The 55563-nt window shown below is 65.1% G+C and carries 52 protein-coding genes (1 of these 52 running past the window's edge); 24 read left to right on the plus strand and 28 right to left on the minus strand.

Annotated features, from left to right (window positions below):
* Nucleotides 1-3: 3 nt before the first annotated feature.
* On the minus strand, nucleotides 4-777 hold the full coding sequence (locus CXR03_RS16100) for an SDR family NAD(P)-dependent oxidoreductase (protein WP_104104772.1): 774 nt from the start codon (nucleotides 775-777) through the stop codon (nucleotides 4-6).
* Nucleotides 778-820: 43 nt separating this feature from the next.
* Nucleotides 821-2278, minus strand: a complete 1458-nt coding sequence (locus CXR03_RS16105) for an aldehyde dehydrogenase family protein (RefSeq protein WP_104104773.1) — start codon at nucleotides 2276-2278, stop codon at nucleotides 821-823.
* Nucleotides 2279-2430: 152 nt separating this feature from the next.
* On the opposite strand from CXR03_RS16105, the gene CXR03_RS18380 reads away from it, so the two are divergent.
* On the plus strand, nucleotides 2431-2583 hold the full coding sequence (locus CXR03_RS18380) for a hypothetical protein (protein WP_181034658.1): 153 nt from the start codon (nucleotides 2431-2433) through the stop codon (nucleotides 2581-2583).
* Nucleotides 2584-2604: 21 nt separating this feature from the next.
* On the opposite strand, the gene CXR03_RS16110 is transcribed toward CXR03_RS18380, so the two are convergent.
* A complete protein-coding gene (locus CXR03_RS16110) occupies nucleotides 2605-3984 on the minus strand; it encodes an acetamidase/formamidase family protein (protein ID WP_104104774.1) in 1380 nt (459 codons plus the stop codon).
* Nucleotides 3985-4112: 128 nt separating this feature from the next.
* Here CXR03_RS16110 and CXR03_RS18200 point away from each other — a divergent pair, with 128 nt between their 5' ends.
* A complete protein-coding gene (locus CXR03_RS18200; protein WP_146070543.1) occupies nucleotides 4113-4307 on the plus strand; it encodes a hypothetical protein in 195 nt (64 codons plus the stop codon).
* Nucleotides 4308-4358: 51 nt separating this feature from the next.
* Here the strand turns inward: CXR03_RS18200 and CXR03_RS18750 are convergent, their stop codons facing one another.
* The 3 genes from CXR03_RS18750 to CXR03_RS16120 form a co-directional block, all read right to left on the minus strand.
* The gene (locus CXR03_RS18750; RefSeq protein WP_258060171.1) at nucleotides 4359-4487 is read right to left on the minus strand and encodes a hypothetical protein; all 129 of its coding nucleotides are present in this window, start codon (nucleotides 4485-4487) and stop codon (nucleotides 4359-4361) included.
* A gap of 159 nt (nucleotides 4488-4646) precedes the next feature.
* A complete protein-coding gene (locus CXR03_RS16115; RefSeq protein WP_258073715.1) occupies nucleotides 4647-6182 on the minus strand; it encodes an LTA synthase family protein in 1536 nt (511 codons plus the stop codon).
* A gap of 208 nt (nucleotides 6183-6390) precedes the next feature.
* Nucleotides 6391-7464, minus strand: coding sequence for a DNA polymerase IV (locus tag CXR03_RS16120; RefSeq protein WP_104104775.1), 1074 nt, complete (start codon nucleotides 7462-7464; stop codon nucleotides 6391-6393).
* A gap of 190 nt (nucleotides 7465-7654) precedes the next feature.
* On the opposite strand from CXR03_RS16120, the gene CXR03_RS16125 reads away from it, so the two are divergent.
* From CXR03_RS16125 to galK, 3 genes are read left to right on the plus strand one after another with little or no spacing between them, the layout of a single operon-like run.
* A complete protein-coding gene (locus CXR03_RS16125; protein ID WP_104104776.1) occupies nucleotides 7655-8455 on the plus strand; it encodes a DeoR/GlpR family DNA-binding transcription regulator in 801 nt (266 codons plus the stop codon).
* A complete protein-coding gene (gene galT, locus CXR03_RS16130; protein ID WP_104104777.1) occupies nucleotides 8452-9624 on the plus strand; it encodes a galactose-1-phosphate uridylyltransferase in 1173 nt (390 codons plus the stop codon). The genes CXR03_RS16125 and galT overlap by 4 nt, the downstream gene beginning before the upstream one ends.
* Nucleotides 9621-10778: a galactokinase gene (gene galK / locus CXR03_RS16135; RefSeq protein WP_104104778.1), complete on the plus strand. Its 1158-nt coding sequence runs from the start codon at nucleotides 9621-9623 to the stop codon at nucleotides 10776-10778. Before galT ends, galK begins: the two co-directional genes overlap by 4 nt.
* Nucleotides 10779-10788: 10 nt before the next feature.
* Here galK and CXR03_RS16140 read toward each other — a convergent pair whose 3' ends face one another.
* The 3 genes from CXR03_RS16140 to CXR03_RS16150 all read right to left on the minus strand — a co-directional run bounded on the left by CXR03_RS16140 (nucleotide 10789) and on the right by CXR03_RS16150 (nucleotide 13422).
* Entirely contained in the window at nucleotides 10789-11811 is a 1023-nt protein-coding gene (locus CXR03_RS16140) for an NADPH:quinone reductase (RefSeq protein WP_104104779.1), read from the minus strand.
* Nucleotides 11812-11889: 78 nt separating this feature from the next.
* Nucleotides 11890-12714 (minus strand): histidine phosphatase family protein, encoded by an 825-nt coding sequence (locus tag CXR03_RS16145; protein WP_104104780.1) that lies wholly within the window; start codon nucleotides 12712-12714, stop codon nucleotides 11890-11892.
* 66 nt (nucleotides 12715-12780) lie between these two features.
* Nucleotides 12781-13422 (minus strand): TetR/AcrR family transcriptional regulator, encoded by a 642-nt coding sequence (locus CXR03_RS16150; RefSeq protein ID WP_104104781.1) that lies wholly within the window; start codon nucleotides 13420-13422, stop codon nucleotides 12781-12783.
* Between the two features lie 121 nt (nucleotides 13423-13543).
* On the opposite strand from CXR03_RS16150, the gene CXR03_RS16155 reads away from it, so the two are divergent.
* A complete protein-coding gene (locus tag CXR03_RS16155) occupies nucleotides 13544-14086 on the plus strand; it encodes a dihydrofolate reductase family protein (protein ID WP_104104782.1) in 543 nt (180 codons plus the stop codon).
* A 4-nt stretch (nucleotides 14087-14090) separates the two neighbouring features.
* Here the strand turns inward: CXR03_RS16155 and CXR03_RS16160 are convergent, their stop codons facing one another.
* Entirely contained in the window at nucleotides 14091-15296 is a 1206-nt protein-coding gene (locus CXR03_RS16160) for a hypothetical protein (RefSeq protein WP_104104783.1), read from the minus strand.
* Between the two features lie 106 nt (nucleotides 15297-15402).
* Between CXR03_RS16160 and CXR03_RS16165 the strand changes: the two genes are divergently transcribed.
* Complete coding sequence (locus tag CXR03_RS16165) at nucleotides 15403-16008, plus strand: bifunctional 2-polyprenyl-6-hydroxyphenol methylase/3-demethylubiquinol 3-O-methyltransferase UbiG (protein ID WP_104104784.1); 606 nt, start codon at nucleotides 15403-15405, stop codon at nucleotides 16006-16008.
* 86 nt (nucleotides 16009-16094) lie between these two features.
* A complete protein-coding gene (locus tag CXR03_RS16170; RefSeq protein ID WP_104104785.1) occupies nucleotides 16095-16892 on the plus strand; it encodes an SDR family NAD(P)-dependent oxidoreductase in 798 nt (265 codons plus the stop codon).
* A gap of 37 nt (nucleotides 16893-16929) precedes the next feature.
* Here CXR03_RS16170 and CXR03_RS16175 read toward each other — a convergent pair whose 3' ends face one another.
* The 3 genes from CXR03_RS16175 to CXR03_RS16185 all read right to left on the minus strand — a co-directional run bounded on the left by CXR03_RS16175 (nucleotide 16930) and on the right by CXR03_RS16185 (nucleotide 21679).
* On the minus strand, nucleotides 16930-18564 hold the full coding sequence (locus CXR03_RS16175; protein ID WP_104104898.1) for an alpha-amylase family glycosyl hydrolase: 1635 nt from the start codon (nucleotides 18562-18564) through the stop codon (nucleotides 16930-16932).
* 188 nt (nucleotides 18565-18752) lie between these two features.
* Nucleotides 18753-20336: a triacylglycerol lipase gene (locus tag CXR03_RS16180; RefSeq protein ID WP_104104786.1), complete on the minus strand. Its 1584-nt coding sequence runs from the start codon at nucleotides 20334-20336 to the stop codon at nucleotides 18753-18755.
* Between the two features lie 311 nt (nucleotides 20337-20647).
* Nucleotides 20648-21679, minus strand: coding sequence for an isopenicillin N synthase family oxygenase (locus tag CXR03_RS16185; RefSeq protein WP_104104787.1), 1032 nt, complete (start codon nucleotides 21677-21679; stop codon nucleotides 20648-20650).
* Nucleotides 21680-21990: 311 nt separating this feature from the next.
* On the opposite strand from CXR03_RS16185, the gene CXR03_RS16190 reads away from it, so the two are divergent.
* Genes CXR03_RS16190 through CXR03_RS18485 form a run of 4 tightly spaced genes read left to right on the plus strand, consistent with a single transcriptional unit; the run spans nucleotide 21991 to nucleotide 26498 of the window.
* A complete protein-coding gene (locus CXR03_RS16190) occupies nucleotides 21991-23124 on the plus strand; it encodes an ABC transporter substrate-binding protein (RefSeq protein WP_104104788.1) in 1134 nt (377 codons plus the stop codon).
* A complete protein-coding gene (locus CXR03_RS16195; protein WP_104104789.1) occupies nucleotides 23105-24208 on the plus strand; it encodes an iron ABC transporter permease in 1104 nt (367 codons plus the stop codon). Before CXR03_RS16190 ends, CXR03_RS16195 begins: the two co-directional genes overlap by 20 nt.
* Nucleotides 24205-25104 carry an ABC transporter ATP-binding protein gene (locus CXR03_RS16200; RefSeq protein ID WP_219816268.1) on the plus strand — a complete coding sequence of 300 codons (900 nt, stop codon included), beginning with the start codon at nucleotides 24205-24207 and terminating at the stop codon, nucleotides 25102-25104. Before CXR03_RS16195 ends, CXR03_RS16200 begins: the two co-directional genes overlap by 4 nt.
* The gene (locus CXR03_RS18485; RefSeq protein WP_219816269.1) at nucleotides 25101-26498 is read left to right on the plus strand and encodes a hypothetical protein; all 1398 of its coding nucleotides are present in this window, start codon (nucleotides 25101-25103) and stop codon (nucleotides 26496-26498) included. Before CXR03_RS16200 ends, CXR03_RS18485 begins: the two co-directional genes overlap by 4 nt.
* Nucleotides 26499-26627: 129 nt before the next feature.
* Here the strand turns inward: CXR03_RS18485 and CXR03_RS16210 are convergent, their stop codons facing one another.
* Complete coding sequence (locus tag CXR03_RS16210) at nucleotides 26628-27224, minus strand: LysE/ArgO family amino acid transporter (protein WP_181034659.1); 597 nt, start codon at nucleotides 27222-27224, stop codon at nucleotides 26628-26630.
* Between the two features lie 69 nt (nucleotides 27225-27293).
* Between CXR03_RS16210 and CXR03_RS16215 the strand changes: the two genes are divergently transcribed.
* Nucleotides 27294-28163: a LysR family transcriptional regulator ArgP gene (locus tag CXR03_RS16215; protein ID WP_104104790.1), complete on the plus strand. Its 870-nt coding sequence runs from the start codon at nucleotides 27294-27296 to the stop codon at nucleotides 28161-28163.
* A 12-nt stretch (nucleotides 28164-28175) separates the two neighbouring features.
* Here CXR03_RS16215 and CXR03_RS16220 read toward each other — a convergent pair whose 3' ends face one another.
* Nucleotides 28176-29069: a hypothetical protein gene (locus CXR03_RS16220; RefSeq protein WP_258073716.1), complete on the minus strand. Its 894-nt coding sequence runs from the start codon at nucleotides 29067-29069 to the stop codon at nucleotides 28176-28178.
* Nucleotides 29070-29255: 186 nt separating this feature from the next.
* On the opposite strand from CXR03_RS16220, the gene CXR03_RS16225 reads away from it, so the two are divergent.
* Genes CXR03_RS16225 through CXR03_RS16235 form a run of 3 tightly spaced genes read left to right on the plus strand, consistent with a single transcriptional unit; the run spans nucleotide 29256 to nucleotide 30623 of the window.
* Nucleotides 29256-29555, plus strand: coding sequence for a type II toxin-antitoxin system VapB family antitoxin (locus CXR03_RS16225; protein WP_104055710.1), 300 nt, complete (start codon nucleotides 29256-29258; stop codon nucleotides 29553-29555).
* Entirely contained in the window at nucleotides 29548-30231 is a 684-nt protein-coding gene (locus CXR03_RS16230; RefSeq protein ID WP_104104791.1) for a LytR C-terminal domain-containing protein, read from the plus strand. The genes CXR03_RS16225 and CXR03_RS16230 overlap by 8 nt, the downstream gene beginning before the upstream one ends.
* Nucleotides 30232-30233: 2 nt before the next feature.
* The gene (locus CXR03_RS16235) at nucleotides 30234-30623 is read left to right on the plus strand and encodes a hypothetical protein (protein WP_104104792.1); all 390 of its coding nucleotides are present in this window, start codon (nucleotides 30234-30236) and stop codon (nucleotides 30621-30623) included.
* 4 nt (nucleotides 30624-30627) lie between these two features.
* On the opposite strand, the gene CXR03_RS16240 is transcribed toward CXR03_RS16235, so the two are convergent.
* The 4 genes from CXR03_RS16240 to aceA form a co-directional block, all read right to left on the minus strand.
* Entirely contained in the window at nucleotides 30628-31989 is a 1362-nt protein-coding gene (locus tag CXR03_RS16240) for an amino acid permease (RefSeq protein WP_104104902.1), read from the minus strand.
* Nucleotides 31990-32158: 169 nt separating this feature from the next.
* Entirely contained in the window at nucleotides 32159-32872 is a 714-nt protein-coding gene (locus CXR03_RS16245; RefSeq protein ID WP_104104793.1) for a DsbA family protein, read from the minus strand.
* Between the two features lie 122 nt (nucleotides 32873-32994).
* Nucleotides 32995-34626: a malate synthase A gene (gene aceB, locus CXR03_RS16250; protein ID WP_104104794.1), complete on the minus strand. Its 1632-nt coding sequence runs from the start codon at nucleotides 34624-34626 to the stop codon at nucleotides 32995-32997.
* A 98-nt stretch (nucleotides 34627-34724) separates the two neighbouring features.
* Nucleotides 34725-36023 carry an isocitrate lyase gene (gene aceA, locus CXR03_RS16255; protein ID WP_181034660.1) on the minus strand — a complete coding sequence of 433 codons (1299 nt, stop codon included), beginning with the start codon at nucleotides 36021-36023 and terminating at the stop codon, nucleotides 34725-34727.
* Nucleotides 36024-36167: 144 nt separating this feature from the next.
* Between aceA and CXR03_RS16260 the strand changes: the two genes are divergently transcribed.
* Complete coding sequence (locus tag CXR03_RS16260) at nucleotides 36168-37667, plus strand: helix-turn-helix transcriptional regulator (protein WP_181032407.1); 1500 nt, start codon at nucleotides 36168-36170, stop codon at nucleotides 37665-37667.
* 20 nt (nucleotides 37668-37687) lie between these two features.
* On the opposite strand, the gene map is transcribed toward CXR03_RS16260, so the two are convergent.
* Nucleotides 37688-38464: a type I methionyl aminopeptidase gene (gene map, locus CXR03_RS16265; protein ID WP_104104796.1), complete on the minus strand. Its 777-nt coding sequence runs from the start codon at nucleotides 38462-38464 to the stop codon at nucleotides 37688-37690.
* Between the two features lie 70 nt (nucleotides 38465-38534).
* Here map and CXR03_RS16270 point away from each other — a divergent pair, with 70 nt between their 5' ends.
* Entirely contained in the window at nucleotides 38535-39422 is an 888-nt protein-coding gene (locus tag CXR03_RS16270; RefSeq protein WP_104104797.1) for a DNA-formamidopyrimidine glycosylase family protein, read from the plus strand.
* A 71-nt stretch (nucleotides 39423-39493) separates the two neighbouring features.
* Here CXR03_RS16270 and CXR03_RS16275 read toward each other — a convergent pair whose 3' ends face one another.
* A complete protein-coding gene (locus tag CXR03_RS16275) occupies nucleotides 39494-43384 on the minus strand; it encodes a S8 family serine peptidase (protein ID WP_104104798.1) in 3891 nt (1296 codons plus the stop codon).
* Nucleotides 43385-43678: 294 nt separating this feature from the next.
* Here CXR03_RS16275 and CXR03_RS16280 point away from each other — a divergent pair, with 294 nt between their 5' ends.
* Nucleotides 43679-44656 carry a glycosyltransferase family 2 protein gene (locus tag CXR03_RS16280; protein WP_104104799.1) on the plus strand — a complete coding sequence of 326 codons (978 nt, stop codon included), beginning with the start codon at nucleotides 43679-43681 and terminating at the stop codon, nucleotides 44654-44656.
* The gene (locus CXR03_RS16285; protein WP_104104800.1) at nucleotides 44653-46104 is read left to right on the plus strand and encodes a polysaccharide pyruvyl transferase family protein; all 1452 of its coding nucleotides are present in this window, start codon (nucleotides 44653-44655) and stop codon (nucleotides 46102-46104) included. The genes CXR03_RS16280 and CXR03_RS16285 overlap by 4 nt, the downstream gene beginning before the upstream one ends.
* 83 nt (nucleotides 46105-46187) lie before the next feature.
* Here the strand turns inward: CXR03_RS16285 and thiD are convergent, their stop codons facing one another.
* From thiD to CXR03_RS16300, 3 genes are all read right to left on the minus strand, one after another.
* Nucleotides 46188-47033 (minus strand): bifunctional hydroxymethylpyrimidine kinase/phosphomethylpyrimidine kinase, encoded by an 846-nt coding sequence (gene thiD / locus CXR03_RS16290; protein WP_104104801.1) that lies wholly within the window; start codon nucleotides 47031-47033, stop codon nucleotides 46188-46190.
* Between the two features lie 96 nt (nucleotides 47034-47129).
* Nucleotides 47130-47606, minus strand: coding sequence for a hypothetical protein (locus tag CXR03_RS16295; protein WP_104104802.1), 477 nt, complete (start codon nucleotides 47604-47606; stop codon nucleotides 47130-47132).
* Nucleotides 47599-48276 carry a TetR/AcrR family transcriptional regulator gene (locus CXR03_RS16300; protein ID WP_104104803.1) on the minus strand — a complete coding sequence of 226 codons (678 nt, stop codon included), beginning with the start codon at nucleotides 48274-48276 and terminating at the stop codon, nucleotides 47599-47601. The genes CXR03_RS16295 and CXR03_RS16300 overlap by 8 nt, the downstream gene beginning before the upstream one ends.
* A gap of 247 nt (nucleotides 48277-48523) precedes the next feature.
* Here CXR03_RS16300 and CXR03_RS16305 point away from each other — a divergent pair, with 247 nt between their 5' ends.
* On the plus strand, nucleotides 48524-49264 hold the full coding sequence (locus tag CXR03_RS16305) for a queuosine precursor transporter (RefSeq protein ID WP_104104804.1): 741 nt from the start codon (nucleotides 48524-48526) through the stop codon (nucleotides 49262-49264).
* An 8-nt stretch (nucleotides 49265-49272) separates the two neighbouring features.
* On the opposite strand, the gene tgt is transcribed toward CXR03_RS16305, so the two are convergent.
* A complete protein-coding gene (gene tgt / locus CXR03_RS16310) occupies nucleotides 49273-50547 on the minus strand; it encodes a tRNA guanosine(34) transglycosylase Tgt (protein ID WP_181034661.1) in 1275 nt (424 codons plus the stop codon).
* A gap of 172 nt (nucleotides 50548-50719) precedes the next feature.
* Here tgt and CXR03_RS16315 point away from each other — a divergent pair, with 172 nt between their 5' ends.
* Nucleotides 50720-51793, plus strand: a complete 1074-nt coding sequence (locus tag CXR03_RS16315; RefSeq protein ID WP_104104805.1) for an FUSC family protein — start codon at nucleotides 50720-50722, stop codon at nucleotides 51791-51793.
* Nucleotides 51794-51854: 61 nt separating this feature from the next.
* Here CXR03_RS16315 and CXR03_RS16320 read toward each other — a convergent pair whose 3' ends face one another.
* Nucleotides 51855-52727, minus strand: a complete 873-nt coding sequence (locus tag CXR03_RS16320; RefSeq protein WP_104104806.1) for a DUF6707 family protein — start codon at nucleotides 52725-52727, stop codon at nucleotides 51855-51857.
* A gap of 61 nt (nucleotides 52728-52788) precedes the next feature.
* Nucleotides 52789-53328, minus strand: coding sequence for an NUDIX hydrolase family protein (locus CXR03_RS16325; protein ID WP_104055750.1), 540 nt, complete (start codon nucleotides 53326-53328; stop codon nucleotides 52789-52791).
* A gap of 115 nt (nucleotides 53329-53443) precedes the next feature.
* Here CXR03_RS16325 and CXR03_RS16330 point away from each other — a divergent pair, with 115 nt between their 5' ends.
* Both CXR03_RS16330 and CXR03_RS16335 read left to right on the plus strand, forming a co-directional pair.
* Nucleotides 53444-54115, plus strand: coding sequence for a YdeI family protein (locus CXR03_RS16330; RefSeq protein WP_104104904.1), 672 nt, complete (start codon nucleotides 53444-53446; stop codon nucleotides 54113-54115).
* A gap of 158 nt (nucleotides 54116-54273) precedes the next feature.
* A complete protein-coding gene (locus tag CXR03_RS16335; RefSeq protein WP_104104807.1) occupies nucleotides 54274-55146 on the plus strand; it encodes a class II glutamine amidotransferase in 873 nt (290 codons plus the stop codon).
* Between the two features lie 5 nt (nucleotides 55147-55151).
* Here the strand turns inward: CXR03_RS16335 and CXR03_RS16340 are convergent, their stop codons facing one another.
* Nucleotides 55152-55563, minus strand: partial view of a glycoside hydrolase family 76 protein gene (locus tag CXR03_RS16340; protein ID WP_104104808.1) — the final stretch only. 713 nt of this gene lie beyond the right edge of the window; 412 of the gene's 1125 nt are visible here — the last part of the coding sequence; its start codon lies beyond the right edge, outside the window; the stop codon is at nucleotides 55152-55154.

Genomic DNA, 55563 nt, shown 5'->3' on the forward strand with positions numbered 1-55563 from the left:
GAATCAGGCCGGAGGATCGAAGCGGCCGTCGACGGCGGTCCAGCCGCCGTCGACCGTCAGTACCGAGCCCGTGACAAAGGTGGAAGCGTCCGACGCCAGGTAGACCACGGCGCCGGCCAGCTCTTCGGGCCGGGACCAGCGGCCCAGGGCGCTCTTCGCCGCATAGGCTCCGTACCAGTCCGGATTCTCCTTGATCTGCGCGGTCAGCGGCGTCTCCACCACACCCGGAGCGATGACGTTGACGCGGACCCCCGCAGGACCGAACTCAGCCGCGGCGGTGCGTGCCAGCTGGACCAGACCGGCCTTGCTGGCCGCGTAAACGCTCTGGCCGGGCTCCACCACCGAGGCGCGGATCGAGGAAAACCCGATGATGCTTCCGCCTCCGTTGGCCGCCATCCGCGGTGCGAAAGCCTGCAGCAGCGAGAAGGAGGCCCGCAGGTTCAGGTTCATCACCCGGTCAAATTCCTCCAGGGTGTAGTCGGCAATCCGCTTGCGGACATTCGTGGCGGCCGTAAACACCAGGGCCGCGCAATCGGCGTATTGCTCAGCGGCCGCTTGAACGGCGTACGGATCCAGCACATCGAGCACCGCCGGTTCCCCGGCTGCGCCGATCAAGTCCGCCGTCTCTGCCGCGGAAGCCGCGTCCCGGTCCGCGCACACCACCTTGGCACCGTGGGCCGCCAGCGCCAGGGCGGACTCCCGGCCAATCCCGCTGCCGGCTCCCACCACCAGCACGCGCCGTCCGGCCAGGTCGAACAGTTCCGAGTAGTTCGTCATCAGGGGTCCTATCGCTGAGGGGAATGCTGGTGTGCGGCCGGGGTCAGGGGCGGATCATCGCCATGCGGGTGACCGTGAATTCCTCGATGGCAAACCGCGGCCCCTCCCTGCCGATCCCGGAGTCCTTCACGCCGCCATAGGGCATGATGTCCGAGCGGAACCCCGGGATCTCATTGACCACCACGCCGCCGACGTCGAGCTGCTCAATGGCCTGGAACGCGTGCTGAAGCGACGCGGTGTACACAGCGGCCTGCAGGCCGTACCGGGAATCGTTCACCGTGGCGATCGCTTCAGCCATCCCGGAAACGCGTTCAAGGCACACCACCGGTCCGAAGATCTCCTCGCTCCACACACTGCAGTCATGGGGTACATCGGCCAGGACTGTGGGGGCGATGCTCCGGCCCTCGGCGCCGCCGCCGGCAACCAGCCGTGCCCCGGCGGACACCGCCTCCTTGATCCACCCCAGCACCCGCTCTGCGGCCGCGGTGTTGATGAGCGGCGCCAGACGGGTAGCTTCATCGCGGGGATCGCCCACCACCACTTCGGGCAACCGGGCGAGCAGCCGCCGTTCGAACTCGTCAGCGATCGGCTCGGCCAGGACCACGCGCTGGACCGAAATGCAGGCCTGCCCGTTGGCGTAGAAACCGCCGCGGATGACGGCGTCCACCGCATCGTCCAGGACAGCATCCTCGGCAACAATCAGCCCGGTGTTGGAGCCCAGCTCCAGGACCGTTTTGCGCGGCGCAGCTGCTTTCGCGATCCGGTGGCCAACTGCGGCGGAACCGGTGAAGGAGACGACGGCGACCCTCGGATCGCTCACCAACGCAGCACCGACGTCGGGCCCTCCGGTGACCAGCTGGACAGCAGCCGGTGTCACGCCGTGCTTGTGGAGGACTGTCCGGATGAGATGGACGGCCCAGAGCGTGGTCAGCGGCGTATCGGGGGACGGTTTGATGATGACGGGGCAGCCGGCGGCGATCGCCGGGGCCAGCTTGTGGCTGGCCAGCAGCAGCGGGTAGTTGAAGCCGGCAATGCCGACGACGACTCCGGCCGGCCGCCGGGTGAAGTAGCCGAGCATCCCTTCCCCCTGGGGCTGCAGATCCAGGGGAACGGTTTCTCCGTGGATGCGTGCCGTCTCTTCTGCGGCGGCAGACCAGGTGGCGAGGGTGCGCTGGACTTCGGTGCGGCAGTCGACCAGCGGCTTGCCGGTTTCCAGAACCAGCAGGTCGGCCATCGCCGTCGCTTCCCGGGAGAGCGCGTCATGGATGTCCATCAGCAGCGCCCGCCGGGTTCCGGTACTGAGCTTGGCTGTGACCAAGAAGGCTGCGGCTGCTTCATCCAGGGCCTGCCCGGCATGCTCCATCGAAGCCACCGGCGCCGAAGCCACCGCAGTGCCGTCATAGGGGAAGGAGATCAGAGAGCTTTCCGGGCACGGGGCCCACTCATGGACTCCGGATCCCAGAGGAAGTCCGTCGGGGTAGGGCGGCGCAAATATCACGATGGCTCCCGTGCGTGGGGGACTTTTGCGGACAATCCAAGCGGTTCCAAGCTAACTGGTCAGGCCAGTACAGTGACGGTATCGGCCCGGAGGTCAGGGGTCAACGGTTTGATAGGTTGTTCGACTGCTGGCCTGTAAATGGACGGAAGGACGTTATGGCACCGGAAACAGCACTTCTTGTCATAGTCGCCGCGACAATCATCTTCCTGGTCGTGGCTGGAGTTCTCGTGCGGCGGTTCAGCAAGTCCAATGCCGGAAAGTACCCGCCGGCAACCAAGGGCAAGTGGTTTGAGGTCCGGCGCCGGTAGTCTCGGACAGGAGAGCCGCCGTTAGCTGAAGTCCGCCTTGCGGATCAGCCCGTGCACGCCCACGGTCCGGTCCACCACCTGGGACACGGCAAAGTCAGCGGCTGCGGACAGGTACGCGTAGGCGACGGCCCGGTCCATGCCCTTCTCCTGCTGTAGGAAGTCCAGAGCGTTGACCACGGCCCGTCGCATGGCCACATTCAGGTCGCTGCTGACCCCGCCGCCGCCCAGGCCGTCGGGGTCGGACAGCCCGATGGGAATCCATGCGTCGGCGGTCTCGCCGAACGGATACCGGTGGGCCAGTTCCGGTGCGTCCCCGGCACCGGGTTTGCAGACGGTCAGGCGGAACGTGCCGCGCAGCGATCCTTCCATCGCGGTCAGGGCCACTTCGCCGTCGCCCATGCCCATGTGCGGATCACCCACATAGAAGAGTGCGCCGTCGGCCTTCACCGGCAAGTAGAAGGTGGAGCCGGGGCCGAGGTGGCGGATGTCGATGTTGCCGCCGCCAAGGGTGGGCGGCACCGAGTTGGCCTCCGGATCGGTCAGTCCGCTGCTTTCGGCGAAGGCCACACCCATCATGCCCATGAACGGGCGGAGCGGAAAGCGCACCTTCATGTCGCCGCTGGTCATCACGCCCTTGCCGTCCTCGATCGCAGTGAAAACCGAGACGTTGTGATAATCGGTCGGGATGCCTGAAGCACGGTTGTCCGTGGCGGCCGGCGGCATGACTTCCTCCAGCGTGATGCCGTCGGGAGCGGCCGGGCCCTTCTGCAGGGCGAGGGAACCCTTGCCGTGCCGGCTGGACACGACGCCGTACGGCACCCTGGGAATGGCGTCGAGGGTTTCGATTTTGAGCACGTCCCCGGGCTCGGCGCCCTCCACGGCAACGGGGCCGGTGACCACATGCGGTCCGTCGGCATCAAAGTTCCGCGGTGTGCGGTTGTAGCCGGCGGCAATGTCGACGGCGTCCTGCAGCACGCCGTTCTTCTCGACGCCGTGGCTGCCGAAGAAGGTCAGCGGATCCCGTCCCTGGTCCTCGAGGATTCCTTCATGGGAGAGGGCATCGATGGTGATGGTCTGGCCGGATTTCATTCGCGCCACGGGCGTGGCATGCACGGTGGGCACGTAGCCCCAGAGCACGTCGTCGGGGGTGGAAGCGAGATAGTGGTCGCCGGGGATGTTTCCCGAGTGCGGCTGCAGGATTTCGTTTGGCTGTGCCTGAGAAGGGTTCGGTGTGCCGGTACCCGGAGCTTCTGACACGGAAGGACTCTGGGCTGCCTGCGCAGTGCAGCCGGTGGTGACGGCTAGGGCTCCAAGCCCGGCCGCGGCACCCAGGAATCCCCGGCGGCCCAGTCCCTTGGTCAGTACCTCGGCGGCCTCGCGTCCGATCAGCATTCTGTTCATCGTGTCCTCCTGTAGCTGTTGCCCTTCAAGGTAGACAGCCGGAGTTTCGGTGCTGTTTCCAGCGGATGAACGCGCGATGCGTGATCGTGTTGCTGGACGCCCCGGACCTCGCCCGTTAAGCTCCGTCCATGGGGTCGAAACCAAATCAGACACGCAAAAGGCAGCCCACCTTGATGGTGCCGGTGGTTTACTGCCTGCTCATCATCGGTCTCGGATTATGGGTAAGTCTGGCCACGGGCGAGTGGATTGCGATGGTTTGCGCCGCCGGTCTGCTGGTGCTGCCGGTGCGCGGTTACAGCAGCCGTGCGCGGCCCCTGCGCTGAATTGAAAAAGCGGGCCATCCCGCATGGGAATGGCCCGCTTTTACGTGTTCTCTACTTCTGGTCGTCGTCTTTATTGCCGTCCATTTTGTCTTTGACCTTGTCCTTGGCCTGATCAACCTGCTCCGGGTGATCCTTGGCCGCGTCCTTCGCCTTGTCTGCCATTCCGCCCAAATCAGCCATGGGATTTTGCCTTTCCTTCGAGGTCCAAGGCAGCACAGTTAGCGGCCTCGGTCTGACATGCCCCATCCTCCACCCGGGGAGCGGCGAGTACCACCCCCGTTGGCTTTGGATCTGGACTCAGCCGGCGACGATCACGCCGCTGCGAACGGCGGACACGCGTTACTGGGACGCTACCTTGCCCGCCCACGCCTGCGCGTAGAACAGCGGGGAATGCGAGTCCAGCAGCTCTGCGTAGGTGGCAGCTTCCTTGGCCTGCGCTGACCCGGCCGGGATGCCCGGCGAGAAGGCTGACACGCCCAGCCCTGCTTCATGATCCTGCAGCGTCAAGCCGGCGGCTTCCAGCACTGTGGGGTACATGCTCAGCTGGTCCACGCCGGGCCGCTGCTGGATGGTCTTGTCCTGTCCCGGAATCCAGATCCGGTTGAAGATGGTGCGGTTCTCGTGGAAATCCAGCTGTTCGTGGAAGGCGTCACCGGCACTCATGTGCTTGAGGTGGTCGCCCATGATGACGACGGCGGTGTCCTCAAGGTATCCCTGGTCCTTCATGTGCCCCAGGAATCCCGCCACCTGCGTCATGGAGCAGTGGAACGCGGAAGTGACCTCGTTCTGGGTATCTACGTCGCAGTAGTCATAAATGTGCACCGGCTCGTGGGTGTCCAGCGTCAGCATCGACAGATTGAACGGCTGGCCGGTCCTTTCGGATTCGGCGTGCAGCTCATCAACTTTTGCCTTGGCGTTGGCCATGAGCCGCTCATCGCTCAGGCCCCAGTCACTGCGGAAGCTGTTTTCCGGTTCGCCGGCAGCGCGCCAGTCCGCAAGACCCTTCACCTCGGAGTAGCCGTGGCTGCTCAGGAACGTGTCCTTTGCGGCGAAGGAGGAGCTGGCACCGCCCATGAAGACACTGGTGTAGCCCTGTTCGTCCAGGACATCACCCAGGCAGGTGATTCCGCCAAGGTAGGTGTCGGCGTCTTCATCGACCTTGGGTGAGGATCCGCTGTCTGAACCGAAGCCTGCGCCCTTCAGGGGAACACCGCACTGGGTCGAGGCGAGACCGGCCATGGTCCAGCCCCCGCCCTTGTACTGCTGCAGGTCGTCGACACTCTGCCAGCCCTCTTCGGCCGCAGTGGCTTCCTTGAGCGGCACAAACGCGTCCTTTTCGAACAGCTGGTCGTCAGCGAGGGTGGCCTCACCGGACTCCAGGTAGATCAGCACCAGGTTGCGCTTGTCCGTGTTGTCGGTGACTGTGGGCTCCACATAGTAATCACCGACGTCGTACGGGGACTGGCTCGCCTTGATGTAATCCGCCACGCCCACCGTGGTGCTGAAGGCGGTGGTACCGCCGACAACCACCGCGGACACCAGAACCGTGGAGATGCTGCGCAGGATCCATTGCTTGCGGCGGGGGAGCATGCCCTGACCGGCGCGGTGGCGTTTGCGCCGCCGGGAATGCCGCCAGAAGGCGATCGCCACCGTGATGAGCGCGGGCACGACCCCGATCCCCAGGATGCCGGCCCAGACGATCGCTCCGCCTCCGCCGTCGGTCTCCACGGACACCAGGTTCAGGAGCATCTGGCCCACCGAAATCTCGCCCCAGTAGAAACGGATGCCGGCCGCGGCGATGAGGAGTGCAAGCCCCAGCCAGATCAGGACGTAGACCAGCAGCGATCCCACGACAGCACCGACCCGTCGGGTCACGTGAAAGATCCGGCCAGACATGACACCCCGCGTTCCGATACCGGCATTCCCGCCGGGCACCCTTGACAAAACTCCTTGACAACCAGCCCGTTCTCGGGCTCGTAACAGACTAGTACCGTTACGTTACCTGTTCAACAGTGGCGTTTTGCGGGCATCAAGCCGTTTGGTGAAGGAAATTCATCCGATCGTTAGCGCGTCTGCGGCTGGTTTACCAGCCGCCGCGCGTCGGTGTGTGCCCCTTGCGGGCACTGTTGGGCAGTGGCATTTCGGCCCGCAGGCCCAACAGCCGTATCGGCCTGCCGGGGTCGATGGCGCCGGCGAGATCCAGGGCCCTGGCCAGGACAACGTTCGTGTCGAACGTCTCGGGTATTTTCCGCGCGTGCGTCTTGGTGGTGAATGGCGCATACCGAACCTTGAGGGTCAGCCCGATTACCGGCCGACCCTCGGCTGCCACGTCCTTCAGGACATCCGCAGTCAGCTGCCGAATAGCTTCATCCACCTGGGCCGGCTCGGTCAGGTCCTGCTGGAAGGTGGTTTCCCGGCTGTGTCCGCGGGCAACCCACGGGGTGTCATCCACCTCGGCGGACCCGTCTCCGCGCCCAAGTTCGGCATACCAGGGGCCCATCTTGGGGCCGAACTCCGGCACCAGGGCCTGCGGATCGGCTGCCGCGAGCTCGGCAACGGTGGAAATACCAAGCCTGGCGAGCCGGCCGGAGATCTTGGACCCCACGCCCCACAGCTCTTTCGTGGGCCGGTCACCCATCACCTCCAGCCAGTTGTCGGCAGTGAGGCGGAAGACGCCGGCCGGTTTGCCGAGATCCGTGGCATTCTTGGCCCGGACCAGGGTGTCTCCGATGCCTACGCTGCAGTGCAGCTGCGTGTCCTCAAGGACGGCGGCTTGAAGGGACCGGGCGTAGCTTTCGGGATCCTCCGTCTGCGTCCCCACAAACGCCTCATCCCAGCCCAGCACCTGCACGACGGCGCCGGGCTGGGTACGCAGGGTGGCCATGACGACGTCGGACGCCGCCAGGTAGGCTTCGGAATCGACCGGGAGGATCACGGCGTCGGGCACTTTACGGGCCGCAATCCGCAGCGGCATGCCGGACCCCACACCGAAGGCCCGCGCCTCGTAGGACGCGGTAGAGACCACGGCCCGTTCCGCGGGATCACCCCGGCCGCCCACAATCACCGGTTTTCCGGCAAGCTCCGGCCGCCGGAGCACCTCAACCGCGGCAATGAACTGATCGAGATCGACGTGCAGTACCCACTGGTTTCCGCTCACGCGACCAGTCTGCCCCACGCACTCCGAATCAGCATCAGCTTTCTCGGCCCCGGCCTCGCTGCCGGGAAAGGCGGGCCCTTTCCGGCGGCTGCGCCCTGGTCCGCAACCCGGTCCGCAACCCCCTCAGACGTGGTAGATTTTGTGAGATTTAGTGAGAACTCGTCCTTTTGATCCACCCGGCAGGAGAACCATGCTTGCAGCCGAACGCCAGGCAGCCATCCTGGACCGCCTGGACCGCCAATCCGCTGTCCGGGTCAGTGACCTTGCCCTGAACCTGAGGGTTTCGGAGATGACTGTCCGCCGGGACATCGATTCCCTCGAAGCGCGCGGTGCCCTGGTGCGCGTCCACGGCGGGGCGGTCCGGTCCGGAAGCCTCAGCTCGGTGGAGCCGGGGTTCGAAGCCAACCGCACCCGCAGCAGCGAGGCGAAGCAGCGGATCGCTCAGACGGCGGTGTCCCTGCTGGCTCCAGGCATGACCGTGTCCGTCACCGGCGGAACCACCACCTATGCCTTGGCTCCGCTGCTGTCCGCCGTTCCCGGGCTGACCGTGATCACCAACTCGATGCCGCTGGCAAACGAGCTCCACCGGCTGCAGGCCGCCGCCCCGCACGGCAGCGCACCGGAGGTGCTGCTGGCCGGAGGCCAGCTCACGCCGTCGCAGGCGCTGGTGGGGCCGCTCGCCACCCGGACCATCTCCTCCCTGCGGGCTGACCTTTGCTTTATGGGTGCTCACGGAGTGGATGCGGCTGCCGGCATCACCACGCCCAACCTCGCGGAGGCGGAAACCAACGCTGCCTTCGCCGGCAACTGCGGCCGGCTTGTCCTCCTCGCCGACGCCACGAAGATCGGCATCGTCAGCCTCGCCCGGGTGGCACCGCTGGACGCCGCTGCGGCACTGGTCACGGACCGCAGTCCCGGCGCCGAATATTCCGCCCTCACCCGCATCCTCACCGATCCCGTCTCAGATCCGCATCTGGAAGAGCGCCCATGACCTTCATGACCCCCGCCCGCCTGTCCGACGGGCGCGAACTGATCTACTTCGACGCCTCCGAGCACAGCGCCGCACGGCACCGCGATGACGCAGCATCCGCGGATCAGCGGGGCCTTCCCGCACGGGGGGCCGCCGGAACAGCACGCTTCGATGCGCTCTCCGGTGAATGGATTGCCGTGGCGGCGCACCGCCAGTCGCGCACCCACCTGCCTCCGGCCGATCAGTGCCCGCTGTGCCCCGCCACGTCCGGAAACCTCTCGGAGATTCCCGCCGCCGACTACGAGGTTGTGGTCTTCGAGAACCGGTTCCCCTCCTTCGGGCCGGACCTCGGCGAACTTCCGGACTCACCCGAGTGGGGAACGACGGCGACGGCGTACGGCCGGTGTGAAGTGGTCGCCTTCGACTCGGCGCACCAGGGCTCCTTCGGTTCCCTCAGCCCCGAGCGGGCCCGAACCGTCATTGACGCCTGGGCCCAGCGCACCGAAGCACTCTCCGCGATGCCCGGAATCCAGCAGGTCTTTTGTTTCGAGAACCGCGGGGCGGACATTGGAGTCACCCTGCTGCACCCCCACGGCCAGATCTACGCCTATCCGTTCATTCCGCCCCGGGCCGCGGCACTGGCGGACCGGGCAGCGAGATTCCACGCTGCCTCCGGCGGCACGAAGACCCTGATGGGCCATATTCTTGCCTCCGAGCGCAGTTCCGGGGAGCGGATGGTCATCGAAGGGAAGCACTTCAGCGCGTTTGTCCCCTTTGCTGCACGGTGGCCGCTGGAAGTCCATCTGGTTCCGCACCGCCAGGTTGCCGACCTGGCGGGATTGACCGGTGAGGAGCGTGACGAACTTACTGCGGTCTACCTTGATCTGCTGGGCCGGATCGATGCCCTCTACCCCACACCCACTCCGTACATTGCCGCCTGGCAGCAGGCGCCGGTTGATCCTGTGCTCCGGCAGTCGGGCTATCTGCACCTGCAGCTGACCTCTCCCCGCCGCGCTGCCGACAAGCTGAAGTATTTGGCCGGTTCGGAAGCCGCGATGGGCGCCTTCATCAACGACACCACGCCCGAGGCCGTTGCCCAGTCACTGCGCAACGCGGTTCCGTCCGCGTCCCGTGCCAACGCCCATCCCGCCGTTGCCCGTCCCGCCACCGATCGAAAGGACCAGGCATGAACTCCACGCCGGCCAAACTCGCGGAAGCCTTCACTGAACGCTTCGGCGGGGAACCGGACGGTCTGTGGTCCGCGCCCGGCCGCGTCAACGTCATCGGGGAGCACACCGACTATAACGACGGCTTCGTCCTGCCGTTCGCCATCAAACACTCGACCACCGTAGCCGCCGCCGTCCGCCGCGGCCGGACGGTCCGTGTCGCATCCACCTTCGCACCCGACGATGAGCCGGTTGCTGTTGACCTGGACAACTTGTCGGAAGGCAGCGTCCAAGGCTGGGCGGCCTATCCGCTGGGGGTCCTGTGGGCCCTGGAACAATCCGGCCACCGCTGCCCCGGCATGGACCTCCTGGTGGACTCCTCGGTTCCGGTGGGCGCCGGGCTTTCCTCCTCCGCAGCACTTGAGTGCGCGGTCGCCGTCGCCGCCAACGACCTCTCGCAGGCGGGCGTGTCCCGCCGGGAACTCGCCGTCGTCGGCCAGATGGCCGAGAACCGGATGGTGGGCGCCCCGACCGGCATCATGGACCAGTCCGCCTCCCTCCTGGGGGAGGAGGGGCATGCCGTCTTCCTGGACTGCCGTTCCGGTGAATCACGGCTGGTTCCCCTGGACCTGGAGGGTGCCGGGCTGGAGCTGCTGCTTATCGACACCCGTGTCAGCCACTCCCACTCCACGGGCGGGTACGCAGCCCGCCGTCGCTCCTGCGAGCAGGGTGCGGAAGCGATGGGCGTTCCTGCGCTCCGGGACCTTTCCGTTGAGGACCTGGCCCAGGCTGAGCGCCTGCTCGATGACGAGACGTTCCGGCGGATCCGCCACGTAGTCACCGAGAACGTGCGCGTGGAGGAGGCCGTGGCGGTGCTGACCCGCAGGGGTCCCGCCGAACTCGGGCCCCTGCTCACAGCCAGCCATGCCTCCATGCGCGACGACTTTGAAATCTCCTGCGCCGAGCTGGACGCCGCCGTTCAGGCTTCGCTCTCCGCCGGGGCGCTGGGCGCGCGCATGACCGGGGGCGGTTTCGGCGGTTCAGCCATTGCGCTGGCCCGCGCTGAGGACGTTCCTGCTATCCGGGCGGCGGTGGAGCAGGCATTCTCCGCCGCCGGCTTCCGCCCGCCGGCCATCTTCAGCGTCCTCCCCGGCGACGGCGCAGGACGGGCAGCGTAACGGCCGCTGGTTAAGCGGTCTCGTCGCCGACGCGGATCAGGATCTTGCCGGTAGTGCCGTTTTCGACGGCGTCATGCGCGGCTGCGGTCTCTTCCAGCGGGAACCAGGTGAGCGGCAGGCCGGCGGACTCGCCCACCGGGAACACTCCGTCCCGAAGTGCGGCGGTGATGTCCTCCGCCGCGGCATGCTGGGCTTCAGTTCCCACGGTGTAGATCAGCACGCCCTGCCAGCGGACATTCTTCGCAAAGCTGGCCACGATGGGGGCGGTGAACTCGTCGCCGTTGTTGTTCGCGTAGTAGGCGATGCTGCCGTGATTGGCGATGACGCTCACGTCGAGTTCCGCGTTCTGGGCGGGGGAGACCTCAACGATCTGGTCCACGCCGTCGGGGGCGATTTCGCGGATCCGGTCCGCCTGGGCATCGTCGGGATAGCGGACAATGTGGTGCGCTCCGGCGGCGCGGGCGAGCTCGGCCTTCGCATCGCTGCTGACTGTTGCGATCACCGTGGCGCCGGCCCAGACGGCGAACTGGACCGCGGCGTGGCCCACTGCACCGGCACCGCCCTGGACCAGGACCATGCGTCCGGCCAGCGCACCCGGAGCCAGGCGGTTCGGACCGAACTCATGGACGGTCAGGGCCCGGTGGGCGGTCATGGCCGGAACGCCCAGGCTGGCGGCGACGTCGAACCCAATGCCTTCGGGAAGTTTCACGGCGCGGTCGGCAGGAAGGACGGTGAACTCCTGGGCGGTACCGGTCGGCCGGCCGTAGGCCGCCAGGTAGATCCACACCCGGTCGCCCGGCTTCAGGTCGGAGACGCCCTCGCCGACGGCGTCAACGACACCGGCGCCGTCCTGGTTCGGAACCACTTCGGGGAACGCAGGATCGCCGGCGGCGCGCGCTTTCCAGTCGGTGGGATTCACGCCGGAGACGGCGACGCGGACCCGCACTTCACCCGGACCCGGGGCGGCGACGTCCCGGTCGACGGGTGTGAGCACGGACGAGGGACCTGTGGCGGAGTACACAATTGCTTTCATGGGCGGTACAAGTGCTCCGGTCAGCGTTCTATTCCCCGATCTCGCCCTGCCCGTGACCCTGCACCCGCCGGAAGGGTGCTAGTTTCCGAACGTGTCCTGGAAGAAATGCCGGTTTGCGTCCGCCTTCTGCAGGAGCTCGTCGCCGGTGAAGTATTTGCGGTCAAACTCTTCCCAGTCGCCAACGAACATGGTCCATTCCCCGTCCACCTGAACCGGCCAGCTGCGGCGGACCCGGTGGAGCTTTTCGTGCACCTGGTCCGGATTCTCCGGATCGGCGGAGGTGTACTGCAGGACAGTGCAGTTGTGGATTATTTCCGTCTTGTCGGCATCACGGTCCAGGAACTCTTCATCACTCCAGCGCTCCAGCACCAGGCGCGTCGCCCACATGAACTCCCCGTGGGTCACCATCAGGACGTTCTCCCTGGGGTTCTCGCGGTGCAGGGTGCTAAGGATGTTCCGGACCCGGTTTTCAGCGACGTTCGCAATGGATTCGCCGGCCGGAGGCGCCCAGTACAGCGGATCATTGTCGCGGTACTGGGCGTTCTGCGAGTACTTCCGGGCGAAATCCTGCTTCGACATGGAACCGATCTCGCCCCAGGACCGCTCGCGGATGACCCGGCTCTCCTCCCAGCGCACCTCCAGTCCCAACATCGCGGCAGTCTCACGGGCCCGGGTGTAGGTGGAGACAACGGCGCGGTCGAACTTGATGTTCTGTTCGGCAATCCAGGCCCCGGCCACCTTCGCCTGCTGCACTCCGAGTTCGGTGAGACGCCAGGACCGGTCGGGAACCGTCATGGTTTCCTCGGTGTAGAGGCTCGGATCACCTGCTTTGGAAGCCTTCTGCATGATGTTCGCTTCGCTCTGTCCGTGGCGGACAAGGAACAGGTTCCGGGGCATGACCATTGATCGTGTACTCCTTGTAGAGGCGGGGTAATCCAACCGATATAGATTCTATGAAGGCAACCATCGTCACGGAGTCTGTGGATGCCTGGCGTTCCCGTACCGTGCGGCTATCGTCAGCGCTGCCTGATCCACAACCTGCCGGGTTCTTTCCGCATCGGGGGGTGGTTCACTGTGGACCAGGCGGGGCCAGAAGATTTCCGAAGCGATCATGCCCAGGAACTGCGACGCTGCTGTGACCGGGTCGTTCACGCTGCCGGTTCCCGCGGCGTTCACTGAACGGAAGAAGCGGTCAAGCGCAGCAAGTACAGGCAGCGTCCCGAAATTGAAAGTTCGCTGGCGCAGTTCCGGGAACCGGGGGGACTCTGCGATCACGGCCCGGATGAGGTCTGCCATGCCGGGCCGGGACAGCACCTCAGCGTAGGCGAGGCCCAACACAAGCAAACCCGCGTGGATGTCTCCGGCAGGCGGGTCCACCAGCTCTGCGTCGGATGTGTCGCCTGCGGCCAGCACGGTTGCTTCAAAGAGTGCAGCCTTCGTGGGGAACTGCTTGAACAGCGTGGCTTTGGAGACTCCTGCATCCTCGGCTACCCGGGCAAGTGAGGTCCGGTCGTAGCCGAGTTTCAGGAACAGCGCTTTGGCTGCGTTCAGGATCTGCAGGCGCTTGGCGGCAGCAACCTGCTGATGGTGCACCGGGAGCTCACGTGACATGCCTTCAGTATGACAGGTGGTGAGTCTATTGACTCACCACCGGTGAGGCTTCTATGGTCGTGAGGTGAGTCACCTGACTCACCTCACGTGTTCGGCACGGCACAACCGGGAGAAGAGAACCATGGCAAAGGTATTCATTCATGCGACAGTGACTCTGGACGGATTCATGGCCGACCCGCAGGGAGGGGTGGATTGGATGTTCGGATTTCCCTCTGATCCCCGTGACGAAAAGGTTGTGGAGGAGGTGTGTCAAAAGATCGGCGCAGTAGTGGGCGGCGCGAATAAGACACAGACCATAGAGGACGGCGAAACTCCCTACGGCGGCATGCTGAAAGTACCCGTATTCCTCATGACTCACAGCGCACACGAGCCGATTCAACGCGGGGATGTCACCTACGCCTTTGTTGTTGACGACATCATGCAGGCGGTCGAGTCCGCGAAACATGCTGCGGGAGACCAGTGGGTCAGTCTGCTGGGAGGCAGCATCTCAAGACAATGCCTTGAGCGGGGACTCGTTGATGAAATCCAATTGGATGTTGTGCCCCTTCTGCTGGGAGAAGGAATCCCGCTGTTCGCAGGGCTGCGGAAACGCATCCGTTTGGAACGCCTGGAAACGTCGGCTTTCGCCAGCGAAACCCACCTGCGCTACCGCGTCCTTTCATAACCCGTCAGGCCGGGTGGAGCACGGCATACTGCCGCGCCTGTGGAAGGAAGCACCACACCAGCAGCCCCGCCGACACCAGCGGCGCAATAAACCCGGCGCCAGCCACAATGACCACACCGACGACGGCGCCGGCGAACCCCGCGCCAACGGTCACGCCAAGGCGCACCAGCGGAGGTCCGGGGACGAATTTGCTGACGGGCAGGACCATGCCGAAGCCGAGCAGAACTGCTCCAGCCAGCGTCAACGGCCACTGTGAGGGGTGTCCCGCGCCGGCAAACTGGGATGCTGCTTCGCACAGGAAGGCTCCGGACACCAGCAGCACTGTCCAGCGAATGACGCTGCCAAACCGCGGCAGAAGCATCAGGCCCACTGCCACCGTCAGCGGGACGGCGTTGAGCGCACCCGCCGCGAGACCGAGGTTCATTGCCGCGGTGGAATCCTCCGCAAGATTGGACCAGGTGCTGCCGGACAGTGCGAATCCAATGCAGAGCAAACCAACAAGGAGGGTTCCGCCCGCAATGACGACGACGGCAGTCCGCACGCTTCGGGAGTCCGGGAAGCGCGTGGTCGGTTCCATCGGCCGAGGGTCCGCGCTTTCCGCTCTCAACGCCACAAACAGCAGCCCGGCCGCGGCAAACGGAGCAAACAGGAAACCAACCATGAACGCGATGACAAGGGCCAGCGCCGCCGGCGCTGCAAGCAGGAGGCTCTGTGCAGTGCGGGATGCCAGGGGACGGCTCGGATTCCAGAGAGAGTTGACGGCTGGGAGGAGAGCGGCCGTCCCTGCGATCAAGGCAAGGGCCAGGATGGGCAAAGTGGCCGCTTCGAACCAGTTCAGGGGGACGCCTGCATCAGCGGCGGTGAACCCGGCGGACCAGCTGATAACCGCTGCTGCTGCCAAGCCCCACCCCGGCACTGCTGCCGCGGCGGTAAGCAGGGCTTCCGGTGCTGAGAGCCGGCCGGACTGATAGGACAGCGCCGCTGCCGAGAGTGTCAGGCTCAAGGGCCCGAGAAACATCGAGGCCAGGATTCGGACAAGGTCAGCCCCCGGCCAGTAAAGGGCTCCGGTCAGCAGGATGCCCACTGCCAGGAGGAAGGCAGCCAAAGAAACCGCTGCACACCCGGCGGCCCACTTGTACGTTGCGCGTCCGGCCAGGGCATCGGCACGCGCGGCCCGCGTTTTCGCAGGTGAGAGGCGGTCCGGGTTCATGTCGAACAACCTACCTGCCCGGAAGGCCTCCGCATACGATCCGGCCGGAGCAAAACCGGGCAGAGGATCAGGCGCTCGCACTCTGATCGCCGCGTAGGCTGGAAGCGTGCGAAAAGAAACCCTCTGGGAAGCTCAAAAACGTTCATCGCCCGGCCACTCCGCCTGGTACATCTCGCGGTTCGCCCAAATGCGCGAGCAGGGCGCGGATCTGCACGGCGAAGCACGGCTGATCGACGCCATGGTGCCGCGCGGAGCACGGATCCTGGACGCCGGCTGCGGCCCGGGCCGGGTGGGCGGCGAGCTGGCGGCCCGCGGGCACGACGTCGTCGGCGTGGACGTTGATCCGGAACTTATCGAGGCCGCGCAGCAGGATTTCCCGGGTCTTCCCTGGCTGGTGGAGGATCTGGCGGAACTGGACCTTCCCGCCGCCGGCATCGCGGAGCCGTTTGACGTAATTGTCTGTGCCGGCAACGTTCTCACCTTCGTGGCGCCCGGGACCCAGCAGGAAGTCCTGACCCGCCTGCGGAACCACCTTGCCGACGGCGGCCGGCTGGTCACCGGTTTCGGCGCCGGCCGCGGGTACGACTTCGGGACCTTCCTCGAGGACGCCGCCGCGGCGGGGCTGAAGTGCCAGCAGAAATTCTCCACCTGGGATCTGCGTCCGTTTGAACCGGATTCCGATTTCCTGGTGGCCGTCTTCGGCCGGGCCTGACGCGTTCCACTTTCACTGTGGCGGCGGGTTCGGATCCGCCGCTAGCCTTCGGAGAGACCGTATTAGTTCTCTCGTAAGGGCAGGCCATGGAACTTGTTGGCAGCACAGCAATCGTCACCGGCGGGTCAAAGGGCATCGGCTATGCGGTGGCCGGTGCCCTCATGGCGCACGGGGCTGACGTCGTGATCACCTCGCGGCACGATAAGGAGGTGGCCGAGGCTGCGGCAACCCTGGAGGCCGCCCATCAGGGCCGGCGTGTCCTTCCGGTGGCCGCGGACGTGACCAGCGCCGCCGACGTCGAACGCCTCTACGCGCGCGCGGAAGCCGAACTTGCCCCAGCGGCAATCGTGGTGAACAACGCCGGCATCCACTCCTATGAAACCATTGCCCATCTGTCCGAAGACGACTGGAACGGTGTGGTGGACTCCCACCTCAAAGGCACCTTCCTCGGGACCAAAGCGGCTCTGGCGCACATGCGGGCCAGCGGCACGGCCGGAGCGATCATCAATCTCGGCGCGGTGGACGCCGTCGCAACGACACGCGGCACAGCCCACTACGCGGCAGCGAAGGCCGGCATCGCGAAGTTCACGGAAGTGGCCGCGCTGGAGGCCGGCCGCCACGGCATCCGGGTCAACACGGTGTCGCCGGGGGTGATCTTGACCCCGGAGAACGCCGGGACCTTCAGCCCCGATTTCGAGGCCGCCTGGCACCGCAGCTTCGCCATCGACCGGATGGGCGAGCCGGCAGACGTGGCCAAGGCCGTGGTCTTTTTGGCCTCTGACTATGCCGGCTGGATCACGGGAATCAACCTGCTGGTCGACGGCGGCACCCACCTGCGCGGGCTGCCCGACTATGTGGATTACCTGCTCGGAGGCAACGAGTGAGGGGTATCCGAGGGGGGCACGGTCATAACCGGCAGCGTCAGATCAGCCAGGCGGTGGTGTCGCCCGGAAGCATGCCGTCTGCCAGGGCAGAGCTGCTCAACAGCACCGTTCCCGCGGGCAGCGGTGCAGGAGTGGATCCGAAGTTGGTGATGCACTGCCAGCCGTTGGGCCGGGCGAAGTGCAGCACCTCGGGGGAAGCGCCGTCGATCCACTCGAAGTCCTCCCCGGTCTGCAGCTCGCGGCGAAGCGCAAGGGCTCGGCGGTAGAAGTTGAGCGATGAGGCGGGGTCATCTTCCTGACTTTCGACGGCGTACACGCTGAACCAGTCGGGCTGGGGCAGGTGCGCTCCGCCGGAGCCGAAGCCGAAGGAACTGCCCTCCATGGTCCAGGGCAGCGGCACGCGGCACCCGTCGCGGCCGATGTCCACGCCCTTGTTGCGGAAGAACGTGGGATCCTGGCGGTGCTCGTCGGCAATGTCGGCCACCTCGTGCAGCCCTAGTTCCTCACCCTGATACAGGTAGGCGGAACCGGGCAGTGCCAGCATCAGCAGGGAGACGGCACGGGCGCGGCGCTCGCCGAGGACGGGGTCCAGCGCCGGTTCCGTGCCGCCGCTCATCAGCCAGGCGGAGCCGTCCTGGCTCTCCGGGTCGGCCGGACCGCTGACGGGCAGGCCGTAGCGCGTGGCGTGGCGGACGACGTCGTGGTTTGAAAAGACCCAAGTGGAGGATGCGCCGGAGGACTTCGCTTCGGCGAGGTTCTTGGTGATGATGTCGCGGAACTGGGCGTGGTTCCAGCCGGCCTTCAGGAGGTCGAAGTTGAAGGCCTGGCCCAGTCCTTCGGGGCTGGCGTAGCGGGAGCGGCGGTCGGCGTGCACCCAGGCCTCGGCCACGGCGGTGCGCGGCGGGGTGTATTCGTTGAACACCTGCCGCCACTCGGCGAACACTTCGTGGACTTCGTCCCGGTCCCAGAACGGGTGCTTGCCGTTGTTGTTGTCATTCTCCGCGCCCAGATCAGCCTTGGACGCGAGCGGCTCGGTCATGTCCTTGGTCAGGGCATGCGCCACGTCCACCCGGAAGCCGTCCACGCCCCGGTCGGACCAGAAGCGCAAAGTGGTGAGGAAATCGTCCCGGACCTCGCGGTTATCCCAGTTCAGGTCCGGCTGTTCCTTCGCGAAGATGTGCATGTACCACTGGCCGTCGTCGGTCCGTTCCCAGGCCGGGCCGCCGAAGACGGACTCCCAGTCCGACGGCGGTTCGTCACCGTTGGGGCCCAAGCCGTCGCGGAAGATGTACCGGTTGCGGGCGGCCGATCCCTTCGGGGAAGCCAGCGCCTCCTGGAACCAGGCGTGGCGGTTGGACGTATGGTTCGGCACGATGTCCGCGATCAGCTTGATGCCGGCCGCGTGGAGGGCTGCAATCATTTCGTCGAAGTCCTCGAGCGTGCCGAGCTTGGGATCAACGTTGCGGTAATCATCCACGTCATAGCCGCCGTCGGCCAGCGCCGAGGGATAGAACGGGCTGAGCCAGACGGCGTCGACCCCCAGGGACTGCAGGTAGGGGATTCGAGACGTGATGCCCGGCAGGTCGCCGATGCTGTCGCCGTTGGAATCCGCGAAACTGCGCGGATAGATCTGGTAGACGGCGGCCTGCCGCCACCAGTGCGGATCCTGCATGCGGGAGGCGAACTCCTCAGGGAAAAGCTGCGTTGCGGGGTCGGCGGGCTGGAGCTGCGGATTGGCAGGAAACGTCACAGAGTCATCTTTCAAATTGGGGCCGGCTTTCCGCGAGTCTACGTGATTCCCCGGACCGGGCCGCCGGCTCCGCCGGCCATACAGCACCTCCGGGGCGGACTGCAGGCCGGTCAGTCGTTCCAGTTCCGGGGCGTTACGGTGAGGTTTATCCCGGCGGTGCCGCCCAGCAGCTCCTTTGAGAATTCCGGGACATCCACATGGCCTTTCCACCGGGCTGCGGTGGGGTCGATATCCGCCAGGAGGTTCTCCTCCGCGGGAACCCAGTCCCTGAGTGCAGAGGGGATGGAGCTGTTCCACGCCGCCCAGGCACGGGGCAGGGCCCGGTCGGATGAAGGAGGCTCGATGTCGACGAGCAGAGTGTCCTGCCAGTCTTCGGTTTGCTCGAGGTGGTCGGCGAAAAAGAAGTGACCTTCGCTCTCCCGGATGGACATCAGCCTCAACCTCAGTGCCTGGCGGAGCGTGGAGACCTCCCTGCCGTTGATCTGGGGGCGCGGCGCAGCGGAGGACAGGAAAGTGGCGAGCAGGGGAACCGGGGAGTCAATCGGGTCGCCTTCCTTCCAGTGCTCCACCTGAATAGGGCAGAAATGAGCCGCGCTCTGTTCGTGGACCAGGACCGGAAGGCCGCGAATAGCCAAACCAACATCCAGCTGGAACTCGACTCCCGGCGGGGCAGCTCTTCCGACGGTAAGTCCGACCAGTTCCACTTCAACCTTGAGATCGCCGAAAAGGAATCGCTGCAGGTTCTGGTATCCCTCTTCTGAGTTGACGATGCCGTACCGTCCGCTGTGGCTCCGGTGCACCACTGCCAGCTGTGCGCCCCTGACCGCGGCATTGTCGATTTGCACCAGGCCGTCGCTGCGGGCGCCCACCGCTTTTGAGGACATGCCCATGGCGACGTCATAGTCCTCCGGGTTGGACCCCACCAGGCAGAAGAGGTTTTCCACGGGGAACCCGTCCGCCGGCATGACGGTTCCCTGGAAGTCTTCCCGGGTCAGCTCCTGCCTCTGCGCCTGCGGGGTCAAATAGTCGTACATCCGGTCCGGCCCGAAGATGTCCGCGCCGTGGACGCCCGTGGCATCACGGAGGCGTTCCAGCAGCCCCATGCCCAGGGCGAAGTTGATTCCGCCGTGGGGCGTTGCGTAGGTAAAGACCCGGGCCACATATTTGGTGCCGGCGGCGGGATCAAACACGCCGGTCTCTGCGGCCACGCTTTCCGGGATGACCCGCTGCAGCATGCAGCGGCAGATCAGTCCTCCCATGGAGTGGGCAACCAGAAACACCTTCGGTGCGCCCGTCTTTTCCAGTACCAGCCGGACGAGTGCAAAGAGGCTGGCGGCGGCTTCCTCGAGGGAAAACTTCTCCGGGTCCTCGGCAAAGGTGGTGGCGGCGTCGTCGTAGAACCGGTGGATCCAGACGGAAGCAGGGTTCAGGCTCCCCGCGTCAACGCTGTTCAGGAACGTCCATTGGTCCCCGTGGACCGGCACTTCGTAGGTGTGGTCGCTGATGAGGCGCAGCATCGGGGATTCGAACTGATGAAACTTGGCCCGTCCGCTGCTGTCAGCGCGGACGTGGACCGATCCCTGGCTGAACCCGTAGAACGGGTCATCCACGGCATCGTTGATGGCCGAACCTGCACCGGCAAACCCGCGGACATAGATCACCGGGAGTTTGCCGTCATCACCGGAAGAATGCATCGTTTTCCTCCTCATGTTCCAGCGCCTTCGGCTCGGTGCGCCCGGGCCAAGGAAGTCCCATCAGGCGGCTGCGCAGAGAGGGGCCTCGAACGGCGGGTGCGGCGGGCAGGCGTTGTTGCCGGCTGGTGACGTGAGTGACCGCTCCGTCGCGGCGACTGCAGGGCCTAGCAGTAGGATCCTCAACGCGCTGCGTTGTGTCAATGGAGATTCCGGTTGTTGCCCCCGGCCTCCTCATTGCCTCAGCTGCCAGCGGGCAGATGCAAAAACGGCGCTGCCGGCAACCAGCCGGGCAGCGCCGTCGTGCCTGCGCGTTACTTGGCGGAAACCAGCTCCGGGTGATGCAGCTGGGCAACCTGCGGATGGGCGCGCAGCCAGCCCTTGAGGACATTGGAGCCGTAGGACGCCAGCATGGGGTTTTCCGGATCATCGGAGATGCCGCGGGACTGTGCCGCCAGCTCGGCGGGAAGTTCCACCGAGTCAATGACGGCGTCCAGGCGCGGGGACCAGAAGAACGGAATGGCGTAGCGGTCCACGCCGGGAGCCGGTGCGGTGACCCGGTGAATGGTGGCGGAAAGGTAGCCCTGCGTGGCAACCTCGAGCATCTCGCCCAGATTGACCACCAGCGCACCCGGGATCGGCTCCACCGGAATCCACGTATCCGATTCATGCGGACGAACCTCCAGGCCGCCCACCGAATCCTGCAGCAGCAGGGTCACGAAGCCATAGTCGGCGTGCGACCCGACGCCCTGGGTGCCTGCTTCCTTGACCACGCCACCCACGTAGTGGATGAGCTTGGCCATCCACGCGGGTGTTCCTTCGAAGGGCTCGGCGAAGTGGTCTTCGGGCAGATCCAGCGAGACGGAAATGGCACTGAGCAGCTCGGCGCCCACTTCCGACATCAGCTTGCCCCACTCCATCGACTTCTGCCGCAGCTCGGGCAGCACCTCATCGGGGAACAGATTGGGGCCCTGCACCAGCCAAAAAGGCTGATCGTTCGGGTAATCCGCCACTGGCTCGCGCTCCGGGCCGAAGTCCACCTGCTCGCGGGCATCCGGACGTCCCTGCGTCAGCTCGGTGCCCAGCCTGGTGTACCCGCGGAAGTGCGGAGACTTCCGGTTATCCAGCTCCAGCCGGTTTTCCAGCGGCAAATCAAAGAAGCGCTTCGTGACGTCAAACATCTCGTCCACCTTGGCTTCGCCTGCGCCGTAGCCCACCAGCTGGAAGAAGCCGATGCGGTGCGTGGCATCACGCAGCTGTGCAATGAACTCGGGGTTGAAGGAACCGTCGGCATTGCGGGCGGTGCTCAGGTCCAGGACGGGAATCGAGGTGGGGATCTCAGTCATAGAGCGAAGCTACCACCGCCCGCTGTCAAGTAAGTATCAAATGTTACGACGACGGTCCCGCATCCCGCGCTGACCTGCACTTTTATTTCGGCCACCGTGGATTGGTGCGTAATACGGCGTCTTGTGGCGACACGATCAGGGGTCAGGCCGGCCCGAGCGGTTGGGGGATCGTGCCGGATGAGTGGTGGTATCCGCGCGGGGGCGTCACCGAATAATTAGTACACATAAATGTGCGCTAATCCCTTCCATATGGTCTGATATATACATCAGTCTTTAGGTAAGCCTTACCTGCCAACCCGATAGGAACGTCGTTGAGCTCCTCCCACCCTCCCCGCGGAACCTCCCGCCGCAATGTTCTCGGCGGTGCCGGCCTGGGCCTTCTTGCCCTGGCCCTTGGCGCCTGCTCCTCCCGTGAAACCGTTGCGGCCGCGGGCGGCGCGGCGGGTTCCGGCGGCTTCAGCGTCACCGACATGCGCGGCGTAGAGGTCTCCTTCGATGCTCCCGTGCAGCGGATTGCGACGACGGTCATCCCGTCGCCGTCCATGCTCGCCGCGGTGGACGGCGGCTACGGGCGCATTGTGGGCATCAACGAATCGACCCTCCAGGCCAACAAGCAGGGCCTGTTCGGTGAGATGTACCCCGAGTCAAAGAGCACCACCACCATTTCCCCGTCGAGCTTCACGCCCAACATTGAAACCATCACCAAGCTGCAGCCCGACGTCGTGTTTCAGTGGGCGGATCAGGGGGACGGTCTCGTGGAACCGCTGGAAAACGCCGGCTTCAAGACGGTCTGTCTGCTCTACGGCACGCAGGAGCACCTGGAGACCTGGGTGTCGCTCTTCTCCACGATCCTCGGCAAGCCGGAGCGCGGCACCGAGATTGTGGACTGGATGCACGCGGAGATTGCCCGCCTGGAGAAGGAACTCTCCGGCGTGAAGACTCCGGTCCGAGTAGTCCACCTGGGCCAGTCCGGCGACGGCTACTCTGCCTCCAACAAGTCCTCCTACATGCACTACTGGATGGAACTGGCCGGCGGCAGGAACATGGCGGCCGACAACATGTCAGCGGAAAACGTGGTCAGCGCAGAGCAGCTCATCACCTGGGATCCGGAGGTCATCACGCTGGGCGGTTTTGACGCCCGCACCCCCGCGGAGGTCTACGCGGACAAGTCGCTGGCTTCCGTCTCCGCCGTGCGCAACCGCCGCGTCTACAAGGCTCCGCTGGGCGGCTACCGCTGGGAAGTTCCCTGCGCCGAATCTCCGCTGATGTGGCAGTGGGCCGCCGAGCTCTACCATCCGCAACTCACCGGCCACACGCTGCGCGCCGCCATGGCCGAGAAAATCGCCTACCTGTACAACTACGAGATGTCCGAAGCCCAGATCGATGCCGCTCTCCGGATGGAACTCAACAGGGAAAGCGCCGGCTATGACGTCTTCAGCGGTTAAGCCCGGCACGACGACGCCGACAGCTCCCCGCCCGCCGGCGCGCAGCCACCGGGTGCCGCTGCTGCTGTGCGTCCTGCTCCTGTGTGCGGTCGCCCTGATTTCGATGGCGGCCGGCAGGTACTGGGTGCCGCCGAACGAAATCCTCCGCATCCTCGCCAATGAAGCAACGGCGCTGTTCGGCGCCGGCGGGGGAGAGGGCGCGCTGCGGCGGACCTGGACCGACCAGGAAGCCACCGTGGTCCTGGATGTGCGGCTTCCGCGGGTCCTGCTGGCCTTCCTGGTGGGCGGCGCCCTGTCCCTGGGCGGCGCCTGCCTGCAGGCACTGTTCCGCAATCCGCTGGTCAGCCCGGACATTATCGGCGTCACCGCCGGGGCGTCTTTTGGCGGCGTCTTGGTGCTGACCCTGGGCCTGTCCGGCGGCGCGATGGTGGGCGGAGCGTTCGGCTTTGGATTGGCCGCCCTCGCCGTCGTGCTCCTGCTGGGCCGGCTGGGCGGCAGCGGCGGACCCATGCTGATGATCGTGCTCGGCGGCATTGTGGTGGCGGCGTTCTTCAACGCCCTGGTCTCCTTCATCACGTACACAGCGGACCCGTACTCCGAGCTGCCGTCGATTGTGCACTGGCTGCTGGGGTCCATCGCCGCCGCCGGGTATGACAAGGTGCTGACCGCGCTGATCCCGGTTGCCCTCGGCGCGGCCGTGGTCCTGGCTATGCGGTGGCGGCTGAACGTGCTCTCGCTGGGCGACGACGACGCCGCTGCCCTGGGTGTTAATCCCCACCGCTCCCGCGTGGTGCTGCTGTGCGCCGTGGCCCTGATGACCGCCGGGACCGTGGCCGTGGCCGGCGCCGTCGGCTGGGTGGGCCTGGTGGTTCCGCACCTGGCCCGGCTCTGGGTTGGCCCGGACCACCGCGTGCTGCTGCCCGCGTCGCTGCTGCTCGGCGGCACCTATCTGATGCTCATTGATACCCTCAGCCGCTCCCTCACCAGCAGCGAACTGCCCCTGGGCATCCTGACCGCCGTTATCGGCGCCCCGGTGTTCGTGTGGCTGCTGGCCCGTTCCCAGAAAAAAGGCGAGATGCAATGACCACCCTTCCTGTCCTGGATTCCGGGTCCGCCGCGGCTTCCTCCCAGCCGGCTGCCGCATCGGAGGCCACCCTGATGCAGGTTTCCGGGCTGGGTTTCCGCTACTCCCGGGTGCGGCCCTGGCTGTTCCGAAACCTCGGCTTCACCCTGGAGCGCGGGGAAATCCTGTCCATCCTCGGCCCCAACGCACGCGGCAAAACCACACTGCTCAAATGCCTGTCAGGCCTGCTTACCCCGCGCGAGGGGCAGGTCACCACCGCGGCTGCCGTGGGCTATGTTCCGCAGGACCACGGCGCCGGCGGTACGTCCTACACCGTGGCCGAGATGGTGCTCATGGGCCGCAGCCGCCACTTGCGTGCGTATCAGAGCCCCCGCCGGGAGGACCACAACGCTGCCGACGCGGCCATGGAACGGGTGGGTGTGGCCGGCTGGGCCAACCGCTCCTACGCCGAGCTGTCCGGCGGCCAGCGGCAGCTGGTCCTGATCGCGCGGGCCGTGGCCTCCGGCTCCGAGCTGCTCGTCCTGGATGAGCCCGCGTCGGCACTGGACCTGCACAATCAGTCGCGCGTGCTCGGTGTCCTCGCGGGACTTGCCGCGGACGGGATGGGTGTCATCATGACCACCCACCATCCGGACCACGCGCTGCATGTTTCGCGCAACGCGCTGCTGTTTGTCGGCAGCGACGACACCCGCTGGGGACCCACTGACGAAATGCTGACCAGCTCCGCACTCTCAGCGGTCTACGGACTCCCCATCTGCACCCCAACTGTCGGGACCGAGTCGGGCAACCGGGTGATCGCGGTGCCGGATTTCGGCCCTTCCTGCCGCAAGGACTGCGCACTGCCCTTCGGCTCCGCGCCCTTCACCTCCATCCCCCTTCGAAAGGACCTCCCGTGATTTTCCGGCTGATCGGCGGTACGCCGATGCGCGGCCAGAACGACCCGTCCTGGCGCGGCGCACTCGAAGACGTTGACGCGTACGACTTGGACGACGACGCCGCCCGCGCCCGGATCCTGTCCGCAGACGGACTGGTGATCGGCGGGGGTGCTGACCACCTGCTGCTGTGCCGGCACCGCGAGGCACTGAATGGTTTTGTCCGCTCCGGCGGCCGGGTGCTGGTCAACGGCCAAGTTGTGAAGCCCTTCATTGACGGACTGGCGGTCTGGCGAAAGCTTGAATTCCGCGGCGCACAGGACATCCGTCCGCATTCGGTCACCGCTCATCCGGTCTGGCACGGCGTCGACTATCGGGACCTGCACTACCGCACGGGTGTGCCCGGAATACACAGCTACGAGAAGCTGGAAAAGATCGGCGTCGCCGGCTTCTACGGCCGCGGCTACCATCTGGACCTGCCCGAAGGTGCCAGCGTCGTCACGGGCATCGGCCAGTATTCGCTGCCGCTGGACTACAGCTACCGGCTGGGCGAGGGCGAGGTACTGGTCCACGGCGGCAATGATCTGGAGAGCTTCAGTGATGACAGGTACTCGATCGGAGAGATCGGCCCCAACCTGGTGCACTGGCTGGAGGGCGGAACCCGGACTCCCGGCAAGAAGCTGGCCGGACCGGAAACCGCGGAACGGAACTCTGCTGCCGCAGTTCCGCCGCCGCCGTCCGCCGGCCAATCCGTCGCCGTCGGACGCCGAGAACCGGCACCCGGCGCCGCCCCGCAGATCGGGCTGCTGCACGGCGGCACGTTCCCGGCGCTGCGCACGCTAGCCGATCCCGCCCTGGCCCCCTATCGGATTGAATCCGTGTACCTGCCTGAAGCTGATCCCTCAGCGCTTGCCGGCCTGGACGTGATCATCGTGGGGGACCGCCTGCATCAGGGCCAGCTGGCCCGATTTGCCCCGGCAGTTCGCGCCGCACTGCAGGACCCGGCCAAGACCGTGATCGTGCTCGGCGAGAACAAGGTGGAACAGTGGCTGCCCGGCGTCGGCTACACCTTCCGGCCCACCGTGTTCTGGACCTGGCGCACCGGCGAGGACAACGGCACGCGGCTGCGGCTGCCCGAGGACCCGATGTGGGAATACTTCACGCCGCGGGCGGTGTCCTGGCACCATCACGGGCTGCTGCATCCGCCCGCCGGTGCCCGCTCCTTGGTGGTCATGGAGGAGGACGGCGCCGACTCCGGGGCCCTGCTATACGTGGACGAGGTGAACCAGCCGGCCCGTCTGCTGGTGACCACTATGGATCCGGTGTACCACCACGGTTCGGGGTTCATGCCCGGCGCTTCGCAGCTGCTGTACTCCCTGCTGCGCTGGGTGACGGCCACGCACGTTCCGAGCAGCTAAGCCTTCGTCCCCCGCCGGCGGTAAATCGACCACTTTGGGATTTTCCCTCCACTTTGGGAAATCCCTGCCGTTTTAAACCGGCAGGGATTTCCCAAAACGGCGGGGATTTCCCAAAATCCAGAATGAGCGTCAGCCCAGAGTTAGCCGGACGGCCAGAACCAGCATCACGATGCCGATGAGCAGGTCGAGTATCTGCCAGGTCCGGGGCCGATTCAGTACGCGGGACAGTGAGCGGGCGCCGTAACCCAGCGCAGCGAACCAGAGGCAACTGCCGACGGCGGCACCGGCCGCAAAAACCCAGCGGGCGTCCGGCCCGTGCTGGTTCGCCAGGCTGCCTAGCAGCACCACGGTGTCCAGATAAACATGCGGATTCAGGAAGGTCAGCGCAAGGGTGGTCAGGATGACGGTTCCCTTGGCCCGCGGCGCCTGGGCGGTCAGGGCTGCGGGGCGCAGGGCAGAGACCAGCGAGCGGATGCCCCACCAGGCCAAGTAGGCGGCCCCGCCCCAACGGAGGATTTCAAGGGCGGCCGGAAAGCGGGCCACCAGCGCGCCGATCCCCGCGGTGCCGCCGAATATCAGCAGCACGTCACTGATGATGCACAGCATCACCACCACGGAGATGTGCTCGCGGCGCAGACCCTGCCGCAGCACAAAAGCGTTCTGGGCTCCGATAGCCATGATGAGTCCCAGACCGGTGACCATGCCGGTTGCCGCGATGCTTAACATGTGTTCACCGTAGCCAGCGGCACGGATTCAATCCAACGAATGATTTTCAGGATGCATTAGCTTTGCTTCATGAACTTTGAGCATCTGAGGGCACTGGCCGCCGTTGTGGACGAGGGTACTTTCGAAGCGGCGGCGGACCGGCTGCACATCAGCCCGTCAGCGGTAAGCCAGCGGATCAAGGCCCTGGAAAACGCGGAGGGCCAGATCATGATCCGCCGCGGCGTGCCGTGCAGTCCCACGGAACCCGGAGCTGTCCTGCTGCGGATGGCCCGGCAGATGCAGCTGCTGGAAGCCGAGGCCCGGGAGGCCCTGGGGTCCCAGGCGCCGGGACTGGCCGCCACGCGGTTGGCCGTGAACGCCGATTCCCTGGCCACGTGGTTCCTGCCCGTGCTCGCGGAAGCCGCTAACTGGGCGGACACCACCCTTGACCTGCACGTTGAGGACCAGGATTACAGCAGCCGGCTGTTGCGGCAGGGTGACGTGATGGGGGCGGTGACATCGGACGGGTCTCCGGCGAACGGCTGCCGGGCGGTCCGGCTGGGAGCAATGCGTTACGTCCCTGCCGCCGCTCCCGGGCTGCGGGACCGGTTTGCCGGGGCAGGCGGCCCGGACTGGGACGCCATGCCGGTGCTGCAGTTCAACGCCAAGGATGACCTGCAGCGCGGTTTCCTGGCCTCCCGGAGCACCTCCGGCACACCTCCGATGCACACCGTCCCGTCGTCGGAGGCTTTCGTAGCCGCCATACGCGCCGGGCTGGGCTGGGGGATGGTGCCGGAACTGCAGGTGGATTCGGACTTTGACGACGGCAGGCTGGTACTGCTCGATGCCCGGGCCCACCACGACGTCGTTCTGTATTGGCAGTCCTGGGCGCTTCAGTCCAAGCGCCTTGACCGGCTCACAGCAGCGGTCCGCCGGGCAGCCCGTCAGCTGCGAAACTAGCTCACCTGAAAATTAGCTCACGCCGTCGTCGCCGGTTGCCCTGCCCGCAGCCATGGAAGCCCAGCGCGCAAAGTAGGCACCGCCGGCGTCTTCATGGATGCGGTCGCCGGCGGTGAGCACAGGATACGGTTTGGCCGGAACGCCGTCGGCCGGGCGGACGTCCACGTGAGCAACGTCGTAACCCAGCGCGTGCAGCTCATCCGCCATCGCATAATCCGTGCGGGAATCCCCGACCGTGCGCCACATGTGGGGAATCTCCGTGCCGGCTGACTCCAGCAGCGAGAGAGCGCGGCGGGCGCCGAGGTCCTTGCCGACGCCCAGCGCTTCTATATCGGTGGAAATGATCGTGGGATCGATGCGGTAGTCAATGGAATCGTCGCTGTCGGGAGCGTGGTGTTCCAGCCGGCACACCCCGAGGTCGAACTTCTCCATCAAGGCCAGGGCATCGGCGTCGAACTGCTGCTGCTCGGCCAGGTAATCGGCGTTGGCCACGTCCACGTGCTGCTCCACGGACACCATGGCCCGTTTCGTTTCGTCGTAGAACATGTGCCCGCTGTACTTAGCTGCCACCAGCTGCCTAACGGCGTCGGCGTAGTTGCCGGGAAGGGCCAGAGCGGAATCAACCTGCGGCTCATCGGGACCGGAGCCGGTGAAGGAGAACCAGACGGCGCCCTTTTCGCAGATCGCATGCACAGTGGTGTCAGCCGGAAGGCCCGCGGCGATCATCGGCGCCATCACCTGTTCGCGGATGAACGCGTCGGACCGGCCGGTATTGAAGATGACAGGCCATCCGGCGGTTGCAAGCTCCACGAGATCCGCAATAATCCCAGCGGGCACGGATCGGGTCACCGGGCTGGCCACCGGGCCGTCGACGTCGAGCAGGAGTCCAAATCGGGAGAAAGTCACTGTGCCAGTATTCCACCGGGCCAGGTCCCGGAAAAATGCCCGCTGCCATGCGGAGGGTTGCATTTGTGCTGGTGGGAGGCAGGATCCGGCCCATCAGGGTCCGCGGTGACCGTTTTGTAACCGAATGCGAACGCCCCGCCGGGGTGCGCTGTTTCAAAGGATGCAGATCTTCTTTAGTCTGTATTAGTGATCTTCAAAGCTGTTGGCGACGGACGCCCTTACCCCGACCATGGATATGTAACACCCAAGGACTGGGCAGCGGTGCCTCCCCGGCAGGTCCGGCTCGACGAGCTGGTCACCACCAAGAGCACTCTTGACCTTGGTGCCCTGCTGGCAGAGGATTCCACCTTCTTCGGAGATTTGTTTCCGCACGTTGTGCAATGGAGGGACACCATGTATTTGGAAGACGGACTTCACCGGGCGGTGCGAACCGCCCTGCACCAGCGGACCATCCTGCATGCACGCGTCCTGGTGATCGATGACTGACAGGCCCTCCGGTGTGCAGCATCGGAACAGGGCAGCCAAGAGCGATCCCACCGAATGGCACGGTCACCGGATTGTCACGGAGGATGATCTCGGGGCCGTGTTTGACGCGGAGGCGAATGAAGCGGCAAGGGTGCGGCTGGCGCGCCGCCGGCAGCAGCGGCACCGGATTGTCATAGGCCTGCTTCTGGCTGTGCTGCTGGCCGCAGCACTTTTCGCCCTAGCTGTCCTGCGGGGCTGGATTGTCCTCTCGGAATCCGAAACAAAACCGGTTGCCTCCACGGAATGTCCCGCGGGACCGTTTACCTATCAGGATCCGGACACCATCACGGTGAATGTCTACAACACGACGGCGACCGCCGGGCTGGCCTCCCAGGTTTCCGAAGCGCTCGCCCAGCGGGGCTTTCAAAAGGGAATCGTGGGCAACGGCTCGGTCAACCGCGAGGGCATGACCGCTATCATCATCTCCGGTCCGGACGGTGAAGAGGCTGCGTTTACGCTGCAGCAGCAGATCCCCGGAACACAGTATGTCCAGGATGACCGGGCCGACACCACGGTGGACGTGGTTCTGGGGTCAGGGTATGCGGCGCTGGTGCCCGCGGATAAAGTTTCGGCCTCAGCCGCGGGACCGATGAGCTGCCCGTGGATGTCCGAGACGCCGGCACCGCCGGCAGGCTAGCGATGAGGCGCACCCCGGAAGAGCGCGCACTGATCGGACTGGAATTTGCAACGTCCGCGGCGGCTCTTGGCGGCGGGCTTCTCCTGGCCGTGCGGCCGGACGGCGCTTTCCTGCATGCCGACCCGTCAGTGCTGCGGCGGACTCCGTTTACCGACTGGAGGCTCCCCGGCCTGCTTCTGGCAGCCGGCTGCGGAGGCGGCTACCTGATCGCCGGGCTGCTCACCCTGCGGCGGCACCGGGCCGCACGTCTGGTGTCCGCCGCCGCCGGAGCCACGCTGATCGGGCTGGAAGCGTGGGAAATTACCTTTATAGAATTCCAGCCGCTGGAGGCGGTGTTCGCTGGGGTGGGAGCCGCCGTCGTCGTGCTGGCGCTCCGCACCCGGCCCGTCTAGTTTCTTAGGCCGAGGAATCCGCCCGGGAGTCGACCGTTTCATCCGCCAGATCGGCCCGCACCCGTCCGTCGCCGCGGACCCACAGACGGTAGGCCACGAAGAGCAGCGCTATCCAGGCGGCGCCCACGATAAGGGCCACCCGGGTGCCCGGCATGACACCGAGCAGCACCACAATGAACACCATGAAGGCCAGCGCAGCATAGGAAGCAACGGGCCAGAACGGTACGCCGAATTCCGAGGCGGGCAGGTTGCGCCGGGCGATGTCGCGCTTCATCGAAATGTGCGACAGCAGGATCATCAGCCAGACCCACACAGTGGCGAAGGTGGCAATCGAGGCGATGATCGTGAACAGCGATTCGGGCAGCAGGGCGTTAAGCACGACGCCGGCCAGCAGCACCCCCGCCATAGCGGCCACGGTCATCCACGGCACACCGTTTTTCGAGACTCTGGCGAACGACGCCGGTGCCTGGCCCTGCCGCGCAAGCCCGTACATCATGCGGCCGGCACCGAAAATGTCGGCGTTAATGGCGGACAGGGCGGCGGTGATGACCACTGCGTTGAGGATGTGCGCCGCGGCGGTAATACCGAGCGAATCAAAGATCTGCACAAAGGGACTGGTGGAGCCGTCAATATCCTGCCACGGGAAAATCATCATCAGCACGGCAAGGGTGCAGACGTAGAACAGCAGGATCCGGAACGGCACGGTGTTCACCGCAGCGGGGATGGCTTTCTTCGGATCCTCCGCCTCGCCGGCGGTGATGCCGATGGTCTCAATGCCGCCGAAGGCAAACATCACGATGGAGAAGGACGCCAGCAGGCCCCAGAAGCCGTTCGCGAAGAAACCGCCGGAACCCAGGAGAGTGTCCATGCCCGGGTTGGCGCCGTCGTCGAGTCCGAAACCGAACACGATGATCGCAATACCGCCTACAATCATGGCGATGATGGCACTGACCTTCAGGATGGAGAGCCAGAACTCGGTTTCGCCAAAGACCTTGACCCGCATCAGGTTCAGCGCCGCGATGAGCAGCACCACCGCCAAAATCCAGATCCAGCGCGGCACGTCCGGGAACCAGAAGCCCATGTAGATGCCGAAGGCGGTGACGTCGGCAATGGCCACCACCGCCATTTCGAAGGCGAAGGTCCAGCCGGTGATGAAGCCGGCAAACGGGCCGAGGTAGCGGCTGGCATAGTCACCGAACGAGCCGGAGACCGGATGCCGCACCGCCATCTCGCCGAGCGCCCGCATGACCAGGAACACAGCCGCGCCGCCGATCATGTAGGCCAGCAGGACTGCCGGCCCCGCGGACTGGATGGCGGACGCCGAACCGTAGAACAGTCCGGTGCCGATGGCCGAACCCAGCGCCATGAAGCGGATGTGCCGGACATTCAGGCCGCGGGCCAGCGCCTGGGTAAAGGAGGACTTCAAAGAGAACGCACCTTGGAGATTGGGGGATAGGCCGAACAGTCGGCCTATCCATATTACGCCCGTGCGTGCGGATCGTGATTTTCAGCCCTTGAACCTGCCGGCTAAGTCCCTAGCAGCCGTCCGGGCCGCAGGCGGGGCCGTCGGCGGACGCCGAGGCCGGCGTGAGGTTCACCAGGGGGTGGGATTCCTGCCAGGCCTGTTCCAGGGCGGAGGTGAAGAGTTCGACGGGTTGTGCGCCGGAAATCCCATACTTTTCATCGAGGACGAAGAACGGCACGCCGCTGACTCCCAGGGACCGGGCCTGCGCAATGTCGGCGTTTACGGCGTCGGTGTATTCGTCGGTGGCCAGCATGGAGCGTACCCGGTCCGGGTCAACGCCCGCTGCGGCACCGATCCCGCTGAGCACTTCCGTTGACCCGATGTCCTGCCCCTTCTCGAAGTGGGCCGAAAGCAGCGCCTCCTTGACGGCGTCGGCCGCTTCGGAGCCGCCCTCTGCACGGGCCAGATGAATCAGTCGGTGGGCGGGAAAACTGTTGGCCACCACCAGGGAATCGAAATCGTAGGACAAGCCCTCACCGGCGGCCTGGGCCGTCACCTGCTCCAGCATGCCGGCCAGCTGCTCCGGATCGATGCCCTTGCGTTCGCTGAGGTACTGGACCTCGGTGCCGTCATAGTGAGCAGGCAGGGAGGGATCGAGCTGGTAGCTGCGCCAGGTCACCTCCACCTCATTCCGGTGCGGGAAGGCTGCCAGGGCAGCCTCGAAACGGCGCTTGCCGATGTAGCACCACGGGCAGGCAATGTCGGACCAAATATCAATCTTCATAACCCCTGCAACGCAGAAAGGACCGGGACCCATTCCCGCAGCGTCATGGAAGGCTTTACGGAAAAACGGTCCCGGTCCTTCGCCGGTGCGGATACTGAAGGCGTATCCGCACCGGCGGAAGGTTAGGCCGGTGCCAGTTCCTTTGCCTCGTGCAGGAACCGGGCGTAGGCCGGCACCGTCAGGAAGGTGGGGAACTGTTCGCCGCAGGCAACCTCTTCAAAGAGTTCCCTGGCATCCTCGAAACGGTCGCCGTCGAAACGCTGCAGGTTCCCGAACTCCTCGTCCAGCAGTTCCTCCACCCAGCGGTGCGTAATGATCTCGCCCTCGTCCGTGACGGCCGAGGCATGGATCCACTGCCAGATCTGCGAACGGGAGATTTCCGCCGTGGCGGCGTCCTCCATCAGGTTGTTGATGGCGGCCGCACCGTTGCCCCGCAGCCAGGACTCGATGTAGCGGATGCCCACCTCGATGTTGCTGCGGATGCCTGCTTCGGTGATGACTCCGGGTGTGGAAGCGACGTCCAGCAGCGCCTTGTCATTGGGGACCACGTCTTCGCGGGTGCGTTCCAGCTGGTTCGGGCGCTCGCCGAGGACGCCGTCGAACACCTCCATGGCCACCGGAACCAGGTCCGGGTGCGCCACCCAGGAACCGTCAAAACCGTCGTTCGCCTCGCGGGTCTTGTCGGCGCGCACCTTTTCCATGGCGACGTCGTTGGCTGCGGCGTCCTTGCGGTTGGGGATGAAGGCAGCCATGCCGCCGATGGCATGGGCTCCGCGGCGGTGGCAGGCACGCACCAGCTGTTCGGTGTAGGCGCGCATGAACGGAGCGGTCATGGTCACCATGTTGCGGTCCGGCAGTACGAACCGGGGTCCGCGGGTGCGGAAGTTCTTGATCACGGAGAAGATGTAGTCCCAGCGGCCGGCGTTCAACCCGGCGGCGTGGTCCCGCAGTTCGTAGAGGATTTCCTCCATCTCGAACGCTGCGGTGATGGTTTCGATCAGCACCGTGGCACGGATGGTGCCCTGCGGGATGCCCATGAGGTCCTGTGCCAGGACAAAGATGTCATTCCAGAGCCGGGCTTCGAGGTGGTTCTCGATCTTCGGCAGGTAGAAGTAGGGGCCGCGGCCCTGCGAGATCAGCCGCTGGGCGTTGTGGAAGAAGTACAGGCCGAAGTCCACGATGCCGCCGGCGATCGGAGTGTTGTCCACCAGCATGTGCTTCTCGGGCAGGTGCCAGCCGCGCGGGCGGACCACGATGGTGGGCAGGTCCGTCAGGGACGTGCCCTGCACCTTGTAGTCCTTGCCCTCGGGCGAGGTGAAGTCGATCCGGCGGTCCAGGGCGTCCCGCAGGTTCAGCTGGCCGTTGATGACGTTGGACCACGACGGCGTGGAGGAGTCCTCCATGTCCGCCAGCCACACCTTGGCGCCGGAGTTCAGGGCGTTGATGGTCATCTTGCGGTCCACCGGACCGGTGATTTCCACGCGCCGGTCCTCCAGCCCGGGGGCCGTGGGGGCCACCCGCCAGGAGTTGTCTTCGCGGATGGACCGGGTCTCAGCCAGGAAGGAAGGGTCGGCTCCGTTGGAGATCTGCGTCCGGCGGGCCTGGCGCTGCTGGAGCAGCTCCTGCCGGCGGGAGGCCGTGGCCCGGTGCAGTGCCTTGACGAAATCAAGCGCCTGCGGGGTGAGGATTTCCTCCTGCCGCCGCACAGCGGGAGCGGTGAGGGAAATACCGTTCAGGGTGATTGGGTCATTCATGGCGTTCTCCTTGGGATGGTTCAAAGCTGTGGGATAGACGCAGCGGGGGTGGGGAAGAATCCGCCACCCCCGCCGTATCCGGCTTCTGAGAGCCGGGGTTAGTGGAACTGGGCGGACTCCGTGGAGCCGGCCAGGGCCAGGGTGCTTCCGGTCGGGTTCAGTGCGGTGGCGATGGCATCGAAGTAACCGGTGCCGACCTCGCGCTGATGCTTGGTGGCGGTGTAGCCGCGGGATTCGGAAGCAAATTCCTTCTCCTGCAGTTCCACGTAGGCGCTCATGCCGTTGCGGGCGTAGCCGTGGGCCAGGTCGAACATGGAGTAGTTCAGGGCGTGGAAGCCGGCCAGGGTAATGAACTGGAACTTGAAGCCCATGGCGCCGAGCTCGCGCTGGAACCGGGCGATCGTGTCGTCATCCAGGTGCTTCTTCCAGTTGAAGGACGGCGAGCAGTTGTAAGCCAGCATCTGGTCGGGGAACTCGGAGCGAACGGACTCCGCGAACTTGCGGGCCAGCTCCAGGTCCGGGGTGCCGGTCTCCATCCAGATAAGGTCCGAGTACGGGGCGTAGGCCTTGGCTCGGGCGATGCAGGGCTCGATCCCGTTGCGGACCTTGTAGAAACCTTCGGGGGTGCGCTCGCCAGTGATGAATTCCTGATCACGCTCGTCCACATCGGAGGTGATGAGCGTGGCTGCCTCGGCGTCGGTGCGGGCAATGACGACGGTGGGCGTGCCGGCGACGTCCGCCGCCAGGCGGGCGGCGTTCAGGGTGCGGACGTGCTGGCCGGTGGGGATCAGGACCTTGCCGCCGAGGTGGCCGCACTTCTTCTCCGAGGCGAGCTGGTCTTCCCAGTGAACGCCTGCCGCGCCGGCCTGGATCATGGCCTTCATCAGCTCGTAGGCGTTCAGCGGTCCGCCGAAGCCGGCTTCGGCGTCGGCCACGATCGGGACCAGATAGTCCTCCACGCTCTGGATGCCTTCAGCGAACTCAATCTGGTCGGCGCGGAGCAAAGCGTTGTTGATGCGGCGGACAACGGTGGGCACCGAGTTGGCCGGGTACAGGGACTGGTCCGGATAGGTGTGGCCGGAGTTGTTGGCGTCTGCGGCGACCTGCCAGCCGGAGAGGTAAATGGCCTTCAGGCCGGCCTTGACCTGCTGCACGGCCTGGTTGCCGGTGAGGGCGCCCAAAGCGTTGGTGTAGCCTTCGTCGCCGGCGTTGCGCAGCTGGTCCCAGAGCTTCTCCGCACCGCGGCGGGCCAGGGTGTGCTCTTCGGAGACCCGGCCGCGGAGCTTCACGACGTCGTCGGCGGTGTAGTCGCGCTCGATGCCTGCCCAGCGGGGATCCGAAGCCCATTCGGAAGTAAGCTGCTCGGCGGTGGGTGCGGTGTTCTGTTCCTGGGTCATGACCAACGTCTCCTTGAAGTGTTGCTGCATCTCCGCCGTTTCAACCGGCGATGTCCTCTGTGCAATCAACTCTGCGGCAATAACAACCCCCTTTCTAGGACTTTTCTCTGGCAAGAAATGCAGTTCTTCGCATAATGTGAATTTGTGACCGACACAACATGGAACCGGCCCGCTCCGGCAGCCCGCAAATCCGCTCCGGGGTCCGAAGCGGAGCGCACTTTGGACGTGATCAGCCTGGGCCGGCGCGTCCGGCACCTGCGCAAAGCCAAGGGGATGACGCTCGATGACCTGGGCGCCGCCGTCGGAACCGTGGCCTCCCAGCTGTCGCTGATTGAGAACGGCAAACGCGAACCGAAGCTGGGCATGATGCAGGCGCTGGCCGCCGCACTGGACGTCAGCATCGATTCGCTGCTGGGTGCCGAGCCGCCCAGCCGGCGTGCTGCCCTTGAGATTGAGTTGGAGCGCGCCCAGCGCGGGCCCCTCTACGCGTCCTTGGGACTGCCGAAGGTGAGGATCGGCTCCCGGCTGCCCATCGATGTCCTCGAATCCCTGGTGGGACTGCAGGCAGAGCTCGAGCGCCGGCTCAATGAACAGGTGGCCACACCCGAGGAAGCGCGCCGGGCCAACGGCGAGCTGCGGGCCATGATGCGCGAGCGGAACAACTACTTCCCCGAATACGAGGCCGAGGCGCAGAAGGTGCTGGATTCGGTGGGTCACACGTCCGGTCCGCTGTCCCAGCATGTGATCGCCGATATCGCTGCGCACCTGGGCTTCAGCCTGCATCATGTGAATGACCTGCCGCACTCCACCCGGTCCGTCACGGATTTGAAGAACCGGCGGATCTATCTCACGCAGTCGCAGCGTTCGGACCACGATCCGCGCTCGGTGCTGCTGCAGGCGCTGGGCCACTTTGTGCTCCAGCACCAAACCCCCAGCAGTTACGGCGAGTTCCTGGGCCAGCGGGTGGCCACCAACTACTTTGCCGCGGCACTGCTGCTGCCCCAGAAGGCCACCGTGGAGTTCCTGCAGCGGGCCAAGGCTGCCAAGGAGATTGCCGTCGAGGACATCCGCGATGCCTTCGCCGTGTCCTACGAGACCGCGGCGCACCGGTTCACGAACCTCGCCACGGAACACCTGGGCATCCCCACCCACTTCCAGAAGGTGCACGAGAGCGGCATTGTCTACAAGGCCTATGAGAACGACGGCGTGACGTTCCCTGCCGATCACACCGGCGCCATTGAGGGGCAGCCAATCTGCCGGTACTGGACCTCCCGGGAGGTCTTCTCCGTCCCGGACCAGTTCAGCGCGTTCAACCAGTACACCGATACACCGGCAGGCACCTACTGGTGCACGGCACGCATTGAACGGGGATCGGCCGGCAAGTTCTCACTCAGCATTGGCGTGCCGTACCAGCACGTGAAGTGGTTCCGGGGCCGGGACACCACCGAGCGGTCCAAGTCCCGCTGCCCCGATCCGGACTGCTGCCGCACGCCGCCGGGCGAATTGGCATCGCAGTGGTCGGGGTTTGCCTGGCCCAGCGCCCGGGCCCACTCACACCTTCTGGCGGCGCTGCCGCCGGGCGCATTTCCCGGTGTGGATGAGACAGAGGTGTATTCCTTTCTGCAGGCCCACGCCGGGGACTGATCGCAGCGCAGCGCCCGCAGTTACGACGACGTAGGCAGCGTGAGGATCTCGGCGCCGTCGTCCGTTATGACGATGGTGTGTTCGCTGTGCGCGCTGCGGGCGCCGGTGGCACTTCGAAGCGTCCAGCCGTCGGCATCGAAGGTGAGTTGGGCTGTGTCGGCCATGATCCACGGTTCCAGTGCCAGCATCAGTCCCGGCCGGAGCGTGTAACCGCGTCCCGGCCTGCCCGTGTTGGGGACATGCGGGTCCTGGTGCATGGTTGACCCGATGCCGTGGCCGCCGAACTCGGTGTTCACCTGATACCCGGCATCAGTGAGCACGGTTCCGATCGCGTGTGAGATGTCACCGATGCGTGCCCCCGGTCCCGCGGCGGCAATTCCGGCAGCCAGCGCACGCTCGGTGGCGGTGATGAGCTCAACGCTTTGTGCCGGTCTGGTGTCTCCCACGATGAAGCTGATGGCTGAGTCGGCGGCGATTCCGGCCTTGGCTACGGCCAGGTCCAGGCTCAGGAGATCACCGTCCTGCAGCTCGTAATCGTGCGGCAGGCCGTGCAGCACTGCATCGTTGACGCCCGTGCAGATGTAATGCCCAAACGGACCGCGGCCAAAGGACGGGGCATAATCCACGTAGCAGGATTCTGCTCCGGCGTCCTGGATCATCCGGGCTGTCCACTGGTCGATCTCCAGCAGGTTGGTGCCCACGGTGGCCCGCTTTTTCAGTGTCTGCAGGATGTCTGCGACCAGCCTGCCGGTGACCCGTGCCTTTGCTACTTCGGCCGGGTTCAGGATCTCGATCATGTGGCGCCTTTCTTGGGCGGTGGAAATTTGGATCTGTTCTGCAGTCTGGCAGACCGTCTAGGGTGTATGCATGCCTGAGATGCCGGAAGTGCAGGGACTGGCCGATTTTCTGCGGACCAAGCTGCTGCCCGAGGACGCGCCGCCGGTCCGGGTGGCCGATGTTGAAGTGCTTTCCTTCGCCGTGCTGAAAACTGCCGGCGTCCCGCTCGACGCACTGCAGGCGGGACCTGTGACCGCTGTTGAGCGCCGGGGCAAGTACCTCATCATTACCGCCGGGGGAGCGCACCTGGTGATGCACCTGGCCAAGGCCGGCTGGCTGCGGTGGTCGGACGCGCTCAAGCCTGGAAAACTGCGTCCCGGCAAGGGACGGATGGCGCTGCGGGTCCGGTTCGCATCCCGGGAGGCGGGCGGTGATGAGCCGGGGTTCGACCTCACCGAAGCCGGAACCAAGAAGTCCCTGGCCGTGTATCTGGTGCGGGACCCGGCGGAGGTGCCGGGCATTGCGCGGCTGGGACCGGAGGCGTTCGACGTCGGCTTCGAGGCGTTTGCGACGCTGGTGGCCGGGCACCGGGGCCAGATCAAGGGACTGCTGCGGGACCAGTCAGCGATCGCGGGAATCGGCAACGCATACAGCGATGAAATCCTGCACGCGGCGCACCTCTCGCCTTTCGCCAACGCGTCCAAGCTTCATCCGGAGGAAGTGGAACGGCTCTATCAGGCCATGCGTGCGGTACTGGAGTCCGCGAACGAGAATGCTGCGGGTCGCCCGGCGGCCGAACTCAAGGATTCCAAACGCCGGGCCCTGCGGGTGCACGCCCGCACAGGGGAGCTGTGTCCGGTGTGCGGGGATACGGTTCGTGAAGTTTCCTTCGCCGATTCCTCACTGCAGTACTGTCCCACCTGCCAGACCGGCGGCAAGCTGCTGGCGGACCGCCGGATGTCCAGGCTGCTGAAATAACACCAGAGCAGGACAGCAAAACAGCGGGCCCGGGAGATTCTCCCGGGCCCGCTGTTTGTAACCGCTGGTGCTTACTTGCAGGAACCGCCGTTGTCGGTGGTGTAACCGTCCAGGCGGTTGATGAACGCCGCCATGGCTTCACGCGAGACATCCTCAAGCGGACGGAACGTGCTGTCCGGCCAGCCTGTGGAAACGCCCGAGTCCTTCATCCACGAGATTTCCTTGTGGAAGAGGTTGTTCGTGGCAACGTCGGTGAAGGAAGCTGCAGCCGGGGACTTGTAGCCCGAGGCGTCCTCAACGGAGCACTGCTCGCCGGCGAACCGGTTCATGAACGCAGCCATCGCGTCACGCTTGACCGGAGCCAGCGGGCGGAAGGATCCGTCCGGGTAACCGGTGGAGATGCCAGTCTCGGCGAGCCAGGAGATTTCCTTGTAGAACTGGTTATCCGTGGCTACGTCGGTGAACGGGCTGGTCGCCGGCGCGTTGTACGACGGGGATCCGGCCAGGCGGTAAAGGAACGCCGCCATGGCGTCACGGTTGATCGAGCCGAGCGGGCGGAAGGTACCGTCCGCATAACCCGTGGTCAGGCCCTGATCGGCCATCCAGTTGATTTCAGTCTCGAACTTGGTTCCGGCGACGTCGGAGAAGCGCAGGGCGCCCACCTCAATCGGAGTGACCTGGTCCTTGACCCCTTCGGCGTTGTGGTGCTGCAGGAACAGGGCCTTGGCGTCCGTGGTGCCCGCCTGGCGGTTGACACCCAGAACGGTCTGGTCCTGTGCAACGAAGGTGCTGACAGCTTCGCTGCCCTCCGCGCCGTTGAACCACACAGCGGGCTGTGCGACGTCGAAGGCGATCCAGTCGGTGGAATCGACCGGAACCATCTGTCCGCTCTCATCCACGTTCATGACGTTGGAGGTCATGACGCGGTAGTTGATCGGTGCCGAGGTGCTCAGGTCCAGGCCCAGTGCAGCGGCCGGGATCGGAAGCGTCACCACATTGGTGTCGAAGATGTTGGTATCAACATCACCGAACTGGCCGTTGGCCAGTCCCAGGAAGTCCAGCGGAGCAGCGAGTTCATCGTTTTCCACGGACAGGATCTGGAACACGGTCTGGTCCAGGCCGGTGGCCCGGGTGGTCAGGGCAACAAAGTTGGCCTTGCCGTCCGAGTCGGTGTCCAGCTCGACCTGGATCTGGCTGTTGCTGTTCAGCGTGGCCCAGTTCTGCCACGTGCTCAGGCCGATGGTCAGGTCCGCTGCATTTACATCCGCGCCCGCTGCTGCGAGTGCGGGTGCATTGGAGGACGCTCCCACAGTCCGCAGGTCCAGTGAGGACAGGGACTCCAGCGCCAGGTTGGTCCGGCGCGGGCTTTCCGCACCGAGGACCAGCGGGGTGACCAGTGAGACGTAACCTTCGCTCTTTTCGCCTTGGGCAAGGCCCCGGCCGTTGAACGTGGCTGCTGTGGAGAGGGCGTCCGCGCTCGGGAACGTGATCTTGCCACCGGTCTTGAGGTCCGAAACAGGCTTCGGAGCCGAGTACACCGGAACCCGCAGGACCGAGTCGTCGCTGGTCAGCTGCAGGCGGCCGGAGGCTTCGGCCAGGTACTGGCGGGGAACGCCAAGCTGATCCTTCTCAGCGGCCGGGTCAATGGTCTTGGCCAGTGCTGCCGGATCGTCAACACGCAGGGTGACGGCAATTTCGGTCTTGCCGTTGGCGGGGACCGTTACCGGACCGCCGTCAACAGTGATCGATACTCCCGGGACCTTGGTGGCTTCGAGGTACTCGGCCGTGTAGGTCTTCGGGGAATCGCCCTTGTTCTCGATGGTCACCGAACGTGAGAGTTCAACCGGGGAGGCACCGACTTCCAGGACACCAAAGTTGACTGACGTCAGGCCCTGCTGGTCGGTGGCGTAGGCGAAGACCTTGGTGTTCAGGGCATCGAGCGCATCCACGCGGCCCGAACCAACGCGGTTCGGCGCGTAGGCCACTCCGTCGCCGGTCAGGAGGTCATGGGTGGCCGTATTCATGATGATCGACTTGACCTCATACGGGTTGTAATCCGTGGCGCCCACAACCAGCGCGGCAAGGCCGGCAACGTTCGGGGCGGCCATGGAGGTGCCGCTCTTGATGGAAGCTCCGCTGCCGGTGCCTACCTGTGCGGACTTGATCTGCGTTCCGGGTGCAGCGACGTCGGGCTTGATGACGCCGTTGGAACCGTGGACGCCCCGCGAGGAGCTGTCGTTCAGGGTATCGAGTGCACCGGACTCGCCGGTCACACTGCCCACGAGGGTCGGATCCAGCCGGACCTCAAGGGTTCCGGCCTCGGCGGCGGGACGCAGTTCCTCGGAGGTCTTGGCCGTGAACTGCATGCCCGGGATGGCGGCGTTTCCGGCAATGCCGGCGCTGAAGCCATTGAGGGTGGAGTCGATGACGACGCCGGCGTAACCGGCTTCTGCTGCGTTGTTCCAGCGGACGCCGGAACCGCATTCGCGGGTGGCCGCATTCTCATCCCAGGAAAGCCAGACCCACTTGCCGGCATCAGCGCCGGCGTCGAGCGGAGCGCAGCCGTCGGAGTTGTCACCCTCAGGGCCCATGACGACGGTTCCCGTCAGAGCCTCGGTCGAGGCATTGGCGTAGTTGAAGCTGGCGGTGTACTGGCCGGCTGCGACACTTTCTGCCGGGGCAACAACCTGCCCGGCGTCCAGAGTGGTCTGGGAACCGACGCTGTTGGCCACGGTCAGTGCGGTTTCGGCGCTGCCGGGAGAACCGCCAATGTCGTAGATATCTCCGGAGTTACCGGAGGAGACCACGGACAGGATGCCCTGGGCGGTGAGGGCGTTGACGATGTCGTTTTCGGGATCGTCATAGGCAGGGAAGCTGGAGCCGAGGGACATGTTGACGACCTGTGCGCGGTCGCTGAAGTCGCCGTCGTCATTGGGGTCGAGGACATAGTCCAGGGCCTGGCCGACAACTTCGGAGGACCCGTCGCAGCCAAAGACGCGGATGCCGACAATCTTGGCTTCGGGAGCCGTGCCCGGGCCGATTCCCATCTTGTTGACATCGTCGGCGGTGAGCGCTGAGTAGTCGCCCCGGAAGGTGGTGCCGTCGGCGTTGGTGCCGTAGCCCGCGGCGGTGCCCGCCACATGCGAGCCGTGGCTCTGGCAGTCCAGGGGATTCGCGTCAGGCTTCGGAATGGGGCTGTACAGCGCGGGATCCGAGGGATCCGCGTTGTATTCGTCGCCCACCAGGTCCCAGCCGCCGGCAAACTTCTCCGGGTCATAGAGGCCCGAGTCTGCGGCCGGCACAGTGTCGGAGGCCTGCGCCTGGGCGAAAGCCTCAAGGGTGCCGGGGCCGCCGAAATCGGAGTGGGTGTAATCCAGCCCGGTATCCAGCACGGCGATGGTGACACCCTCGCCGGTCTGGTCCCGCTGAACCCAGGAGTCCAGAGCGCGGACGTCGATATCCCCGCCCTTGTTGTCGAAGGTCTTGGGGACGATACCGGTGATCTTGGCGACGTCCCCGCGGGCTGCCAGGGCACGAATGGCTTCGGCGTCTCCGTTGATGGCTACGCCCGGAAGGGTGTTGGTGGTGGTGTAGATGATGCTCGATGAAGCCTGCGCTGCAACTTCCTCAGCCTGCGCTTCAATGGCAGCCCGGATCTGCTGGACTTCCGGGGCTTTATTGAGCGGTGCAGCGAATCCGTCCCGGACTTCCTGCGGCTGGGTCTGTTCAAAGGCGCCCTTGCCCGTGAACTGGACGAAGACGGACACTGGTCCCTGCTTCGTCTTCAAATCTGTAGAGACTTTCAAATCCGGCGTTACCCGGGGAAGTCCCTGGGCTGTCGGATCCCCCGGTGTGTTCCCCTCAACGGCCGCAGCCGGGGTCCACATGCTGGAGACCAAGGCCAGGCCGGCAATTGTTGCCAGCGCAGCCTTTCCTGATCTCCGATGGTTTGGATTGTTCATTTTTCTCCTTGTTAGAGAGTTCGCCGGAGCTTGGGGCCGCAATCTGGTGATTTCGGAACCCACCGACCGTGACCGGGCAATGAGGAAGTGACTAAATGGCTGAGCTGGTTATGGTGGAGATGAATTAGGTCCACGATTCTTTCGGTCAGGATCCAAATCATGGCGCTACTGGTACCTTTGTTTGTCTCTATTCGGATGTCAACAGTAAGTAGCATTCCTTTTTTTCATGACGGCGCAGCCCGTTGGGGATCGGTATATCGTGGAAGCTGAACCCGACCGAACCGTGGGAGTGAAGTGCCAGCGCAGGATCCAGTAGCCGTCATCGTCCGGACCAAAAACCGGCCGCACTTCCTCCAGCGGGCCCTCCAAGACATTTTTGACCAGACCTACCGTCAGTTCCGCGTGGTGATCGTCAACGACGGCGGCAGCGCCGAGCCGGTGGACAACGTGGTTGCACGGTTGCCGGAGGCGGCCAGGGAGCGCGTTGAGATCCTGCACAACAAGCAGAGCCTGGGGATGGAAGCTGCATCCAACTCCGGTGTTCAAAGCTGTGATTCCGAGTACATCGTCATCCATGATGACGATGACCTTTGGCACCCGGAATTCCTGGAACGGACAGTTTCCTATTTGGATAACTCTTCGGATGCAGGGGTTGTTGTGCGAACCCAAATAAGGTATGAGGAAATTGTCGACGGACAAATCCTCAAGACCGGTTCGGCGCCTTTTTGGGAAAACATGCAGCAGATATCGCTGGGCGACATGCTGCAGATTAACCGCGCGGTGCCCATCTCGTTCCTTTACCGCCGCTCCCTGCATGAAGAACTTGGCTATTTCAACGAATCCCTCCCTGTCTGCGGTGACTGGGAATTTAACCTCCGGGTGCTGACGCGCCATCGTATTGGATTCCTCGACGGGGAGCCGCTGGCGTTCTGGTGCCAGCGGCCCGCAACCGGAGGTGACGACGCCAACAGTCTGTTCGCCAAGGCGCGGGACCACGAGCGGTTCGACCGCAGCATCCGGGATGAGTATCTGCGCAGGGACCTCAGTAGCGGCAGGGACCTGGGAGTCCTTCTCCAGATCAGCGCCATGATGGCCGAGCAGGAACAGATGCTGATGGAGAACCGGCAACGGATGGTCCAAATGCAGGAACAGCTAACCGATGCCACCCAGCGGCTGGAACACATCATGATGCAACGGACCAGCTTCCTCGCGCGGGCGGGCACGGCGGCAGCAAAGATCAAGGGTGCGCTTAAGGGAGTGCGGCGGCGATGACCCTGCGGATTGCCGTCCTCGCCGATCTCGGCCAGGACACTTACCATGCCGGTGACGAAGCCATGGGGCACGCGGCCGCGGATGAACTCCGGAGCCGCGGACTGCAGGTCCTGATGCTGTCCCGCAACCCTGAACAAACCCAACGGCTGTTTGGCCTGGACGCAGCACCTGCGCTTGCTTTCCCCTGGCCGCCTGCCGAGCGGGAAGACTACCTGCGCCGAATCCAGGCACACCTGGCCGGCTCTGCCGAATTGCCGGCTGGTGACCCGGCGCTTGGGCTGATCAGTGAGCTTGGGAAGTGCGACGGTCTGGTCATTGCCGGCGGGGGAAACCTAAATTCACGCTATGGCTGGCTGCTGTATGAACGTGCCGCTGTGGTCGCCATCGCGCGGTCGCTGAACATGCCCGTTGTGGTCTCCGGGCAGACGCTGGGGCCGCAGCTCAGTGCCGAGGACACCGTAGTCCTGGCCGATCTGCTCCGCGCCGCGGAATTGACCTCCGTGCGGGAGCAATCTTCGGCAGAACTCGCGCGCCGCATTGGTGTTCCCGCCGTGCGGGGGGTGGACGACGCGTCATTTCTGTCCGTAGGGCGCACCTTTGATCCGCCGGAGTCCCGGTACGTAGCCGTCACGATTTCTCCGCTTTCCGGTTCCATGGAAAATCTCTATGCCTTGCTGGGCGCAGAGTTGGACGCTCTGCACCGTCGAACCGGGCTGCCTGCGCTGTTCCTTCCCCATGTAGGGATCGGAGACGAGGACGGTTGGGACAACTTCGCCCATGCCCGCATTGCCGAGTCCATGTCCTCTCCCTTCCGCCTTATGCCGGTTCTCACCGCACGGGAAACTGCTGCGCTGACAGCCGGCGCTTCGCTGATTGTGACGTCCCGTTACCACCCGGTGGTATTTGGGCTTTCCCACTCAGTGCCCGTTGTCGGCCTTGCCGTGGATGAATACAGTGCGGTTCGGCTGAAGGGCGTAGCGGCCAACTGGGGTCTTGAAGATTTTGTCCTTCCCCTTCCGGGGCTGCAGGAGGGGCTGCTGTCTCCGGCCCTGGCAGAGGTCTGGGAGCGGAGGGAGGAAGTATCAGCTCATCTGAGCACAGTCCTGCCCGCCCGGAACCGTTGGTCCAAGCAGTGGTGGGACGGCGTGACGGCAGTCTTCTCAGACCGGGCAGTATCCGGTCCGCCGCAGGATCTTCCGCCGGCGCCCGTCTTTCGCGCTGCCGGGCAGTGGGCGGCAGCAGCCAGGGCCCTTGGCCAGAAGTTCTACGCGCAGTCTGCGATGGCTGCCCAGTCCGAGGCCGAGGAGGATCGACTGGGCTCCTACCTCGCACAAGCGCACGGGGAGCTGGCCTCCCTGCGGGATGAACACCGGCGGCTCTTGAACTCCCGGACGGTCAAGACGGCCCTTTCCCTGCACCGGCTATACGCGAAGCTTCTCCGGCGTTAACCGGCGGCGTTAACTGATGCCGCAGAAAGGTACCGGCGGCCATTGGCCACCGGTACCTTCTGCGGGCCATAGTTGCAGGGTTATTAGAGCGCGGGGCCATTCCCCGCGTTACCCTGCCACAGGGCGTCAAACGGGGTGTGGGAGGAAACCCGGTTCCGGATCCCCTCGGTCACAAAAGCCTTTGCGGTCTTTGCGGCTTCCAGCGGGGTGGCTCCCTTGGCGAGCTCGGCAGTAATGGCTGCCGCCAGGGTGCAGCCGGCGCCGCTGACAGCCACTTCGCCGACCTTGGGTGCCCGGAGCACTTCCATCGTCTCGCCGTCGTAAAACACATCCACGGCGTCGTCGCCCTCCAGGCGTACTCCGCCCTTGGCGAGGACCACGGCTCCGGATGCTTCGTGGATGCGGCGGGCTGCTTCCTGCAGGTCTTCGACGCTTTCGATGGAGTCCATGCCGGACAAGGACATCGATTCAAAGTGGTTGGGGGTAACGAAGGTTGCCAGCGGCAGGATCTGCGCCTTGAGTGCCCGGTCCGTGTCCAAAGCGGCTCCCGGCTCCTGGCCCTTGCAGATCAGCACCGGGTCAAGGACGATGTTGGTCCATTCCTGACTCTGGAGGGCCTTGGCAACGGTGTCGATCGTGGCGGGCGTTCCCAGCATGCCGAGCTTAACAGTGGTCAGGTCATAGGCGGTCTGGATGGCCTCAAGCTGGTCACTGATGACCTGGGGTTCCACCGGTACAAAGCGGTGACTCCAGTTATCTTTCGGATCAAAGGAAACGATGCAGGTCAGGGCAGCTATCCCGTACGTTCCGAGTTCCTGGAACGTTTTTAGGTCGGCCTGGGCGCCGGCGCCGCCGGTGGCCTCGGAGCCGGCAATAGTCAGGGTGACGGCCGGGGAGGCTGTTTCGGCAGAGTGTGTGTTAGCAGACATGAGTCCATCTTCCACCCAAAGCGATCTTCGGTGCCACCGCGGCTTAATGCCGGCAGGCGGGGTGGATGAGGCGGGAACAAGGCCCGGAACCGGAAGCTAGGCACGGGCGAAAGGCCAAATGGTCGCCCGGCCGGCTGCCATGGCCAATCCGATGGCAACACCCATGAGCAGCGGCACAAGGACTGCATGAACGCTCAGGCCGATGATGACCCAGCCGAGCAACAGCGGCACGATGAAGAAGGCCAGCACATGCAGGCCCTGGTGCTGGACGCCGCGCAGGAACCATCCCAGAAGCAGGCCGAGGGGAAGCGCGGTGAACAATCCGAGACCGGCTGCGTAGAAGGCGGCCACAACCACGGTCCAAACGTAGCCCCAGAAGTCCCGGGACGTCCCCCACCCCACCACAATTGTGGCGATTGCGGCCAGGACAATGCAGGCAACCCCGTATCCCAGAGCGACGGCCAGCGGGCCGGGTGGAGCATATCGGTGCTGCGGCGCAACGGCGGCGGGAGCAGCCTGGGCGGGTATCAACGCGGGCGGAAGCACGACGTCGTCGCCGCCTTTGTCAGTCATCGCGTCGGGCTCCCTGGAAGAGGTGAACTACATCCTCCACAATATTGCGAACCACGGGCAGGCGGGAGAGGATGACCAGCTTCGCGGCCAGCGGAGCGACGTTCTCCACCAAACGGCGCGAGCGGCGCTGTCCCGGCGAGCGGTCATAAATCCAAAAAAGTGTCACCCCCATGTGCACCAGCCACAGGAGCTCGGGCAGGTCGTCGCGGATGGCGAGCGGCGGCTGCGGGCGTGACACGGTGACGGCCTGGCGGAACATGGCGATCGATTTGGCCCGGCCAACTCCCATATCCGCACCGGCGCGGGTGCCCCGCGGGGAGGCCGACGACGGCGGCATGGCAGTGCGCAGGAAATGGGCGCCAAAATCGTGAAACGGGCCCATGACGTCCAAGTTGGCCAGCAGAATCAGGCGCAGGTGCTCACCCAGGTTGTGTCCGTCGCGAAGCAGGGGCAGGGCGGCACTGCGGTGCTCATCCTGCAGATGCCGGTACAACTCGGCAACGAGTTCATCTTTGGAGCGGAAGTAATAGTACGCATTGCCCACTGACACCCCTGCCGTTTCGGCGATGCAGCGCATGGTGGTGTCGGCGTAGCCCCGGGTGCGGAACAGGGTGAGAGCGGAATCAATCAATAGCCGTCGGGTCTTTTCACTCTTGACCGTCGCGGTCATCAGCGCTCCTTAGTTCAGTTGTCGGCGCTGGTTCGGTCATAGGCGCAGATCCGCTTATATGCGCTCAATTTCCGGCACGCCTGCAAGAATACAGCACTTTTTTGAACCTGTTCAAAAAAGCCGTGGCGGTGCGGCCGGGCAGAACGTGGCAGAATTGACGGCGGCCCCTGCGGGCCGCCCGGTGCAGCGGGCACAGTGCTAATACAGCCGGCGGAAGCCAGGCGAACCACTAGGAAACGGAAGACCCATGCACACCTCCACCGGCATCGATCCGGCGCCCGCTCCGGCATTTGCCGTCCGCGGCAGCTCCCATTACGACATCATCCTGACGCTCATGTGCGTGGTGATCGTCATTTCCAATATCGGCGCCACCAAGGGCGTGGTGCTGGGACCGTTCTTCGGCGACTTCAGCATCGTGACCGACGGAGGGTTTTTCCTCTTCCCGCTGGCCTACATCCTCGGCGACGTCATTAGCGAGGTCTACGGCTTCAAGGCGGCGCGGCGGGCCATCTTCATGGGCTTTGCGGTTGCGGCACTGGCTGCGGCCAGTTTTGCCGTGATCATCGCACTGCCGGGATTCGACGACGACTACGGGCAGGCCAAACAGGCGGCGCTGGAACTGGCACTGGGTCCGGTGTGGCAAATCGTGCTGGCCAGCCTGCTCGGCTTCCTGGCCGGACAAACCCTGAATTCCTGGGTCCTGGTCCGGATGAAGGAAAAGTTCCGGGAACGGGCACTGATCGGACGGCTCATGGCCTCCACCGGCGTGGGAGAGTTCGCCGACACCCTGATCTTCTGCGCCATTGCCGCGCCGGTCATCGGCATCACCGACGCCGGCGGCTTCATCAATTACGTGATCTTCGGTTTCGTCTACAAGACGCTCATTGAGTTCCTGTTTGTTCCGGTTACCGCCGTGGTCATCAAGGCCATTAAGAAGCGCGAACCGAGTTACGGCGCTGCAGTGCCTGCCGGTACGTCGGAAGGCTGAGCTGCAGGTTAGACCTTGGCGCTGTAATAGTTCCCGAGCGTTTCCGCCTTGAAGTCGAAGAACGACCCGTTTTCAATGGCCAGCCGTGCGTCGTCCACAAGCTTCACCGTGAAGCGTTCATTGTGGATCGACACCAGGGTGGAGGCAACCATTTCCTTGGCCCGGAACAGGTGGTGGATGTAGGCCTTGGTGTAGTGCGCGCAGGCGTAGCAGTCGCAGCCTTCCACCAGGGGAGTGAAGTCCTTTTTGAAGCGGGCGTTGGAGAGGTTCAGCCGCCCGTGCGGCGTGTAGAACGCCGACGTGCGGGCCACGCGGGTGGGGGAGACGCAGTCGAAGGTGTCGGCACCGTTTTCAATGGCGGTGAAGATGTCGTCCGGTTCGGAAATCCCCAGCAGATGCCGCGGCTTGTCTTCGGGCAGTTCCTCGGTGCACCAGCGCACGATCGTTCCGAGGTTTTCCTTCTCGAGTGCTCCGCCGATGCCGAACCCGTCAAAATCCATGGCGCCCAGATCCCGGGAAGCCTTCCGGCGCAGGTCCTCATACTGGGCACCCTGCAGGACACCGAACAACGCCTGGTAGGGCTTTCCGACGCGCTCCTCGGTGAGCCGCTTATGCTCGGCGATGCAGCGCAGAGCCCACAGCCGGGTGCGTTCCAGTGACATTTCCTGATAGGCGCGCGAGTTCATCAGCGTGGTCAGCTCATCGAAGGCGAACATGATGTCAGCGCCGATCTGGTGCTGGACCTGCATGGAGACCTCGGGGGTGAAGCGGTGCTTGTCGCCGTTGAGGTGGGACTTGAACCACACGCCGTCGTCATCAATGTGAGCCAGGCGTTCCTTGCCGGGAGCGACGGCGTCATCCGCGCCGGTGGCGTGCGTGGTGCCGTCCGCATTCATGTTGATGACCTTCTTGAAGCCGGCGCCCAGGCTCATGACCTGGAAGCCGCCGGAATCGGTGAAAGTGGGACCGGACCAGTTCATGAACTTGCCCAGGCCGCCCGCGGCGTCGAGGACGTCGGGGCCCGGCTGCAGGTACAGGTGGTACGCGTTGGCCAGCAGCGCCTGCGCGCCCAGATCTGCCATCGACTCGGGCAGCACGGCCTTGACCGTTGCCTTGGTTCCTACGGCGATGAACGCCGGTGTGGCGATTTCGCCGTGGGGTGTGGTGATCGTGCCGGTGCGGCCCTGGAATTCACCGCCGTTGGCCTGCGTCTGCTCAGCTGTTGGGGCAGTGGTTTCGCGCAGGCGCTTACCGAGGGCAAAGGAGAACGTTGAGGAAGACACCCCTCCATTTTGCCTTACCCAACAGTGCCGGCTGTTTCCCGAAGCGGGTGCTGCTCCGGCTGGGATGCGCGCCACATATTTCCGGGTGCGGCAACGGGCGGGCGTACGGTGGAAAGAGCGGCGTCGGCCGCACCCCAAACAACTGCAAAAAACGTCCCTGAAAGCTGCCCTCTTGAACCTGCTGCGCGATATGTTCCGGATCGCACCCGCCCACAATGATCATCAGGTGGCGGTCCGCTGCGGGCTCGGGGTGGGGATTCCCCTGCTCCTGCTGCTTGCCTTCGGCCGTATTGATTTGGCGATCTTTGCCAGTTTTGGGGCGTTTACCGGCATCTACGGCCGGAATGAACCGCACCGGCAGCGGTTCGGGCACCAGCTGCGGGCCGGCGCGCTGATGCTCGCTGTCATCACCGCCGGAGCGCTGACCTCCCGGCTGGAGCCGGACGCGTGGGGAATTGTCCTGGGCACCACCGCAGTGGCGGGACTGGGGACACTTGGCACCGGGTTCTGGCGGCTTCGTCCCACCGGTTCGCTGTTCCACATCTTTGCCTACGCCGCCATCTCTTCGGTGCCGAACCAGCCGCCCGTGTGGCAGGCACTCTTGGCGGCTGTGGGAACCGTTTGCTTTTCCCTGCTGCTTGGCCTGTCCGGGCGGCTCCACCCTGCACACCGCACGCCGTGGCTGAAGCCCGAACGACCCCGTTTTACCGCTGCGGCGCGTAAAACCGTGTGGATCGACGCCGGCCTCTACGCAATCGCTGCCGCGGTTGCCGGGTCCATCGCCACACTGATGGGCATCGGCCACAACTACTGGGCGATGGTTGCAGCAACCGTGCCGCTGGTGGGGGTGGGCGTGCGCCACCGGCTCTACCGGGGCCTGCACCGCATCCTGGGGACCTTTGCCGGGCTGGTGCTGACCGCACTGATTCTGCTCCCCGGGCTGGAACCGTGGCAAATGGTCGTCGTGATTGCGCTGCTGCAGTTTGGTGCGGAAATGCTTGTGGTCCGGCAGTATGCACTGGCCCAGGTGGTCATCACGCCGCTGGCACTGATCAGCACCGAGCTGGCGCATCCGAGCAACTCGGCGTTGCTGATCAAGGACCGGGCCGTGGAGACGGTTATCGGAGCGGCAGTGGGAATGGTCATGGTCCTGATCATTCACTTGCACAGCCGGCGTACGAGTCGCAGTGCACATCCGGAGCAGGCTTCAGGGCAGCTGCCCGTTCCGGCGGCCCCGCGTTCCTAGCGGTCGACCGTTGTGTCCAGGGGGCGCCCGTTAGGTCGGGCCCCTGGGTGAGGTGAGGGCCTTACAGATCCAGGTTCAGGCCGCGGACGGCAATCAGTTCGTTGCGGATGCGCCGGTCCAGCTCATGCTCCGAAAGTGTTTGCGATCCGCCGTGGGCGCGCAGGTACAGCAGGGCATCCAGCCTCAGGACACGCCAGTCGCGTTCGCCGTGTTCATCGCCGGCCTCCCCTGCGCGGTGGATTTCCCGGTCATACAGGTTGGGTTCATTCAGCTGGCGCTGCAGCAGTTCCGCGGCCAGCTTGGCCTTCAACGGATCGCTTTCCGCTGCGTCTCCGGCACGGACAGCCTGCGCATAGGCGGCCGAAGTTTCCTCGTCGCCCGCTTCATGGGTGATATGCGCGGCCAGGGAGAGTGCCCCCTGGATCCAGTTCCACCGGCCAAAGTTGCCGTCAAAGGGCAGTCCCGTGATGATGTTGCAGACCTGCAGAGCGTTTTCGGCGTCGTCCAGGTCCACGTACAGGGTGTGTGCCAAATCCCGGACGTCCTGCAGGTTGCTTCCGGATTTCACATTCAGTCCACGGCCGAGCCGTGCAGCCACTTCCTGGACACGGTCCTCATCCGGGTGCGCAGCGGCGGCGGCGGCAACGACGGCGGCATAGTCCTCCTCCTCCACCGGTGCCACCCGGACCGCGTCCGCCGGGGAACCGGACGGTGCCGGTGCCTGGACACGCACGGAGGAGCCGTAGGCCAGGCGCAGCGTCATGCCGTCTTCGAGAACAAGGAGAACCAGGGCGGGCACGCCGAAGTCGTCATTCTCCACGGAGCTGTCCTTCACCGGAGCCAGTGAGGTGCTTTCATGCACCGGAATTTGCCCGGGCGCAAGCAGCTCGGCATTGACCCGGAATGTGTAAGACTCCGGCTGGCTCTCAGGCATAGCAGATTCCTTCTCTTCGCAGCAGTCGGCCCCCAGTATATAAAGATGCTGTAACGGGTACTCAGCGGCCCCAGCTGGCCGAGGCCAGTGCCTGCCGCAGCAGGTCACCGCGTCCCCCCGCAAACTCTGCATAAATGTCGGGGCTTAGCGCTTCCTCGGGCGTCAGCCAGGACAGTTCCAGGGCGTCCTGCCGAGGGTCGCATTCACCGGTGACGGGGATCAGGTAGGCCAGCGCGACGGCGTGCTGGCGCTCATCGGTCAATCCCGACTGGGAGGGCGAGGGGAAATACTCGGCCACGGCAAACGGAACCAGAGCCGGAGGCAGCTGGGGCAGGGCCATCGGGCCAAGGTCCTTTTCCAGATGGCGCAGCAGCGCGGCGCGAATGGTTTCCCGGTACATCACGCGTCCGGAGACAAAGGTCCGGACCATCTTGCCCTCGGCAGTGGCCTGCAGCAGCAGGCCCACTTCCGTGACGTAACCCAGGGGATCGCAGCGAACCGGAACGGCTTCGACATAGACCATCGGAAGCCGTTGCCTCGCCTCGCTAAGCTCATCTTCTGAAAGCCAGCCGGGATAGGGATCAGGGGTACGAACACTCATAGAAGTGTTTTACCGCAAACCGGTGAACGCGCTCAGCCGACGCGCGGCGCTTTGGCCCTCGGCTGAACTACCGAAGGTACTTTTGCCCGGCGAGGGCCCGGTCTACGCTCTGAGGATGACCAGCAGCGACCCGCGGCCGCCACCGCCCAAGACGCCGCCCAAGACGCCGCCAAAATCACGGCCAAAGCCGCCGCCGAAGCCGCCGCTGCCCGAACTGCTGCTCCCGCATGCAGAAGCGTGGCGCACGTGGCTGGCAGCTCATCATGCAAGCTCGCCCGGGGTGCAGTTGATTCTGGGGCGAAAGGGCGGGACCGTAACAAACCTGTCCTACGCCGGAGCACTGCAGGAAGCGCTGTGCTTTGGCTGGATTGACGGACAGGCCAACAAACGCGACGGCGAAAGCTACTTTCAGCGGTTCACTCCGCGGGGCAAGCGCAGCATCTGGAGCCTGCGCAACGTGGGATACGTGGAACAGCTGGAAGCTGAAGGCAGGATGCAACCGTCCGGGCGCACCGCCGTCGAGCAGGCAAAAGCCGACGGCCGCTGGGACGCAGCCTATGCGGGGCCCGCTACAGCTGTGATGCCTGCGGACCTGGTGGCTGCGATTGCCGCGGTGCCCGCGGCACAGGCAACGTATGACATCTTGAACTCCCAAAACCGGTATGCACTGTTTTTTCGGCTCAGCACGCTGAAGACTGCTGCCGCACGCGAGCGCAGGATTGCCGCCGTCGTCCAGATGCTGGCAGACGGCGAGACTCCCTATCCGCAGCGGCGCACGCCGCTATGATCAGCGTGCCGTGCCTGCGGTCCCCATACCTCTGTGGTCCCCATGTGTCTGCGCGCTCTTGTCTTTGGAAAATGCCCGCGGGACTCTTGAATGCAAGCAACACTGAGCACGCCCGCGGCAGCTGAGCCTTGCTGCGGCATATCTGCGGAGGACCATCAATGTGTCGTCTCTTTGGCATGCACGCCGGTAAAACCCCCGTCAAAGCCACCTTCTGGCTCCTCACGGCGCCGGACAGCCTGTCCCGGCAGAGCCGGCGGGAAGCTGACGGATTCGGGATTGGAACCTTCGACGGCGAGGGGCGGCCGGTGGTGGATAAAGCTCCGATAGCAGCCTACGAGGACAAGGCCTTCGCCGCGGAAGCCCGGGACCTGTCCAGCACCACGTTCCTCGCCCACGTGCGGTATGCCAGCACGGGCGGCAACCTGTTGGTGAACACCCATCCCTTCGAGCAGGACAACCGCCTGCTCGCCCACAACGGTGTGGTGGAGGATCTGGACCGGCTCGAGGCGCGGCTGCGGCAGCTTGGCGTGATGGACCTGGTGAAGGGCGATACCGACAGTGAGCGGGTCTTCGCCCTGATCACGGCGGAGGCGCGCAGCAACGGGGGTGACGTCGAAGCGGCCATCGTCTCGGCGCTGACGTGGGTGGCGGAAAACCTGCGGCTTTTCGCGGTGAACATCATCCTGACCACCGGGTCGGACGTGTGGGCGGTCCGGTATCCGGACACGCACCCCCTCTATGTCTTGGAGCTCGCCGGATCCGAGCCCCACGCGGGGATGCGCACACAGCGGATCAGCGTGCACAGCCAGGAAATGGCCGAAGGCCGGCGGCCTGCGGTGCTGCTGGCCACAGAGAAAATGGACGACAATCCCAAGTGGCGGCTGATGGACTCCGGCGAGGTCCTGCACATCGATCCGTCACTGAAGGTTCACAGCAGCAGTCCGCTGCCGCCTGAACCCCGGTATCGGTTGACGCTGGCTGATCTGGATGTCACGGCTGCGGCATCACAGCAGCCGCTGAAGGTTGGCTGAGCACGTCAGCCGTGGCCGCGCCGGACCCTCGCCGCCGCCTCCAAAATAATCCACGCTGACAGCTGCGTAGAGAGGCCGACGCCGGTTCCACCCGGATAATGCCGTTCGGCCGCCTCCAGCGGATGCGGAGAGAAGACCGTCCGCTGCCCCCGCTTTGTCCGTCCTGCCCAGAGCGCTTCAGCCGTGGCACTGACCATCGCGGCGGCCTGTTCCCGGTGGCGTTGAGGCAAAGTCGGAGACACTGCGGCCAGGGCAAGATAACGGGCCAGGATACCGGTGAATAAGCCGGCATCACCGGTGCCGTGGGTGACGAGTACCGCTGTGCCGGAGTGGGTGAGCACCCGGTGAACCGCATCGATGAGCTGGGCTGCCCGGGCCAGGTTTGCCGGACCGCCCAGTTCCAGCAGGGCACCCAGG

Origin of the sequence: Arthrobacter sp. 08Y14 (assembly GCF_002929455.1) — a bacterium.
GTDB classification, from domain to species: Bacteria; Actinomycetota; Actinomycetes; order Actinomycetales; family Micrococcaceae; genus Arthrobacter_B; species Arthrobacter_B sunyaminii.

What these genes read in the sequence shown, in the direction of transcription:
- CXR03_RS16100 (WP_104104772.1), bottom strand. Translation starts at nt 777, where the DNA reads ATGACGAACTACTCGGAACTGTTCGACCTGGCCGGACGGCGCGTGCTG.
- CXR03_RS18380 (WP_181034658.1), top strand. Translation starts at nt 2,431, where the DNA reads ATGGCACCGGAAACAGCACTTCTTGTCATAGTCGCCGCGACAATCATC.
- CXR03_RS16110 (WP_104104774.1), bottom strand. Translation starts at nt 3,984, where the DNA reads ATGAACAGAATGCTGATCGGACGCGAGGCCGCCGAGGTACTGACCAAG.
- CXR03_RS18200 (WP_146070543.1), top strand. Translation starts at nt 4,113, where the DNA reads ATGGGGTCGAAACCAAATCAGACACGCAAAAGGCAGCCCACCTTGATG.
- CXR03_RS18750 (WP_258060171.1), bottom strand. Translation starts at nt 4,487, where the DNA reads ATGGCTGATTTGGGCGGAATGGCAGACAAGGCGAAGGACGCGGCCAAG.
- CXR03_RS16125 (WP_104104776.1), top strand. Translation starts at nt 7,655, where the DNA reads ATGCTTGCAGCCGAACGCCAGGCAGCCATCCTGGACCGCCTGGACCGC.
- galT (WP_104104777.1), top strand. Translation starts at nt 8,452, where the DNA reads ATGACCTTCATGACCCCCGCCCGCCTGTCCGACGGGCGCGAACTGATC.
- galK (WP_104104778.1), top strand. Translation starts at nt 9,621, where the DNA reads ATGAACTCCACGCCGGCCAAACTCGCGGAAGCCTTCACTGAACGCTTC.
- CXR03_RS16140 (WP_104104779.1), bottom strand. Translation starts at nt 11,811, where the DNA reads ATGAAAGCAATTGTGTACTCCGCCACAGGTCCCTCGTCCGTGCTCACA.
- CXR03_RS16145 (WP_104104780.1), bottom strand. Translation starts at nt 12,714, where the DNA reads ATGGTCATGCCCCGGAACCTGTTCCTTGTCCGCCACGGACAGAGCGAA.
- CXR03_RS16150 (WP_104104781.1), bottom strand. Translation starts at nt 13,422, where the DNA reads ATGTCACGTGAGCTCCCGGTGCACCATCAGCAGGTTGCTGCCGCCAAG.
- CXR03_RS16155 (WP_104104782.1), top strand. Translation starts at nt 13,544, where the DNA reads ATGGCAAAGGTATTCATTCATGCGACAGTGACTCTGGACGGATTCATG.
- CXR03_RS16160 (WP_104104783.1), bottom strand. Translation starts at nt 15,296, where the DNA reads ATGAACCCGGACCGCCTCTCACCTGCGAAAACGCGGGCCGCGCGTGCC.
- CXR03_RS16170 (WP_104104785.1), top strand. Translation starts at nt 16,095, where the DNA reads ATGGAACTTGTTGGCAGCACAGCAATCGTCACCGGCGGGTCAAAGGGC.
- CXR03_RS16175 (WP_104104898.1), bottom strand. Translation starts at nt 18,564, where the DNA reads ATGCAGGATCCGCACTGGTGGCGGCAGGCCGCCGTCTACCAGATCTAT.
- CXR03_RS16180 (WP_104104786.1), bottom strand. Translation starts at nt 20,336, where the DNA reads ATGCATTCTTCCGGTGATGACGGCAAACTCCCGGTGATCTATGTCCGC.
- CXR03_RS16185 (WP_104104787.1), bottom strand. Translation starts at nt 21,679, where the DNA reads ATGACTGAGATCCCCACCTCGATTCCCGTCCTGGACCTGAGCACCGCC.
- CXR03_RS16195 (WP_104104789.1), top strand. Translation starts at nt 23,105, where the DNA reads ATGACGTCTTCAGCGGTTAAGCCCGGCACGACGACGCCGACAGCTCCC.
- CXR03_RS16200 (WP_219816268.1), top strand. Translation starts at nt 24,205, where the DNA reads ATGACCACCCTTCCTGTCCTGGATTCCGGGTCCGCCGCGGCTTCCTCC.
- CXR03_RS16210 (WP_181034659.1), bottom strand. Translation starts at nt 27,224, where the DNA reads ATGTTAAGCATCGCGGCAACCGGCATGGTCACCGGTCTGGGACTCATC.
- CXR03_RS16215 (WP_104104790.1), top strand. Translation starts at nt 27,294, where the DNA reads ATGAACTTTGAGCATCTGAGGGCACTGGCCGCCGTTGTGGACGAGGGT.
- CXR03_RS16230 (WP_104104791.1), top strand. Translation starts at nt 29,548, where the DNA reads ATGACTGACAGGCCCTCCGGTGTGCAGCATCGGAACAGGGCAGCCAAG.
- CXR03_RS16235 (WP_104104792.1), top strand. Translation starts at nt 30,234, where the DNA reads ATGAGGCGCACCCCGGAAGAGCGCGCACTGATCGGACTGGAATTTGCA.
- CXR03_RS16240 (WP_104104902.1), bottom strand. Translation starts at nt 31,989, where the DNA reads ATGGCGCTGGGTTCGGCCATCGGCACCGGACTGTTCTACGGTTCGGCG.
- CXR03_RS16245 (WP_104104793.1), bottom strand. Translation starts at nt 32,872, where the DNA reads ATGAAGATTGATATTTGGTCCGACATTGCCTGCCCGTGGTGCTACATC.
- aceB (WP_104104794.1), bottom strand. Translation starts at nt 34,626, where the DNA reads ATGAATGACCCAATCACCCTGAACGGTATTTCCCTCACCGCTCCCGCT.
- aceA (WP_181034660.1), bottom strand. Translation starts at nt 36,023, where the DNA reads ATGACCCAGGAACAGAACACCGCACCCACCGCCGAGCAGCTTACTTCC.
- map (WP_104104796.1), bottom strand. Translation starts at nt 38,464, where the DNA reads ATGATCGAGATCCTGAACCCGGCCGAAGTAGCAAAGGCACGGGTCACC.
- CXR03_RS16270 (WP_104104797.1), top strand. Translation starts at nt 38,535, where the DNA reads ATGCCTGAGATGCCGGAAGTGCAGGGACTGGCCGATTTTCTGCGGACC.
- CXR03_RS16275 (WP_104104798.1), bottom strand. Translation starts at nt 43,384, where the DNA reads ATGAACAATCCAAACCATCGGAGATCAGGAAAGGCTGCGCTGGCAACA.
- CXR03_RS16285 (WP_104104800.1), top strand. Translation starts at nt 44,653, where the DNA reads ATGACCCTGCGGATTGCCGTCCTCGCCGATCTCGGCCAGGACACTTAC.
- thiD (WP_104104801.1), bottom strand. Translation starts at nt 47,033, where the DNA reads ATGTCTGCTAACACACACTCTGCCGAAACAGCCTCCCCGGCCGTCACC.
- CXR03_RS16295 (WP_104104802.1), bottom strand. Translation starts at nt 47,606, where the DNA reads ATGACTGACAAAGGCGGCGACGACGTCGTGCTTCCGCCCGCGTTGATA.
- CXR03_RS16300 (WP_104104803.1), bottom strand. Translation starts at nt 48,276, where the DNA reads ATGACCGCGACGGTCAAGAGTGAAAAGACCCGACGGCTATTGATTGAT.
- CXR03_RS16305 (WP_104104804.1), top strand. Translation starts at nt 48,524, where the DNA reads ATGCACACCTCCACCGGCATCGATCCGGCGCCCGCTCCGGCATTTGCC.
- CXR03_RS16320 (WP_104104806.1), bottom strand. Translation starts at nt 52,727, where the DNA reads ATGCCTGAGAGCCAGCCGGAGTCTTACACATTCCGGGTCAATGCCGAG.
- CXR03_RS16325 (WP_104055750.1), bottom strand. Translation starts at nt 53,328, where the DNA reads ATGAGTGTTCGTACCCCTGATCCCTATCCCGGCTGGCTTTCAGAAGAT.
- CXR03_RS16330 (WP_104104904.1), top strand. Translation starts at nt 53,444, where the DNA reads ATGACCAGCAGCGACCCGCGGCCGCCACCGCCCAAGACGCCGCCCAAG.
- CXR03_RS16335 (WP_104104807.1), top strand. Translation starts at nt 54,274, where the DNA reads ATGTGTCGTCTCTTTGGCATGCACGCCGGTAAAACCCCCGTCAAAGCC.